The 57,384-nt window shown below is 60.1% G+C and carries 53 protein-coding genes and 1 pseudogene (1 of these 54 cut by a window edge); 31 read left to right on the forward strand and 23 right to left on the reverse strand.

The features are described 5' to 3' along the window. From arfA to C5748_RS04920, 5 genes are all read left to right on the forward strand, one after another. A protein-coding gene (arfA, locus tag C5748_RS04900) for an arabinosylfuranosidase ArfA (RefSeq protein ID WP_105740820.1) crosses the window boundary here: on the forward strand, positions 1 to 704 show its final stretch. The gene continues 805 nt to the left of window position 1, outside the view; 704 of the gene's 1,509 nt are visible here — the last part of the coding sequence; the start codon falls outside the window, past its left edge; its stop codon occupies positions 702 to 704. A 29-nt stretch (positions 705 to 733) separates the two neighbouring features. After that, positions 734 to 1,831, forward strand: coding sequence for an ABC transporter ATP-binding protein (locus C5748_RS04905; RefSeq protein WP_105740821.1), 1,098 nt, complete (start codon positions 734 to 736; stop codon positions 1,829 to 1,831). Between the two features lies 1 nt (position 1,832). Beyond that, positions 1,833 to 2,708, forward strand: a complete 876-nt coding sequence (locus C5748_RS04910) for a carbohydrate ABC transporter permease (RefSeq protein ID WP_105740822.1) — start codon at positions 1,833 to 1,835, stop codon at positions 2,706 to 2,708. A 3-nt stretch (positions 2,709 to 2,711) separates the two neighbouring features. Continuing rightward, positions 2,712 to 3,560 carry a carbohydrate ABC transporter permease gene (locus tag C5748_RS04915; protein WP_105740823.1) on the forward strand — a complete coding sequence of 283 codons (849 nt, stop codon included), beginning with the start codon at positions 2,712 to 2,714 and terminating at the stop codon, positions 3,558 to 3,560. Between the two features lie 80 nt (positions 3,561 to 3,640). Next, positions 3,641 to 4,951: an extracellular solute-binding protein gene (locus tag C5748_RS04920; protein WP_105740824.1), complete on the forward strand. Its 1,311-nt coding sequence runs from the start codon at positions 3,641 to 3,643 to the stop codon at positions 4,949 to 4,951. A gap of 67 nt (positions 4,952 to 5,018) precedes the next feature. Here C5748_RS04920 and C5748_RS04925 read toward each other — a convergent pair whose 3' ends face one another. The 3 genes from C5748_RS04925 to C5748_RS04935 are packed head-to-tail and all read right to left on the reverse strand — an operon-like array spanning position 5,019 to position 8,143. Further along, a complete protein-coding gene (locus C5748_RS04925) occupies positions 5,019 to 5,789 on the reverse strand; it encodes an enoyl-CoA hydratase/isomerase family protein (protein ID WP_105740825.1) in 771 nt (256 codons plus the stop codon). A 9-nt stretch (positions 5,790 to 5,798) separates the two neighbouring features. After that, the gene (locus C5748_RS04930; protein ID WP_105740826.1) at positions 5,799 to 6,947 is read right to left on the reverse strand and encodes an ABC transporter substrate-binding protein; all 1,149 of its coding nucleotides are present in this window, start codon (positions 6,945 to 6,947) and stop codon (positions 5,799 to 5,801) included. Beyond that, on the reverse strand, positions 6,944 to 8,143 hold the full coding sequence (locus C5748_RS04935) for a CaiB/BaiF CoA transferase family protein (RefSeq protein ID WP_105740827.1): 1,200 nt from the start codon (positions 8,141 to 8,143) through the stop codon (positions 6,944 to 6,946). The genes C5748_RS04930 and C5748_RS04935 overlap by 4 nt, the downstream gene beginning before the upstream one ends. A gap of 234 nt (positions 8,144 to 8,377) precedes the next feature. Here C5748_RS04935 and C5748_RS04940 point away from each other — a divergent pair, with 234 nt between their 5' ends. From C5748_RS04940 to C5748_RS04965, 6 genes are all read left to right on the forward strand, one after another. Beyond that, positions 8,378 to 9,574: a substrate-binding domain-containing protein gene (locus C5748_RS04940; RefSeq protein ID WP_105740828.1), complete on the forward strand. Its 1,197-nt coding sequence runs from the start codon at positions 8,378 to 8,380 to the stop codon at positions 9,572 to 9,574. A gap of 72 nt (positions 9,575 to 9,646) precedes the next feature. Further along, positions 9,647 to 10,486 (forward strand): ATP-binding cassette domain-containing protein, encoded by an 840-nt coding sequence (locus C5748_RS04945; protein ID WP_105740829.1) that lies wholly within the window; start codon positions 9,647 to 9,649, stop codon positions 10,484 to 10,486. Continuing rightward, positions 10,476 to 11,237 carry an ATP-binding cassette domain-containing protein gene (locus C5748_RS04950; RefSeq protein ID WP_105740830.1) on the forward strand — a complete coding sequence of 254 codons (762 nt, stop codon included), beginning with the start codon at positions 10,476 to 10,478 and terminating at the stop codon, positions 11,235 to 11,237. Before C5748_RS04945 ends, C5748_RS04950 begins: the two co-directional genes overlap by 11 nt. Beyond that, positions 11,234 to 12,217, forward strand: a complete 984-nt coding sequence (locus tag C5748_RS04955; RefSeq protein ID WP_105740831.1) for an ABC transporter permease — start codon at positions 11,234 to 11,236, stop codon at positions 12,215 to 12,217. The genes C5748_RS04950 and C5748_RS04955 overlap by 4 nt, the downstream gene beginning before the upstream one ends. Then, on the forward strand, positions 12,214 to 13,179 hold the full coding sequence (locus tag C5748_RS04960) for an ABC transporter permease (protein WP_105740832.1): 966 nt from the start codon (positions 12,214 to 12,216) through the stop codon (positions 13,177 to 13,179). Before C5748_RS04955 ends, C5748_RS04960 begins: the two co-directional genes overlap by 4 nt. A gap of 11 nt (positions 13,180 to 13,190) precedes the next feature. After that, entirely contained in the window at positions 13,191 to 14,303 is a 1,113-nt protein-coding gene (locus tag C5748_RS04965) for a M24 family metallopeptidase (protein ID WP_105740833.1), read from the forward strand. Here C5748_RS04965 and C5748_RS04970 read toward each other — a convergent pair. From C5748_RS04970 to C5748_RS04985, 4 genes are all read right to left on the reverse strand, one after another. Further along, positions 14,300 to 15,289 carry a LacI family DNA-binding transcriptional regulator gene (locus C5748_RS04970; RefSeq protein WP_245428804.1) on the reverse strand — a complete coding sequence of 330 codons (990 nt, stop codon included), beginning with the start codon at positions 15,287 to 15,289 and terminating at the stop codon, positions 14,300 to 14,302. The genes C5748_RS04965 and C5748_RS04970 overlap by 4 nt on opposite strands. Before the next feature lie 53 nt (positions 15,290 to 15,342). Then, positions 15,343 to 16,428, reverse strand: a complete 1,086-nt coding sequence (locus tag C5748_RS04975) for a lactonase family protein (protein ID WP_105740835.1) — start codon at positions 16,426 to 16,428, stop codon at positions 15,343 to 15,345. An 82-nt stretch (positions 16,429 to 16,510) separates the two neighbouring features. Then, positions 16,511 to 17,266 carry an SDR family NAD(P)-dependent oxidoreductase gene (locus C5748_RS04980; RefSeq protein WP_245428806.1) on the reverse strand — a complete coding sequence of 252 codons (756 nt, stop codon included), beginning with the start codon at positions 17,264 to 17,266 and terminating at the stop codon, positions 16,511 to 16,513. A 20-nt stretch (positions 17,267 to 17,286) separates the two neighbouring features. Further along, positions 17,287 to 18,303 (reverse strand): DUF4432 family protein, encoded by a 1,017-nt coding sequence (locus C5748_RS04985; protein WP_105740837.1) that lies wholly within the window; start codon positions 18,301 to 18,303, stop codon positions 17,287 to 17,289. 266 nt (positions 18,304 to 18,569) lie between these two features. Here C5748_RS04985 and C5748_RS04995 point away from each other — a divergent pair, with 266 nt between their 5' ends. Together C5748_RS04995 and C5748_RS05000 are read left to right on the forward strand one after the other, a co-directional pair. Continuing rightward, positions 18,570 to 19,583 carry a LacI family DNA-binding transcriptional regulator gene (locus tag C5748_RS04995; RefSeq protein WP_105740839.1) on the forward strand — a complete coding sequence of 338 codons (1,014 nt, stop codon included), beginning with the start codon at positions 18,570 to 18,572 and terminating at the stop codon, positions 19,581 to 19,583. A gap of 135 nt (positions 19,584 to 19,718) precedes the next feature. After that, positions 19,719 to 20,732, forward strand: coding sequence for a site-specific integrase (locus tag C5748_RS05000; RefSeq protein WP_245428808.1), 1,014 nt, complete (start codon positions 19,719 to 19,721; stop codon positions 20,730 to 20,732). 168 nt (positions 20,733 to 20,900) lie between these two features. Here C5748_RS05000 and C5748_RS28505 read toward each other — a convergent pair whose 3' ends face one another. The 8 genes from C5748_RS28505 to C5748_RS05030 all read right to left on the reverse strand — a co-directional run bounded on the left by C5748_RS28505 (position 20,901) and on the right by C5748_RS05030 (position 27,598). Further along, the gene (locus C5748_RS28505; protein WP_199194702.1) at positions 20,901 to 21,044 is read right to left on the reverse strand and encodes a hypothetical protein; all 144 of its coding nucleotides are present in this window, start codon (positions 21,042 to 21,044) and stop codon (positions 20,901 to 20,903) included. Positions 21,045 to 21,230: 186 nt separating this feature from the next. Beyond that, positions 21,231 to 21,356: a hypothetical protein gene (locus C5748_RS29200; protein WP_280953472.1), complete on the reverse strand. Its 126-nt coding sequence runs from the start codon at positions 21,354 to 21,356 to the stop codon at positions 21,231 to 21,233. A gap of 141 nt (positions 21,357 to 21,497) precedes the next feature. Continuing rightward, entirely contained in the window at positions 21,498 to 21,899 is a 402-nt protein-coding gene (locus C5748_RS05005) for a hypothetical protein (RefSeq protein WP_245428810.1), read from the reverse strand. A 223-nt stretch (positions 21,900 to 22,122) separates the two neighbouring features. Beyond that, entirely contained in the window at positions 22,123 to 23,379 is a 1,257-nt protein-coding gene (locus tag C5748_RS05010; RefSeq protein ID WP_245428812.1) for a c-type cytochrome, read from the reverse strand. Continuing rightward, positions 23,376 to 25,142 carry a GMC family oxidoreductase gene (locus tag C5748_RS05015; RefSeq protein ID WP_105740840.1) on the reverse strand — a complete coding sequence of 589 codons (1,767 nt, stop codon included), beginning with the start codon at positions 25,140 to 25,142 and terminating at the stop codon, positions 23,376 to 23,378. Before C5748_RS05015 ends, C5748_RS05010 begins: the two co-directional genes overlap by 4 nt. A 3-nt stretch (positions 25,143 to 25,145) precedes the next feature. Beyond that, positions 25,146 to 25,898: a gluconate 2-dehydrogenase subunit 3 family protein gene (locus tag C5748_RS05020; protein ID WP_105740841.1), complete on the reverse strand. Its 753-nt coding sequence runs from the start codon at positions 25,896 to 25,898 to the stop codon at positions 25,146 to 25,148. A gap of 219 nt (positions 25,899 to 26,117) precedes the next feature. Then, a complete protein-coding gene (locus C5748_RS05025) occupies positions 26,118 to 27,155 on the reverse strand; it encodes a LacI family DNA-binding transcriptional regulator (protein ID WP_105740842.1) in 1,038 nt (345 codons plus the stop codon). Positions 27,156 to 27,271: 116 nt separating this feature from the next. Continuing rightward, positions 27,272 to 27,598: an EthD domain-containing protein gene (locus C5748_RS05030; RefSeq protein WP_105740843.1), complete on the reverse strand. Its 327-nt coding sequence runs from the start codon at positions 27,596 to 27,598 to the stop codon at positions 27,272 to 27,274. A gap of 324 nt (positions 27,599 to 27,922) precedes the next feature. On the opposite strand from C5748_RS05030, the gene C5748_RS05035 reads away from it, so the two are divergent. The 8 genes from C5748_RS05035 to C5748_RS05070 all read left to right on the forward strand — a co-directional run bounded on the left by C5748_RS05035 (position 27,923) and on the right by C5748_RS05070 (position 37,244). Then, entirely contained in the window at positions 27,923 to 28,726 is an 804-nt protein-coding gene (locus C5748_RS05035) for a transporter substrate-binding domain-containing protein (protein WP_105740844.1), read from the forward strand. Between the two features lie 123 nt (positions 28,727 to 28,849). After that, a complete protein-coding gene (locus tag C5748_RS05040) occupies positions 28,850 to 29,554 on the forward strand; it encodes an amino acid ABC transporter permease (protein WP_105740845.1) in 705 nt (234 codons plus the stop codon). Next, a complete protein-coding gene (locus tag C5748_RS05045) occupies positions 29,551 to 30,210 on the forward strand; it encodes an amino acid ABC transporter permease (protein WP_105740846.1) in 660 nt (219 codons plus the stop codon). The genes C5748_RS05040 and C5748_RS05045 overlap by 4 nt, the downstream gene beginning before the upstream one ends. Then, positions 30,191 to 30,922: an amino acid ABC transporter ATP-binding protein gene (locus tag C5748_RS05050; RefSeq protein WP_105740847.1), complete on the forward strand. Its 732-nt coding sequence runs from the start codon at positions 30,191 to 30,193 to the stop codon at positions 30,920 to 30,922. Before C5748_RS05045 ends, C5748_RS05050 begins: the two co-directional genes overlap by 20 nt. A 61-nt stretch (positions 30,923 to 30,983) precedes the next feature. After that, positions 30,984 to 31,919, forward strand: coding sequence for a 2-hydroxyacid dehydrogenase (locus tag C5748_RS05055; RefSeq protein WP_105740848.1), 936 nt, complete (start codon positions 30,984 to 30,986; stop codon positions 31,917 to 31,919). Between the two features lie 344 nt (positions 31,920 to 32,263). Further along, entirely contained in the window at positions 32,264 to 33,808 is a 1,545-nt protein-coding gene (locus C5748_RS05060) for a DHA2 family efflux MFS transporter permease subunit (RefSeq protein WP_199194703.1), read from the forward strand. Between the two features lie 528 nt (positions 33,809 to 34,336). Next, complete coding sequence (locus C5748_RS05065) at positions 34,337 to 35,377, forward strand: methyltransferase (RefSeq protein WP_199194704.1); 1,041 nt, start codon at positions 34,337 to 34,339, stop codon at positions 35,375 to 35,377. Between the two features lie 322 nt (positions 35,378 to 35,699). After that, on the forward strand, positions 35,700 to 37,244 hold the full coding sequence (locus C5748_RS05070) for an FAD/NAD(P)-binding protein (RefSeq protein ID WP_158259809.1): 1,545 nt from the start codon (positions 35,700 to 35,702) through the stop codon (positions 37,242 to 37,244). A 30-nt stretch (positions 37,245 to 37,274) separates the two neighbouring features. Here the strand turns inward: C5748_RS05070 and C5748_RS05075 are convergent, their stop codons facing one another. From C5748_RS05075 to C5748_RS05095, 5 genes are all read right to left on the reverse strand, one after another. Continuing rightward, positions 37,275 to 38,759, reverse strand: coding sequence for a sulfatase family protein (locus tag C5748_RS05075; RefSeq protein ID WP_105740850.1), 1,485 nt, complete (start codon positions 38,757 to 38,759; stop codon positions 37,275 to 37,277). A gap of 69 nt (positions 38,760 to 38,828) precedes the next feature. Next, complete coding sequence (locus C5748_RS05080) at positions 38,829 to 39,800, reverse strand: aliphatic sulfonate ABC transporter substrate-binding protein (protein ID WP_425350208.1); 972 nt, start codon at positions 39,798 to 39,800, stop codon at positions 38,829 to 38,831. Positions 39,801 to 39,807: 7 nt separating this feature from the next. Next, on the reverse strand, positions 39,808 to 40,620 hold the full coding sequence (locus C5748_RS05085) for an ABC transporter ATP-binding protein (protein WP_105740852.1): 813 nt from the start codon (positions 40,618 to 40,620) through the stop codon (positions 39,808 to 39,810). Beyond that, positions 40,617 to 41,390, reverse strand: coding sequence for an ABC transporter permease (locus tag C5748_RS05090; protein ID WP_105741021.1), 774 nt, complete (start codon positions 41,388 to 41,390; stop codon positions 40,617 to 40,619). Before C5748_RS05090 ends, C5748_RS05085 begins: the two co-directional genes overlap by 4 nt. Positions 41,391 to 41,461: 71 nt before the next feature. Then, entirely contained in the window at positions 41,462 to 43,012 is a 1,551-nt protein-coding gene (locus C5748_RS05095; protein ID WP_105740853.1) for a sulfatase family protein, read from the reverse strand. Positions 43,013 to 43,242: 230 nt separating this feature from the next. On the opposite strand from C5748_RS05095, the gene C5748_RS05100 reads away from it, so the two are divergent. Continuing rightward, positions 43,243 to 44,178 carry a LysR family transcriptional regulator gene (locus C5748_RS05100; RefSeq protein ID WP_158259810.1) on the forward strand — a complete coding sequence of 312 codons (936 nt, stop codon included), beginning with the start codon at positions 43,243 to 43,245 and terminating at the stop codon, positions 44,176 to 44,178. Between the two features lie 89 nt (positions 44,179 to 44,267). Here C5748_RS05100 and C5748_RS05105 read toward each other — a convergent pair whose 3' ends face one another. Beyond that, positions 44,268 to 45,497, reverse strand: coding sequence for a DUF2778 domain-containing protein (locus C5748_RS05105; RefSeq protein ID WP_245428814.1), 1,230 nt, complete (start codon positions 45,495 to 45,497; stop codon positions 44,268 to 44,270). A gap of 205 nt (positions 45,498 to 45,702) precedes the next feature. After that, a complete protein-coding gene (locus tag C5748_RS05110; protein ID WP_105741023.1) occupies positions 45,703 to 46,770 on the reverse strand; it encodes a LacI family DNA-binding transcriptional regulator in 1,068 nt (355 codons plus the stop codon). 178 nt (positions 46,771 to 46,948) lie between these two features. On the opposite strand from C5748_RS05110, the gene C5748_RS05115 reads away from it, so the two are divergent. From C5748_RS05115 to C5748_RS05145, 7 genes are all read left to right on the forward strand, one after another. Then, positions 46,949 to 47,983, forward strand: a complete 1,035-nt coding sequence (locus C5748_RS05115) for a TRAP transporter substrate-binding protein (protein ID WP_245428816.1) — start codon at positions 46,949 to 46,951, stop codon at positions 47,981 to 47,983. Positions 47,984 to 48,014: 31 nt separating this feature from the next. After that, on the forward strand, positions 48,015 to 48,536 hold the full coding sequence (locus tag C5748_RS05120) for a TRAP transporter small permease (RefSeq protein ID WP_105740855.1): 522 nt from the start codon (positions 48,015 to 48,017) through the stop codon (positions 48,534 to 48,536). Next, complete coding sequence (locus C5748_RS05125; RefSeq protein ID WP_105740856.1) at positions 48,533 to 49,810, forward strand: TRAP transporter large permease; 1,278 nt, start codon at positions 48,533 to 48,535, stop codon at positions 49,808 to 49,810. Before C5748_RS05120 ends, C5748_RS05125 begins: the two co-directional genes overlap by 4 nt. A 9-nt stretch (positions 49,811 to 49,819) precedes the next feature. After that, positions 49,820 to 50,359 carry a VOC family protein gene (locus C5748_RS05130; RefSeq protein WP_105740857.1) on the forward strand — a complete coding sequence of 180 codons (540 nt, stop codon included), beginning with the start codon at positions 49,820 to 49,822 and terminating at the stop codon, positions 50,357 to 50,359. A gap of 8 nt (positions 50,360 to 50,367) precedes the next feature. Next, complete coding sequence (locus C5748_RS05135) at positions 50,368 to 51,642, forward strand: ribulose-bisphosphate carboxylase large subunit family protein (protein WP_105740858.1); 1,275 nt, start codon at positions 50,368 to 50,370, stop codon at positions 51,640 to 51,642. Positions 51,643 to 51,644: 2 nt separating this feature from the next. After that, positions 51,645 to 52,937 (forward strand): four-carbon acid sugar kinase family protein, encoded by a 1,293-nt coding sequence (locus C5748_RS05140; RefSeq protein WP_105740859.1) that lies wholly within the window; start codon positions 51,645 to 51,647, stop codon positions 52,935 to 52,937. 217 nt (positions 52,938 to 53,154) lie between these two features. After that, positions 53,155 to 53,916 carry a 3-keto-5-aminohexanoate cleavage protein gene (locus C5748_RS05145; RefSeq protein WP_245428817.1) on the forward strand — a complete coding sequence of 254 codons (762 nt, stop codon included), beginning with the start codon at positions 53,155 to 53,157 and terminating at the stop codon, positions 53,914 to 53,916. 138 nt (positions 53,917 to 54,054) lie between these two features. On the opposite strand, the gene C5748_RS05150 is transcribed toward C5748_RS05145, so the two are convergent. Continuing rightward, a complete protein-coding gene (locus C5748_RS05150) occupies positions 54,055 to 54,933 on the reverse strand; it encodes a class I SAM-dependent methyltransferase (RefSeq protein ID WP_105740860.1) in 879 nt (292 codons plus the stop codon). Between the two features lie 430 nt (positions 54,934 to 55,363). On the opposite strand from C5748_RS05150, the gene C5748_RS05155 reads away from it, so the two are divergent. Then, complete coding sequence (locus C5748_RS05155; protein ID WP_105740861.1) at positions 55,364 to 56,929, forward strand: APC family permease; 1,566 nt, start codon at positions 55,364 to 55,366, stop codon at positions 56,927 to 56,929. 79 nt (positions 56,930 to 57,008) lie between these two features. Further along, positions 57,009 to 57,256, forward strand: a pseudogene (locus C5748_RS05160) (substrate-binding domain-containing protein); the annotation flags it as partial. Between the last annotated feature and the right edge of the window lie 128 nt (positions 57,257 to 57,384).

A 57,384-nucleotide genomic window follows, 5' to 3' on the forward strand; every position in this document is an offset into this window, starting at 1 on the left:
CCGGGGTGATTGCCTATACCAAGGCGAAGAAGCGCTCGAAGAAGGACGTCTATATCAGCTTCGATGAATGGAACGTCTGGTATCACTCCCGCGAGGCGGACAGGCAAGTGCTGGAGGGCAATGACGGATGGCCTCATGCGCCGGCGCTGCTGGAGGATATCTACAATTTCGAGGACGTGCTGCAGGTGGGCCTCATCCTCAACACCTTCATCCGCCGCTGCGATGTGGTGAAGGTCGGCTGCCTGGCGCAACTCGTCAACGTCATCGCTCCCATCATGACCGTTCCGGGCGGTCCGGCATGGCGGCAGACGACATTCTTCCCCTATCTCTTCGCCTCGCAATACGGGCGCGGAAAGGCATTCCAGATTTCGCTCGACTGCCCGAGCTATTCCACCGATTTTGCCGAGAATGTGCCCTATCTCGATGTCTCGGCCGTCGAGAGCGAAGCGGACGGCGCCCTGACCTTCTTCATCGTCAATCGCCATCAGGAAAAGGCGATCGAATTCGACCTTGCCCTGCAGGGTTTCGGCGAGCGCAGCGTAATCATGGACAAGGTGATCGAGGGGCACGGGCTTCGCGACGTCAACGGGCCGGGGCAAGAAGCGATAGCGCCGCGTGACGGAGCGGGCGCGAAAGTCTCGAACGGCGGGCTCGCCATGACCGTCGCACCGCTAAGTTACCGAATGATCCGGCTCGGCGCGTAAGTCAGGACGGACGGCAGGGGAGGAAAACCATGTCGGCATCGATCGAAATCGCCAATGTCACCAAGAGGTACGGCACGCTTTCCGTGCTGGACGACATCTCGCTTTCCATCAAGCCGGGCGAGTTCGTCGTCTTTCTCGGCCCATCCGGGTGCGGCAAGTCAACGCTGCTGCGGATGATCGCCGGCCTCGAGGACGTGACCCAAGGTACGATTGCGGTGGGCGATCAGCGGATCGACACGCTTCCTCCGGGAAAACGCGGCGTCGCCATGGTCTTCCAATCCTATGCGCTCTATCCGCACATGACGGTCGCCCAGAACATGTCCTTCGGCCTTGAAAACATCAAGGTGCCGAAGAAGGAGATCGTACGACGTGTCCGCTTCGCCGCCGAGACACTGGAAATCGCCCATCTGCTCGACCGCAAGCCTCAAAAACTGTCGGGCGGCCAGCGGCAGCGCGTGGCGATCGGCCGTGCCATCGTCAAGGAGCCGAAGGCCTTTCTCTTCGACGAGCCGCTGTCGAACCTTGACGCAGCCTTGCGGGGGCGCACCCGTCTGGAGCTTGCCCAATTGCACACCCGCCTCGGCAGCACCATGATCTTCGTCACCCACGATCAGGTCGAGGCCATGACGCTCGCCGACCGGATCGTCGTCATGCACAACCGCAAGATCGAGCAGATCGGCACGCCGATAGCGATCTACCGCCGGCCGGCAACACGCTTCGTCGCCGGCTTCGTCGGCTCTCCGGCGATGAACTTCATCCCGGTCCGAAACATCTCACAAAATGGCAACGGCGCATCGATCGATACCGCCGGCCTTGGAACACTTGACGCGGCCTTCCGCCTGCCTGCCGCTTTCTCCTCTGAGGGCGCCACGCTCGGCATTCGCGCCGAAGACATATCCGTGCTTCCGGCAGGCCAGCCCGGCATTCCGCTCATCGTCGAAGTGGTCGAACGGCTGGGCGATCGCACGCTGGTCTATGGCCGTCTTTCCGATGGCACGCGGTTGACAGCCGAAGCCGACGGCCGCAGCGAAGCCAGCGCCAGCGACCGGCTCGAGATCGCGCTCGACACATCGGCAATTCATTTATTCGGCGCCGACGGCGTGGCCCACCATGCGGATGGGGGCTGACATGGCCGAAAGTTACCGCCGCAGCCATTGGGGCCATGGCCTCTTCGTCCTACCTTATCTCACGGTTTTCGCCGCGCTCCTCGTCTTCCCGCTTTTCTGGAGCGTGTGGCTGAGCCTTCACAAGGTGGATCTGTTCGGGTCGGGGCGGTTCGTTGGTCTTACCAATTACGCCAGGGTTCTGGCCGATCCGGTCTTCCTGCAGGCGCTCCGCAATACCGTCGTGTTCGTCGCGCTCAGTGTTCCCACCCTTGTAGCGCTCGGCCTCTTTTGCGCCCTTGCCTTGAACAGGACGACGCGCGCCACTTCGTTCCTGCGCGGGCTTTTCTTTTCCTCATCCGTGTTGTCGGTCGCCACCGTCACGCTGATCTGGCGTTTTGTCTTCATCCCGGGCGACGGCCTGATACCGATGATCTTCGGGCAACTCGGCCTGCAGCCGATCAATTTCCTGTCGACTGCCGGCTGGTCGCTCTTGTCTATCGGCGTGGCAACGGTCTGGTGGTGCCTCGGCCTGCCGATGATGCTCTTCCTGGCAGCGCTGCAGCAGATCCCGGCTGATCTCTACGAGGCAGCCGCGCTCGACAATGCAAGCCGCTGGCGCATGCTGACCCGGATCACCCTGCCGTCGATCGCACGGACGGTCATGCTGGTGACGATTATCCAGATCGTCATGCAGTTCCAGCTTTTCGGCCAGGCGCAGCTCATGACCAATGGCGGCCCAAGCGGCACGTCGCGCCCGCTCGTCATGTATATCTACGAGGTGGGTTTCGTGCGCTGGGATGTCGGCAAGGGGGCGGCGGCTTCAGAACTGCTCTTCCTCATCATCCTTTGCGCGGCCATGGTGCAGTACATCGTCTCGAACAGGAAAGCGGAGGGGTAGGGAATGAGCCGGGACATGACCTACAAGCCGGATAACTCAGGCGGCAGCCGGTCGCTTCTATGGATGGCTGCGCTTCTGTCGATCGTGATGATGGCGCCCGTCGCCTGGCTCGTCGGCCTGTCGATCAAGAACAACCAGGAACTCATGCTGGGGACGGAATCGGTCTTCCGACTGCCCTATACGCTCGTCAACTATATCAACATCCTGCACTCCTCGCAGGCCTTCGGCTGGTTCTTCAACAGCATGGTGGTCGCCGTCGGCCAGACTCTGGGCGTGCTCGTCCTGTCATCGCTGGCAGGCTATGCCTTCGCGCGGCTCGAATTTCCATTTCGGCGGACGATCTTCGTCATCGTCCTTTTCGGGCTCGCCGTGCCGGAACAGGCCGTCATCATCGCCCGCCATCAGATGTTCAACTGGTTCGGCCTCCACAACACCCATCTCGGCCTGATGCTGCCGGGCATGTCGTCCGCCTTCGGCGTCTTCCTGATGACGCAGTTCTTCAAGGCGATTCCCAAGGAGATCGACGAGGCGGCGCTTCTCGACAACGCCTCGCAGTTCCGCATCTTCTGGAAAATCATGCTGCCGCTGACCCTGCCGGCGCAGGCCACGCTCGGCATCTTCACCTTCCTGCAGGCCTGGAACGATTTTTGGTGGCCGCTGATCTCGGCCACGAAGAAGGAAATGTTCACGCTCACCATCGGCATCGCCTCGTCGCAAATCAACTTTGCGCAAAGCGAGGGACTCGGCTTCCTGAGCGCGCAGGCGGTGTTCGCCAGCCTGCCGGTGCTGATCGTCTACATCATCTTCCAGCGCCATATCGTCACCGCGGTTTCCGGCGGCGCTGTGAAATGACCTCTGTTTTCGGTCGGGAGGAGCTTGGCCGGGCAGGTTTTAGACCAAGGGGCGAGAGCCCACAAAAGGGAGGTAATAGCATGAGAAATTTTCTTCTGAGTACCGCAGCAATCGTCGCATTGAGTTGGGCCGGCGCCGCTGAAGCCAAGACGACCATTGACCTCCAGCGCTTCTTTGGCGCCTGTGAGGCCGACTATGGCAAGGTCACCGATGTTTCCGCCGCCGTCGGCGAATGCGGCATCATCACCTCGTTGATCAACAAGTTCGAGGCCGACAATCCCGATATCGACGTCAATGTGACCACCGTGGAATGGCCGGGCTACGATCAGCTGAACGCCCAGCTAGCCTCCCGCGCCGCGCCCGACGTGGTGTCGATGCATTATTCCGCGATCTCCGATTATCAGGCGCGCGGCCTGATCGATCCCGTCGATGAGATACTGAAATCGCAGGGCATCGCGCCTGCCGATTTCACCGACGCGGCGCGTGATGGAGTCACCAAGGAAGGGCAGATGTTCGGCCTGCCCTTCGACAACTGGACCATGCTTTTCCACGTCAATCTCAATCTGATGAAGCAGGCCGACCTCGTCAACGCCGACGGCACGCCTGTCTTGCCCACGTCGATCGACGAGTTCTTCGCCCAGGGCAAGCAGTTCAAGGAAAAGACCGGCAAGCCCTATCTCGTGCAGATCCTCGCCAATGAGACGGCGGTTTACGCCCGTATACTCTACACATTCCTGCAGCAGCAGAACTCCGACTTCTTCGCCGATCCGACCAAGATTAAGCTGACCACGCCGGAAGCCAGGGCGGTCGTGGAGTTCATGAAGCGGATCAACGACGAAGGGCTTACGACGCTCGGCCTCGACTATGCGGCGGCCGTTTCCGCCTTTGCCGGCGGCGCCGGCGGCATTGCCGTCAACGGCACATGGCTGATCGGCGATTATGTCGCGCAGTCGCAAAAGAGCGACACCGCACTGGCGGGCGGCTATACTGTCTATCCCGTCCCACAACTTTTCCCCGCGCGCGACAGCACCTATGCCGACGGCCATAGCTGGGTCCTGCCGCACAAGGACCGCACGCCGGAGCAGACCGCCGCCATCGGCAAGCTCTTCAAGTTCCTTGCCGACAATGATTTCCAGTGGGCCCGTACCGGTCATCTGCCGGCAGTCAAGGCGGTTTTCGACACGCCGGAGTTCAAGGCGCTGCCTTTCCGCGACAATATCGCGAAAATCGCCGAAACCGGCCGGTCACTGCCCGGGGCCGTTCAGCGCCAGTTCGCCATCCAGGAGATCCTCAGCGAAGAACTCGGCGCAGCCATAAACGGCGACAAATCGGTCGATGACGCCCTGAGCACCGCCGAAAGCCGCATAAACGATCTGCTCGCCAACATCTGACGTTTCCGGGAGGCGCCGCTTCGCGCGTCGATACCGGCGCGCGGAGTACCAGCAACTGGCCTCTTCCTCAGCGGCGGCGGAAGACTGGCCGCCGTTTTTCCTTAAATGCCGCCCTGCCCTCGGCAGCATCGGCCGTAGCAAAACAGATGGTCTGAAGATCGCGCTCGTATTCGATCGCCTTTTCGAGCGGCATCGAAACGGCCGCCTTGAGATTGAGCTTGGCCGTCTCCGCGGCGATCGGTGCGCGCGCAGCGATTGTTTCGGCGATGGCACGCGCACGAGCAAGCAATTCACGCTGTGGCGCCACCTCGCTTACCAGACCCCAGGAAAGAGCCTTCTCAGCCGAAATCGGATCACCGGTCATCAGCATCAGCGCTGCATTGGACGCGCCGATCGAATGCGAGAGATGTGCCGCCATGCCGCCGCCGCCGATCCAGCCAAGCTTGATCTCAGGTGCGGCGAACTGGGCGTTTTCCGAAGCCAGTCGGATATCGCAGGACATCGCCGTTTCCAGCCCGCCACCGAAGGCATAACCGTTGACGGCGCAGATGCTGGGTTTCAGAAGTGCGCGAAATGCATCGCAATAATCCGGCCGGTTGCGGAACTGCCATGGGGTTTCATAAGCATCGAGCTCCCGAATGTCGGAGCCGGCACAGAAGGCGCGTTCGCCCGCACCCGTCAGGATGACGCAGCGTATCGTATCGTTGTCGTTGCATGTCTTGACGGCGGCAACGATGGCATCCGCCATCTCCGGCGTCACGGCATTGAGCTTCTGCGGCCGGTTCAGCGTGATGACCGCGATCGCACCATCAACCTCAAACAGAATATCGTCAGTCATCCCTGGCTCCTATCGTTCGCTGCCGGCGATGCGATGTTCGCTATAAAGTTCTTGGAGGGCAGACAGCGTGTCTTTCGCTTTGGCACGTGCTCCAAAGGCTTGTCGCAGCAGCGCGGAAGCCTTGCTCTGAAAGGCGATATATCCGTCGTGCCGGGGCCTGACATAGGCCGCCTCCAGCGTATCGGCGGTAGCGCGGTAGAACCCGTTCCAGCGGGTGTTCACACTGGAATCGCGCCAGGCTTCGCGACGCGACGGCTGCCCATCATGAGCGGGAATGAACCCGATCTGCGCCTCGGCACTCATCAGCCACAGCAGATGATCCCTTAGCGCCGGGCTCATCTCGCATCGCGTCGAAATTCCGATACCAGTGCCGCCGAGCGTGGAACCCGGACGCCCACCCGCAACAGCGCGGGGTGCATTGTGGAAGGCGATAGCACGCCCTGCCGACGGCGCGGCATAATTCACATAGCCGTATATGAGCGGGCAAAGGATAATGTCATCGTTTTGCGCCATATGTTCGAGAATGCCGATGGGATTCTTGTCGCGAACCGAAACCGGACTGCGCGCCGCAAGATCGAGCATGAGTTCATAGACTTTTTCACCCGTTCTTCCAGAGACGAGCAAGTCCGGATCTGCTTTCGCGGGCGGCTCGCCGAAAGCAGCTGCTATGGACAGGAAGGAAAGAATGGCATGCGGCCCGGCAAGCGACAACGCCACCTTGCCCGTCTCCTTCGACAGCGCTGCAACCGCATCCCATGTCATGGGCACCGGTGAAGCCAGGAGATCGGCACGCAAAGCCATGACCTGCGTCGCCGCATCGAGTGGCAGTGCCCAGTGCGCACCGCCGAAGCGGTAGCTGGCAAGCGAAGGCCCGATACTGTCGGCTTGGAGCTTCGCAATCCTTTCCTCGCCGAAAACCTCTTCGAGAGGCTGAAGGCACCCCGACTTCACCGCTTTGCCAATGTGCGGATGATCGAGCACCACCAGATCATAGCGCGCACAGAGATCGGCGATCGGGTGGCTTTCGAAACCTTCGAGCGGCTGCTTGTCCCACTCGATGGCGATGCCCGCTTCGGCCGGGGCGGGAAGCCTGGCGGCCGCCGCCAGCGCATTATATCCGCGCGGATGATCCCAGGTCAGGGCCTTGTAGCGCTTCATGATGAGGGCGTCTCGATGGCGATCGCGCCGGAATTTGCCAATGCCTCGATGCTCTCGGCATCATATCCCGCCTCCTCCAGCACTTCACGCGTATGCTGGCCAGCCAGCGGCGCGCCCCGACCGACTGTCGATGGCGTCTTCGAAAATCTGATCGGAAAGCCCGGCGTCTTCACACGGCCTTCCGTTGGATGATCATACTCGACGAAAGTGCCATTGTGCTTGATCTGCTCGTCCTCGACCAGATCGGCATAGCCATAGACCGGCCCGCACCAGATGTCGGCAGCGCGCAACAATGCAAGCCATTCTTCTGATGTCCTGGTCTTCAGCTTCTCACGCGTCTTGGCAAAGATTTCGTCACGCCGCGTCCAGGTGTCGACATCGTCGACCATGGTCAAAAAGCTCTCCTCGCCAATCACTTCACCGAGCGTTTTCAGCTTCGGGAAGGCGATGATGATGAAGCCGTCGCTGGTGGCGAAGGCGCCATAAGGCGCGCGGATATAGACATGGGCATGCGGTTCGGCCGAGCGCGTCTGCGGCTTGCCGCCGACGGTAAAGACCGACAGTTCCTGCATCTGGATGGTGGTGATAGCATCCAGCATATTTACCTGGACCAATTGCCCCTCGCCCGTCCGCTCCCGGTGCAGCAGGGCTGCCAGTGCTCCCTCGAAAGCGTTGTAAGCGGTGACCGCATCGACCAGATATTGACCGGCAGCCGTCGGCGGCTCGCCGTCACGCCCCGCCGAGAGCATGGCGCCGGACATACCTTGCAGGACAAGATCCTGCCCCGGGCGATGAACATAGGGACCGTCTTCGCCATAGCCCGAGATGGACACATAGATCAGTCGCGGATTGATCGCGGAAAGCGTCTCGTAATCGACGCCCAGCCTTTTTGCGACGCCGGGGCGATAGTTCTGCAGAAACACGTCGGCAGATTTCACGAGGTCGATGAGCACGTCCTTACCGCCGGGCGATTTCAGGTCGACAGCCAGGGACCGCTTGTTGCGGTTGAGCGAGAGGAAAGACACATTGACCTTATTGCCCTCGGCACCGCCGGCGGCCACATGGCGCTGCCATTCGCCGGTGACCGGTTCCACCTTCACCACATCGGCGCCGAGGTCGCCCAGCCTCTGGGCTGCGAACGGGCCCGCCATGGCGATCGAACAATCCAGCACGCGATAGCCCGACAATATTCCCATTGTGCTTGTTCCTTCCGCAGACAGGTCTTTTACTCGGCCCGGACAGTACGCAAAGTTTTTCGTTTGTCTAGAGTGAGCGCTAACATTTTTATCCGATTTTTGGCATTCCTCGCCTTTCGCCCATTGACAATCCCCGACGTTAGCGCTCACTTTTCTTCTTGACCCATTTCCCGGAAATGAATAACAAATTTATGGGTAAAGGCGGCGGGAGGCCGCCGTGGAGGAGGAAATAACATGTCCCAATTTTGTTCGGGCGTCAGCTTGAAGGCGCTGGCTGTTGCGTTGCTGGCCTTGTCGGCGGCAACGGCGCAGGCGCAGGATCGCGCTGAAATCATCGGCGCCCTGCCGGAAAACCTTCAGCTACTCTATACGGATGCCATCGAAGTCGGACCCTCGATGTACGCGGATTTCAAAGCACCGGCCAAGCCCTGGCGCTGGTGCCATTCCGAATCCTATATGGGCAACCCGTGGCGCGTGACCTTCAATGATGAACTCCAGCGTCTGGTCGAAGGTGCGAAGGCGACAGGCGATGTCTCGGAATTTATCGTTTCCGATTCCAACGGAGACGCCACCCAGCAGATATCGCAGATGCGCGCCTTCATCGAACAGGGCTGCTCAGTCATAACCACGATCGCCGGATCGTCCACGGCTCTCAATGCCGTCATCGAAGACGCCTACAAGGCGGGCATCCCCGTCATCACCAGCGCCGGCGCTGTCACTACACCCTATGCTATCAATGTGATGCACAACCAGAACCTCTGGGGCTACCAGATGGGCAAAGGTATCGCTGAAAATCTACCCGATGGCGGAACGATCCTTCAGATTGAAGGCATTTCCGGTCATCCGCTGGTCCAGCAGGAAAATGCCGGTCTCGACAAGGCGGTGGCCGAAGCTGAAAACCTGACAATCGCTCGCAAGGTCAGCGGCGAATGGACTGGTACGACAACGAAATCGGCCGTGCTTCAGGCGCTCGCCACGACCCCGCAACAAATCGACGCCGTCTGGTCGACGGGCAGCGAAGGCCGTTTCATCGCCGAGGCCTTCCAGCAAGCGGGCCGCCCCCTGCCGTTGATCACCGCCTCGATCTCTGGCGATGCGCTGGGTTTCTGGCATGAGAACCAGGACAGTTTCAAATTCTACGGTGGTGAAGTCTCTCCGCATGTCGCGGCACAAAATGCCTTCCGCGTGGCTCTACGCATGATCGAAGGGCAAAAGCCGCTCATCAACACCATTATCGCGCCGATGCCGACGATCACGCAGGCCGATCTGCCTTCCTGGTACAAGGACTGCATGAAGCCGGATTCCGCGGCAATCTTCCCCATCCCGCCGACCGATCCGTTTCCGGAAGAGCTGTTGAACGGCTACTTCTCCAACGGTGCGGCGACGCCACTCTACGATTTCTCCAAGGTGCCGGCTTCGTGCACCAATTGAGTGCGTCCGCACGGGCATGGTCTAAATCCGGCCATGCCCGTGCGGCAACGGTATTGAAAGACACCGCAGATCATGTTCGAGACTGCCAAACCGCAATCCAAACCGAGCAGTCAGCCGTCGCGCATTCACCAAGTGCTGCTGTCCGCGTGTGGCGACGATGTCAGGCAGGCGGCGCCCGTCACATCGCTCGGCATGGAAAACATCGGCAAGCGCTATGGAGAAACAGCCGCGCTTACCACGGTAACTGTGAATTTCCGGCCCGGCATCCACACAATTTTAGGCGAAAACGGATCTGGCAAAAGCACCATGCTGAAGATCCTGTCCGGTGTGGTCGCCCCGTCGGATGGACGGGTGGTTCTCGATGGTCAAACTATCGTCGCCTCCTCACCACGCGACATGCAGAATCGGGGCCTTTCGACAGTCTTCCAGGAGGTGTTGATCGCACCTCATCGCTCGGTCGCCGACAATATTTTCCTCGGCTATGACGGATTTTTCCTAAGGTCACTCGACAAGTCGCGCAGGCGGGCTGCAGCCGAAGGTCTGCTTGCCGTCCTTGGCCGGTTCCCGATTGATCTTGACGCCCCGGCAGGTTCCCTGGCACTCGCTGCACAACAACTTGTGGTCATCGCCCGCGCCTTCATGCGCCTGCCTTCGATTCTTCTGCTCGACGAGGCGACTGCCGCTCTCGATTATGCCGATCGCGATCTCGTATTCGATGCTGTGGAGGATTATGCCCGGGCAGGCAACATCGTGATCTTCATTTCGCATCGCATGGAAGAGGTCAAGCGGCTGTCCGATCACGTCACCGTGCTGCGCAGCGGCCGTATCATTGAGACCATTGAGCGCGACGGCATTACCAGCCAACGGCTGCTCGATCTCATGGCACCGGAGGCACATATCCATGTCGAATGACGGTGTCATGCTACAATATGAAAACCTCAGGCTGGCGCCGGGGCGTAACCCCGTCTCCGGCACGCTGCGTGCCGGCGAGATCACCGGCCTTGCCGGGCTCGAAGGTCACGGGCAGGAGCAGTTCCTGCTGGCACTGGCGGGCTTCAACCGGCCCCGAGACAGCATGGTTCGCATCAATACCGCAGGTGGAAATTTCGTGGGCTACTCCAGTCATCATTCCGCCGCCCGCCATGGTGTTGTGTACCTGCCGCGCGACCGGCGCTCGACCGGCATCTTCCCGGTTCTTTCCGTCCTCGACAATTTCGGCATCCCCTCCATGCCCCGTTTTTCCTTCGCCGGTATTCTCGATCGCAAAAAGCAGAAGGAAAAGCTTGCCGCCTACACGGAATTTCTCTCGATCCGCTATCCCTCGATGGGAGCTCCCATTTCGTCGCTGAGCGGTGGCAATCAGCAAAAGATACTGCTTGCAAGGCTGCTTGCCCTCGAGCCGAGGGTGATGCTGCTCAACGATCCCACCCGCGGTGTCGATCTCAACACCCGGCTGAAATTCTACGACGCTTTCCGGCAGCTTGCCCGCGAAAAGGGCATCGCTCTGGTCATTTTGTCGAGCGAAATCGAGGAGATCCTGCAAATCTGCGATACCGTATCGATCTTTCGTGATTTCGAGCGCACCGAGGTGATCGAAAAGAAGGCCATGACCATGAGCCGTGTCATCGCCGCCATGTTCGGTCAAAAGGAGGTGGCCTTATGACCACGAAATCGGTTCGCCCTGGAGGGCTCGCCCGCTTTTTCATCGAACGGCGGAATACGCGGCTTGCAGCCCTGCTTTTCTTTATCCTGCTGGCGGCCAATATCTGGCTCAACCCTGCACGATTCATGCCTCATAACTGGGGCTCCGTTCTTGGGCTGGCCGCTCCCCTGCTTCTCGCCTCTCTCGCCATGACGATCCCCTTTCTGGCAGGACGCGGCTCCATCGACGTGTCGGTCGGCCCGCTCATGGGCTTGATCAACGTGATCATCGTCAAGGGGCTGATCATGGCGGCGGGAGTGACCTCTCCCCTGATCATCGTGCCGGCGGCACTGTTGATCGGCCTGGCTTCCGGCGCGCTGAATGGCTTTCTGGCAGCAATTCTGCGAATCCAGCCGATCGTCGCTACACTGGGAACCTATCTGATCTATGCCGGCCTGGCGCTTACGGTGCTCCCTTCTCCATCCGGCTCCGTTCCGGCCTGGCTGGCAGCACTCGCAGGGCCCTGGTCCATTCTGCCGGTCGGCCTTGCCGTGCTCCTATGGCTCTTGGTCAAGCGACTGCCCTATTACGATCTTCTGATGGCGACCGGCAGCGACGATCGCGCAGCCTACACATCAGGTGTCGATGTGCCGGCCGTACGATTTGTCGCGTATCTGCTCGCAGGGGTCTTCGCCAGTCTTGCCGCGCTTTCGCTGACGGCGCTGATCGGCTCCGGCGATCCCAATATCGGTCCGGGCTACACGCTTATCGCAATCGCTGCCGTTGCCTTGGGCGGGGTGGGCCTTGCCGGCGGTGTCGGTGGCATGACGGCGGCTTTTCTGGGCGCCGCCGACATCTTCCTTCTCCAGAGCATGCTGACAGCCTTCAATGTCTCGACATTCGTGCTGCAAATGGCCTATGGCGCGGTTCTCGTCCTGGCGGTCTGCCTGAATTCGGAAAAACTGAAACACCTATTCAAAGCTCGAGCGGTGCCGCGATGAACACGGTTCTTACGCACCTGGCAGGCAATCGCGCGCTGATCGCATATGCCGGGGTAATATTGGTCTTTGTGGTCGGGGCTACACTGATACCCGGCTTTTCAAGCGTCTTCTCGATCCGGGCTATGCTGATCCTTGCCTCGCTCCTGGCGATCGCCGCGCTCGGGCAGACCCTGGTCATGATCCTGGGCGGCATAGACCTGTCCATTCCTTTTGTCATCGGCTTTGCCAATGTCGTCTTTGCCAGTCTTTACGGCGGTGGCATGCCGGTCTGGTTGGTGTTGGCGATCGTTCTCGTTGGCGCGGCACTGATTGGCGCCTTCTCGGGCGCGATCTCTGCTGCACTGGCGATCCATCCACTCATCGTGACGCTGGGTGTGGGCACTGTGGTCCAGGCGCTCGTGCAGATCTGGACGCGCGGCCTGCCGACGGGATCCGCCCCACCCTTCATCAACGAATTCGTTTCACTCGGCGGCTCTGTCGGTCCGCTGCCTTTTCCCTGGCTGATACCGTTTACCCTCATCTTGACGATAGCCACGATCTTCGTCCTGCGCAGGACCATCTATGGCCGCAAACTCTACGCGCTCGGTTCCAATCCGAAGGCTGCGGAACTCGCCCTTGTCCGGCCCGTCGTCATGTGGGCCATGACATTTGCGATCAGCGCCATCTTTGCGGCGCTTGCCGGCATCTTTCTCCTGGGCTTCACCGGCTCATCCAGTGCCGGCGTCGGCACGCCCTATCTCTTCCAGACCGTTTCAGCCGTCGTTATTGGCGGCACCGCGCTTATCGGCGGACGCGGGGGATTCGTCGGAACAATCGCGGGCGCCATCGTGCTGATCGAACTCAGAACCGTACTGATCGGCATCGGGCTTTCCGAAGCCATGGTTCAATCAGCGCTCGGCGTCCTTATCCTGCTTCTCGTTGCGGCCTATGGGCGCGACCAGCATATTCGTAACCTGATCTGAGGAGCCCGGTGATGAACGAGCGTCTTGCCAGAACCATAGCCGCGATCAAGGCGTCAGGGGCCGACTGGGGCCTCTTCACCAGTCCGGACGGCGTCGCCTATTCGACGGGACATATCGTTTCGATCGAAGCGGGTCCATCGCCATTTGCTGGAGGGCCGAGCCTTGCGATCATCGGCACCGACGGGCAATGCGGCCTGGTTGTCACCAATCTGGAGGGGGGTACGCCGAGCTGGGCGGATCGGATCGTCACCTATGAAGGCTTTTCCTATAAGGATCCGACAGACGTCTTTGCCAATTATCGGACGGCCGCAGCCGAAATGGCCAAAGAACTCGGTATCGGCGGCGTGATCGCAATCGACGAGCAGAGTTTTCCCTTGTCGCTCCTGCCGCTCGTCGAGCGCTTTTCGCGCGTCTCTGTCGAACCTGCCTTCAAGCGTGAACGGGCGATCAAGTCCAAAACCGAGATCGTGCTGTTGCGGGAAGCTGCGCTGACGGCTTCGGCGGGGCAGCGCGCCTTTCTCCAGGCTGCGCGCGCAGGTCGCAGTGAACTGGAGATTTTCGCCGATGTCCGGCTGGCGATGGAAAGCCGTATCGGCGAACGCCTTCCAGTGACGGGCGATCTGATTTCGGGCAAGGAGCGCACGTCGGCTTTCATGGGCTGGCCGGGCAACCGCCGGATCGCCACGGGCGATCCGCTGATCTGCGACCTCGCCCCCCGCGTCCAGGGTTATTGGGGCGACAGTTGTGCCTCGGCCATGATCGGCACTCCCTCGCCCGGTTTCCTCAAGCTCTATTCGGCGGCCAAATCCGCGCTGAAACTGGCGATCGAAACGGTGAGGCCCGGTGTCGTCATCGGCGCGCTCGACCGCAGCCTGCAGGATCATATCCACCGTCACGGCTATTCATATGCACATCATTCGGGTCATTCAATCGGCACCGGTGTTCACGAATGGCCGCGCCTCGTCGCCTATGAGCGCGAGACGCTGAAAAAAGACATGGTCATCATGGTGGAGCCGACGGCGCTTGATCCCGATATCGGTGGCGTGCGACTCGAATTCATGCTGCATGTGACGGATGACGGCTGTGAAATTCTGACAGATTTCGCGCATCAGCCCGGGATCTAGCCGCTTTGCCGGATCATCAGTCGGAAGCCGACATCGATACGCTTTTGTGATGGCGCTTGGCCCTTCATGCCTTCTAATAGAAGTCTGCCCGCTTCGCGGCCGATCCTCGCCGACGGCACCGCGACCGTGGTCAAAGGCGGGTTGAGATGACGTGCAAACTCGAAATCACCGAAACCGGTGATGGCAAGCTTTTCCGGTACGGGCAGCTTGCGTCGCACGGCTTCGAGCAATGCGCCGGAGGCGATGATATCGCTGGAAAACATGATGGCATCCGCATCCAGGTGCTCGGCACGGACACGGGAAAGCAGCTCAATGCCGGATTCCATCGCCAGCGGCAAATCGTGCGCGATGCACAGGCGCGGCTTTTCGCCGGGAAAAAGCTCCGCCATCGCCGCGACGAACCCATCTCGACGCTCCGCCGCACGACTGTCGCCCTGGCGCAGCACGCCGGCGAAAACGATCCGCCGGCGGCCCGACCGGGCGAGATGCCGGGCCATGTCCGCAATTGCCTCGCTGTTGGAGAAGCCGACCAGCCCGTCGATCGGCCGTGCCGTCATATCCCAACCCTCCACAATTGGAATCTGGGCACGACGCAAGAGTGTGATGCTATTTCTCGTATGCTGGGTTCCGATGATGAAAAGCCCATCCGGACGCCGTCCGAGCAGGCTGCGGATCACCGCCTCCTCGCGATTGGATTGGTAATCCGTATTGCCGAGAAAGATCTGATAACCCTCGGCATTTAGTACGTCGGAGAAATGCTGGATCGTCTCCGCGAAGACCGAGGCGGAGAGGGTCGGAATGACAGCCGCGACCGTATTGCTTTTCGCCGATGCCAGATGGCTCGCCGCCAGATTGTGCACGTAATGCGTCTTCTCGATCGCCTCCTCGATGAGCCTGCGCGTCTCAGGCGTGACGGTGTCCGGAAAGCGCAAGGCGCGCGAGACTGTCTGCATCGACACGCCGGCGGCGGCGGCAACGTCCGCCATGGTTACGCCGGATCCCTTTCGGCGCGCCTTTCGAGGAGAGGCAGGCGTATCCGTCACAGCCGGAACGGTCTCACGCAGACGGGGTTGCCGATTTCGATGCGCCGTCCGGTGTCCCTCAAGGTTCCGGTCTCCTGATCCCGGGTGAAAATGACGATGCAATCTTCGTTCTGATTGGCCACCAACATCAGGCGTCCGTCCGGGCTGATGGCGAAATTGCGCGGCGTCTTGCCTCCCGATGGCGTATGGCCGTGGGGATCGAGCCGGCCCGTTTCCTGATCGACCGCGAAGCCGGCTATGCTGTCGTGCCCGCGATTGGAGCAATATAAAAAACGCCCGTCGGGGGAAAGATGGATATCGGCACCATGGGTCTCGGTGTCTCGCGGTGCCGTAGGCAGCGTCTGGGTAAGCGCCAGAGCGTCGCCATTTCGCTCGATCAGCGAAACCGTGGAATCCAGTTCATTCGCGATATAGACGAACCGGCCATTGGCATGCTGGGCGATATGGCGTGGTCCTGCACCATCGGCAAGCTTCACCGATGAGATGCGTTGCGGCACGCCTTCGGGCGTCAGCCTGTAGAGAATGGCTTCGTCAAGCCCCAGGTCCGCAACGAGAAAGGCTCCGCCTTGCGGCGTTTCGACGACGCAATGGGCATGGCTGCGTTCCTGCCTGTCCGCTACATGGCCGGCCGCACCCGGATGTGCGGCACTCCCGCATGGGGAACCCAGCCGGCCGTCTGCCAGGATCGGCAGCACTATCAGCGATTGATCGGGCCCGCCCGACCCCATGGCATAGTTCGCGACCAGCAGAAAACACCCATCCCTGGAAATCGTGTTATGGGCGGAAATGCTGCCGAGCGTCGGCTGTTTGTTGAGATAGACGATCTCGCCATTCTCAAAGCGATAGGCGCTGACCGTCCCCTCGTGCCAGCCGAACACCTCGGAATTGGCATAGATGGTTGCCGTCCGGGGATCGACACTGAGGAAAGTCGGATTGTCGATCGAACCTGTCGAGGCGAGCCGCTTCACCTCGAAAGTTTCCTCATCAAGGGAATATATGGTCAGGCCCTCACCACGCGCGCCCTGAAAATAGGGCGCCTCTCGGTTCAGCGATCCGACTGCCAGAAACAAACGCCCGTTCACACGATTCCTCCCCTAAACGCTTCCGTCCAATGAGGTGCTTGCATCGACGCCGTTAGTCAAGAAAAGATGCGCTGCGGCGTTGTCAGTGCATCACCCAGCCTCCGTCGACATTCAGCGTCTGGCCGGTGATAAAGCCTGCCGCATCCGAGGCGAGGAACATCAGCGCATTCGAGATATCGCTCGCCGCGCCGCGCCTTTTGACGGCCTGGTGATCGAGCACGAAGCGGGTATAGCCTTCCGGATCTGGATGGATTTTTTCGGCATCGGTCGGAAAAGCGCCCGGCGAAATAGCGTTTACGGTGATGCCGTACGCACCGAATTCCCGCGCCCATGCACGGGTCAGTCCGATCAGCGCCCCCTTGGACTGGACATAGGGCGACAGGTTCGCCCAGCCGCCATAGGCCGTGACACTGGCGATATTGACGATGCGGCCCCAGCCTTCCTTTCGCATATGCGGCAAGGCCACCTGCACGCAGACGATGCCGGCATCGACATTGACGCGCTGCACCGCCTGCATCTCTTCAATCGAATATTCCTCGAAAGGTTTCGACGGATAGATGGCGGCATTGTTGATGACGATATCGAATCCGCCCGTCTCAGCAGAGACCTCTTCGAGGCGCCGTCGCAATGTGGCCAGATCCGAGAGATCGATGGCCCGGATCGTCAGCCCTTGCAGTCCCTCTTGCTCCACCTTCCCGCTCAAATCGGCGATCTTGGCAGGATTGTTGTCGACCGCCACCACCTTTGCGCCGGCCCGAAGGAAATTCAGCGTCGTTTCCATGCCTAGGCCACCGGCCGCGCCGGTATAGAGAATGGTCTTGTCGGCGACCAATATCATTGGCGATACCCCTTTGGCTTTCATGCACTTGGCCCGCGAAGCGGCAGATGATTGCCGGACGGTTGCGGATAATCGTCCTGCGGCTGGGCGGCAATGGCGCGGATCCGGCTCTCGCTTGCGGTGATGGCGGCGTCGTCGGGGAGGATGCGCATCGTCGTGTCGTAGCGTCGCTCCTCGCCATGCTCGAGACAGATCAATTCGCCCCGCTCGCGCGCCGCGCCATGCCCCAAGACATGATTGGTGGAGGGCTCGAGCCCAAGCGCATATTGCCCGGCCTGGAAATTCTGCCATTCATACATGCAGGGAAACTGATCCTTGCGGGTCACGACTTCGAAACCGATGCCCAGCCTGTCGTTGACCAGCGCCACGGGTACCTCACCATTCCTGTCGGCAGCCATTTCATGCTGCCAGACCTGCTCATGGAACCGCATCTGCGGCGGCGGCATGGTGCGGTAGCCCGTGTCCTGTTTTTTGTAGCTATCGCCCGCATGCGCCGCCCAGACCACATCGCTGATCGGCGCGAGGTAACGGGCGCCGTCCGCGAGAACCGGATATCCGACATTGATGTGGTAGCAGTACATATGCGGCGTGCGATAGAAGCCGCGGTTCACCACCCTGTCGTGCAGCCGGATTTCGTTGGCGCCGGCCTTCGCCGCCTCGTCGCGAAGCGCAATTGCTTCGTCAAGCGTCAAAGCCAGCGGTTTCTGCGCAAGGATCGCCTTGATGTGCGGCTGTCGCAATGCTGCGCGGATCAGGTCCGGCTGCTGATCGGGTGGAAAGGCTATATCGAGAATCTCGACATTTTGATCGGCAATGAGTTGGTTGGACGTTTCGTGCACTGCCGGAATGCGCCAGCGTTCAGCAACCGCCTTTGCCTTCGAGAACGTTCGCGACGCAATCGCGACGACCGGGAAACCTGCTTCCCGGTAGGCCGCCAGATGGCATTCGGACATGATCATTCCCGCGCCGATGCAGCCGATCTTGTAATCCTTCACCCGAACGGGCGGATCGGGCGTGAAGCCGCTCGCGTCTGACATGGTATCCTCCCTGGCATGCTTATGTCGTGGCCGAAGAACCTCCCCTCCGACGAGCAGGATATTGATCCGCAGAATGATGTGAGTCAACATCAAAATAGATCATTTTACATCATCATAAAGGTTCTTCAGCGCGAAGCCAGGAGCGGAATGATCGCAAACTCTTCAAAAATCTTGTGTTTTGCCGTTGAAAGTGCCGCTCTCGCTTAGAAACGGCTTGATTTATTCCTCCGTGAAAGACATCATTTTACATCATCTGGAGAATGCGCTTGCGTTTCACACTGACTGACATCGCCCGGGAGGCCGGGGTATCGAGCGCCACGGTGGATCGTGTCCTCAATCATCGCAGCGGCGTAAAGGAAAGGACGCGGGAGATCGTCCTCGATACGGCCCGGCGGCTCGGCTATCTCGGCGATGCAGCGACAGGCGCCACGGCGGCCCCAATCAGGTTGGACTTCGTGCTGCCTGCCGGAACGAATGCCTTCATAGCCAGCCTGCGAGCCCAGATCGAACGGCAGGCCGCCGCCCAAAAGCAGCTCGACGTGCGGGTCCACTCCATCGACGGCTTCAACCCCGACCGGCTGGCGCGCACGCTTGGCGATCTGCAGGGCAACACCCAGGGCGTCGGCGTGATTGCCCTCGATCATCCGACCGTACGCGAAGCGATGCGGGCGCTCGCCGGCTCCGGCGTAGCGGTGGTGACCCTCGTATCCGACATTCTGCATGTGCCGCGGATTTCTTATATCGGCATCGACAATCGCGCAGCCGGGCGTCTCGGCGGCTATCTCCTGGGAAGGCTGATCGGCGACGGCGAAAAGCGAAAGGTTGCTCTTTTTGCCGGCTCCCTCTCCTATCGCGGCCATGAAGAGCGCGAGATGGGCTTCCGCCATGTGCTCATGGAGGAATTTCCGCAATTGGAGATCGTTGAACTGCGGGAAATCCATGATGACCGCGACAAGGCTTACGTAGAAACGCGCAAGCTGATGGAGCGGCATCCGGATCTGGCCGGCATCTATAATATCGGCGCCGGCAATCAGGGCATCGGGCGAGCCCTCCTCGAAATCGGCAAGAGCCGGTCCGTCATCTTGGTCGGACATGAGTTGACCGATGGCAGCAAGGCGCTGCTGCTCGACCGCACGATGGATGCGGTCATCGACCAGAATCCGCGGATAGAGGCGCGCGAGGCATTATCGATATTGACGCGAACCATCCGCGGCGAACCCGTCGATTATCATCCGCCGCGCCTGCAGGTCATATTCCGGGAGAACATTCCGGAGATATGAACGTACCGGCTGCAACCGGCATCGGCATAACGGCACTTAAATAGCGTTCATAACGTCAATTCCGCCGCGCTCGTCGTCTTTCTCTTATGTCCGGTAAGCTTGCCTTATCGGACATGGATTGCTAAGCTTCGAAACATGCCGCCGGATGATCCTTCCCGCCCTGGAGACATCTCCACTCTGCGCCCGCCAGCAACGCGGGACCAATCCACATCGATCGATGCCGATCTGCCCGATATTATCGCCACCGTAATGACGATGGGCCAGATTGCCGAACCGGAAAAAGGCGGCCCGGTGATGGGGCAAAGCAGCCGTGAGGCCACCCACGCAACCAACACCCGCGCCGCCTATATCCGCGATTGGCGCCATTATGCCGCCTGGTGCCGGCGCCGCGGGCTCGAACCGCTGCCGCCGAATCCCGAGCAGATCGGCCTTTATCTCGTGGCTCAGGCCACGCCAGGCAAAGATGACGATGCGCAAGCGCTGTCAGCCGCCACCATCGAACGCCGGCTGTCGGGGCTCGCCTGGAATTTCGCGCAACGCGGCTTCAGCTTCGATCGCAGCGATAGCCACCTTGTCAATGCCATCGCCGACATCCGCCGCCATGCCCGCCCGCCGGCGGCCAAAGAGTCGGTGGGGACGGAGGAGCTTCATGCCATGCTCGGCACCCTTGGCCATGATCTCAGGGGCCTGCGTGACCGCGCCATCCTGCTGGTCGGCTTCGCCGGCGGCCTGCGCCGCTCCGAGATCACCGGCCTCGACATTCGCCAGGGCGACAGCGATGACGGCACAGGCTGGATCGACATTCAGGACAAGACTGTGCTTGTGACGATTGATGGAACCACCGGTGGCGTGATCGAAATAGGTCGCAGCTCTTCCGAACGCTCCTGCCCGGTCGCGACGCTGGAGAACTGGATGCGCTTTTCGAGGATTTCCCGTGGGCCGCTATTCCGCCGCATCCTGCGCGATGGCAAGACTGTCGGCTCCGAACGGCTCAACGACCGTCACATCGCCCGCCTGGTCAAACAAACCGCCCTTGCCGCCGGCATTCGCGGCGACCTTTCCGAAGATGCACGGGCGGCCAGATTCGCCGGCCAGTCGCTGCGCGGCCGTGGCCGCCGGCTTGGCTTGACCAAGGCAAGCGGCCTGTAGCGGGAAAAAGACAGCCAATCCATGCGAAGAATCTGGTCGACAGTGAAGCTGCCGGCATGGTGAACGCGCCCGATGGCAATCGCGGGCGAACCATCAACGGCGACCTTACCTCGCGTGGAAAGTGTCTTCACAGACGCGCGTGACAGCTGCAGGCAGCTTCACCGAAATCTATTCCCCGTCTGTAGTACCGCTTTCATCCGTAGGCGCCGGAGCGTCTTTTGCGGTTTTGGTTGCGATCTTTTGTGCCTTCTTCGCAGCCTTGATGCGGTCGCGTTCCTTGCGTTCCTGATCGTAATTCGGTGCTCGTGCCATACAGACCTCTCTTTTGTTTCCGACAGGAATACGGAGATCGGACGCAAAATACAATGGTTAGCAGGCGCCGGAAATGACCTGCCGGTCACGATAATATTTCTTGAGATATTTGCCGCTGCAAAGAAATTCCCTAGCGTGCCTATTATTCGGTTGCCAAAAAGCATCGGTTGGCTGTGGTCCCAGGCGTCAGATCATGCCGTCATTGGCGCGGAGCACCTGACCGTCGATCCATCCGCCGTCCGGACTTGCTCCAATACCGCGCGATGCACCGCTCACGATCGCGACCTTGTCGTTATTCACAGTGCTGTTCATGGCCTTCTCCTTCGCTTCCGCCAACCATCGGCGGAATGTTTAGAAATAGGCCTGCACAAATGCGCAGCAAGCAGTTCTCGCCGCGTCTGCGTGTTTTCATCGAGTGGATGGGCGTCTGTTCGCATGAACACCCGGCTCATCCTATCGTGATTGTGCGATGCGGCTTTTTCCGCGGCCATTCCTGCGCAGTTTGCGGGCGTAAACCACGCACCCATCGACCATGCTTGAGCACAGGGCATCCAGGCTGGTGGGCGTGTTGTTATCGCCTGAAAACGCGATTTCCGCGACACGCCCACCAACAATGCGGACCTGTGTGCTGCAAGAGCCGCGCGTCGCTACATTTACGCCCCCGCCAATTCCGGGAACCGAGCCGAAACCGATCGTTGGTACGGAGATGTTGAGGCTATCCCGTGATATGTTCATATCCCGATAGGTCCATATTTTTCCCGCATCTCCAGCATCCGCGATCGCCGTCGGAAAGCCGGCGCACATCCGCATCTGGGCCTCAGTGAGGCCGACAAGCTCTTTTCGCGCCGCCGCCACGGTGGGATCCTCCTTGACGGTCGTAGACGTATCGCTGGGGATTGCACATGACGACATCATCAAGACACCGGCTGATGCAATCGCAAGCTTGAGAAGCCGCTTGAGACGATGCTCCATGACAATCCCTGTATACCGTTGGAGATGCCGAGGCAACCGACTGCCCCGCCTGGGAATACCTCCGAACCATAACAGCGATGCGTTGTTCCCTCAGTTGATCACGCCCTTACTCGGCGCTTGCGAGGCTCTCGCGAAGCGTCTTCACGTCCGCCGCCGAAACCGGTGCCGCCGCATTGCCCCAGCTGTTGCGCACATAGGTGAGAAGCGACGCCACCTGTTCGTCATTCAGCCGCCATGCGAATGACGGCATGGCGGGCGCGGTCGGAGCGGCTGCGGTGGCAACACCTTGCGTGCCCTGCAGCACGACGCGAATGAGTGTCGTCGGGTTGTCCGACTGAACCACTGCACTGCCGGCTAATGTCGGGAAAAGATGCGAAGTGCCCGCACCTGAATCCAGGTGGCAGGCATTGCACGTATCCTTATAGATCGCCTGGCCCGCGACCATCCGCTTGTCGTCGGCCGCAACAGGCACCGGAGTCGTATTCGCATTCGACGGCATGTCTTTGAGATAGGTGGCAATCGCCTTCAGATCCGGGTCCGAAAGCTTCGAGGTGGAATTGGTGATGGCGTCCGCCATCGGCCCCGACGCGATCGTGAATTGATTGGCGCCGGTCTTCAGGTACTGAACGATATCTTCTTGCGACCAGCCGCCCAGGCCCTTGTGCATCGCATTGGTGATATCAGGCGCAAACCAGCTCTGCAGCACGGCCCCCTGTAGAGAATCAGCATTTTTATCACCGCCGAGAATGGTCTTCGGCGTGTGGCAGGTTCCGCAATGGCCCAGCCCCTCGACGAGATAAGCCCCGCGGTTCCATTCAGCCGGTTTGCCCGGATCCGGCTTGAATTCACCTGGTGTGAAATTGAGCGCATTCCACGCCAGCATGCTCGCGCGGATGTTGAACGGGAAAGGAAGCTGGTTCGGCTCGATCGGGTTTTTCACCGGTTCAAGCGTATTGAGAAAGGCGCGGATGGCGAGAAGGTCCGCGCGGCTCACCTTGGTGAAAGCCGGATAGGGCATTGCCGGATAAAGATGGCCGCGTGGCGCGATCCCCTCCTGCATCGCCTGCACGAACTGGTCGTCCGTCCATGCGCCGATACCCGTTTCACGGTCCGGCGTGATATTCGCCCCGACGAGTTTGCCGAAGGGTGTTTCAAGCGCCAGGCCGCCAGCATAGGGCTTGCCGCCCGGCGCCGTATGGCAGGCGACGCAATCTCCCGCCGTCGCCAGATAACGGCCGCGCTCGATGATTTCGAAGGACTGGCTGTCCGTCGCCCCCTGCCCCCTGGCTGGGGCAGCAGCGCTGAAGATGGCCGCCATCGCAAGTGGCAAAAGTGCAGTGAATGGAGCAGGATTCCGTTTCATGCCGGCACCAGCGGACCTTCGTTTTTCAGATAGAGATTGCGGATGGCATCCGCAGCCTTATATGCCAGCGCCCCGACCGTATCGGTCGGGTTATAGCCGGCGTTCTGCGGAAAGGCGGAAGCGCCGATAACAAAGACATTAGGCACATCCCAGCTTTGCAGATATTTGTTGACGACACTGGTTTTCGGATCGCTGCCCATGATCGCGCCGCCGATATTGTGGGTGCTCTGATAGGGAACGACGCTATATGGCTTTGTCCGATAGTGCGGCACGATCTGGCGGGGGGTCATGACCTTGGCAATCTCCTCCGCCTTTCGGGTGACGTAGCTGATCATGCGGATGTCATTGTCGGGAAAATCGAACGTCATGCGCAGGAGCGGTCGACCCAGACGATCCTTATAGGTCGGGTCGAGATCGAGATAATTGCCGCGCGTGGCGTAGCTTCCGCCCTGCGCGTTGAGGTAGAGACTGCTGAGATAATTGTCGGTGGTGGCCTTCTTCCATGTCGAGCCCCAGCGCGGTGTGCCGGGCGGGGTCGGGCGCGTCGCGATGGGGCGCGCGTTGGTGCTAGCGCACATGATACCGGCACCGCCGACGAAATCGAGGCCGGAGTGGTCGAAATTATCGCCGTTGAAATCGTCGATGCACTGCCCGATGGCACCGGTTGCGATGAAAGGGTTGAAGTTCTTGTTATCAAAGAACATTTCGACCCCGGCATAGGTCTGGTAGGTGTAATTGCGCCCGACCGTGCCGGTCGCCGTTTTCGGGTCATAGGGCTTGCCGATCCCGGACACGAGCAGCATGTGCACATTGAAAAGAATGAAGGCGCAAACAAGCACGAGATCGCCGGGCTGCTCCCATTCCTGTCCCTGCGCATCGACATAAGTGACGCCGGTAGCGCGCTTGCCGGACCTGTCCAGATTGATCCTGACCACTTCGGAATTCGTGCGGCACTCGAAATTGGGCTTGCGCATCAGTACCGGCAGAATGGTCGTCTGCGGGCTTGCCTTGCTGTAATTGGCGCAGCCGAAGCGTTCGCAAAACCCGCAATAGCTGCACGCGCCCATCTCCACACCGAGCGTATTGGTATAGCTGCGCGAGGCATTGGCCGCCGGTTGCGGGAAAGGATGATAGCCGGCCTCGCGTGCACCTTCCGCAAATAATTTCGGCCCATAGGTCATATCGAGCGGCGGCAACGGATAGTCGCGAGCGCGCGCCCCCTCGAAAGGATTGCCGCCGTCCTGACGCTTGCCGTTGATGTTGCCGGCCTTGCCGGAGACGCCGGCGAGATATTCGAACTTGTCGTAATAAGGCTCCATCTCCTCATAGGTGACACCCCAATCCTGGATCGTCAGCTCATCGGGAATGAATTTTTCCCCATAGCGTTCCGACAGATGGCTGCGGCAGCGAAAATCGCTGGGCAGGAATCGCCAGGTCTGCCCGTTCCAGTGCACCCCCGCACCCCCGACGCCATTGCCCGGCAGGAAGGACCCAAATTCGCGGATCGGAAGTGCCTCCTGCTCGACATTGTTGCGAAAGGTCAGCGTGCTCTGTGCGGGCCTTAGGAAAAGATCCTTTCTGATCGCGTAGCGCAACTCATCCTGCATGTAGCCGACATTGAAGTCGGTCGCAGTGTTACGCCAGGGGCCGCGCTCGATGGCGACGACATCGAGCCCCTCGTCCGTCAGTTCATTGGCGAGGATCGAGCCCGTCCAGCCCAACCCGACGATGACAACATCCTTGCGCGGAAGTTTCCTGGCCATTTCTTACCCCTTCCCGCCCCAGTCGCCACGACCCATGATACTGACCGGTGGGAGCGGATAGGGCTGATTGTGGTTGCCGACGAAATCACGATAGTCGTATCGTGCGCCGGGGAAGCCGATCATTTTCCAGCTCACCATGTCCTTGTTGCCGCCATAGATCGGATCGGCGAAGAAGCCTTCCATCGTGTTCTGCAGCACCAATTCGAAAAACGTCTTGGTGTCGGCATCATCGAGATCGATGGATCCATTCTCCAGTTCCTGGAGCACCTTGTCCTGTTCCGGCAGTGCAAGGGCGGAAAAGGCCCTGCCGGAAAATGTCGTGCGGCAATAATCGTCAAGCGCCGCAAGGCCCGCGCGATAACGCTGGGTCGGAAGGATCGGCGATTGCAGCCCCTGCTGCGGAAACCCCTTGGCGAAGGGGCCTTTCATGTAAAGCCGTTCGAAATTGCCAAAGAAGCCGGCAAGCTGGCGGTCGATGAAAACCGCGCAGCCGGCATCCTTGCCTCCGATGCTCAGATCGTCGGCGGGGATTATCCGGTCGACGATCGCCTCGATCGTCTGCGCTTCGTCATGTGTGAAGAAAAGCCATGGACCGGGCCGCACCGGCGTCGGCGGATCGCCGGCAAACGGGCTCCATGGCAATTGTCCTGAAAAAGACCGGGCCAAGGAACCTGACGTTGAGGTGAAGAGAATTGAAACCGCAGTAGAGGCAAGAAATTGCCTGCGGCTCAGGCTGGAACCAGAAATTTTCTTCATCGGCTTCCCCGATTCGAGGTGGCTGATGGGAGGTTACAGGAGAGATGAAAGATGACGCAACCGGCAGCGGAAAGAAACTTGTGCAATTACTTTTAAAGTACTGAAAACCATCTGGTAAATATCACGCGACGATAAACAGTTCGTGCGCTCAACAAAGTATGCAAAATTTATTATTAGAAATGTAAAATATACTGCGAGATTCGTGCTGTTTCGGCTCTATCAGGACAGCCCTGCCTCCAGCACGGCAGGCGCTGTCGTCTGGCGCGGAACGAGCGTGAAGCCGACATCGATCGTCGATGGCTGAAGGTCGGCCGCGCCGCCCTCCTCGTTGAACAGCCGCACCAACATTTCGCCGGTCAACCGCCCGATCTGCGCTGCATCAACGCGGATGGTCGTGATGGCAGGGACGCATTGACGCGCGATATCGAAATCGCCGAATCCCATCAGCGACAGATCCGCCGGCACCTTGATGCCGCGGCGATGACACTCCATCAGCGCACCAAAGGCGGATATATCGGAAACCGCGAAGACCGCCTCCACATCCGGCGCCCGTTCGAGGAGTATCGAAATCGTCTGTGCACCATGGTCGTGCGAGACCGGCGCCGTTCCCTCGCGCACGATCAATTCGTCGCCGATCCCCGCTTCGCGCAGGACGGAAGCAAAGCCGGCGAGACGGCTTTCGCCGCGCAGGTCAATCGCCTCGCCATCGGTGCGCGATCCAATGGCGCCGATGCGGCGATGGCCGAGCGACAGGAGATGGCGTGCGGCGGCCCGGCCCACCTCGAAATTGGAAAACCCGACCGCATGGTCGATCGGCTTGTCCGGCACGTCCCATATCTCGACGATGGGAATGCCGGCGCGCAGCAACATCTCGCTTGCCGGCTTGGTATGGACCATGCCTGCCACGACGATGGCATCCGGGCGCCTCGACAGCATGGCGCGGATGATGCGCTCCTCCTCGGCGAGCTTGTACATGGTATAACCGATGAGGAGTTGATAATCGGCCGGTCGCAGAGCTTCGGCAAGCCCTTGCGCCGTATCGGCAAAGTTCGAATTGGTTAGCGTCGGCAGGATGGCGGTGACGAAATTGGTCCGCCGCGACGAAAGGCTGCCCGCCACCCTATCTGGAACATACCCCAATTGCTCGATCGCCTTCATCACCCGCAGCCGTGTCGCCTCCGATACGAGATCGGGATCGGCAAGCACACGCGAAACGGTCATCTGCGATACGCCCGCCAGACGGGAAACGTCGCGCATGGTTGCCTTGCGGGGTGGGTGAGGAGCCACGTCTGATCCTGTCGTCTTTGTTTCTGTTGCCCTGGCGCATCTACCGGTTCATTGGACAGGTACCAGAATTCGGGCTGCCGCAGCAGCTATTCGCAAGCAATCCGCTGATAGACCACATGGTAGAACCGCCCGTCGAACATTCCCATCATGTCGTCGGTGATGGCGCGCCCCTCAAGCCGCACCGGCGATGCCAGCGCTTCGTTGACGGCCTCAAGTGATGGATAATCGATCTCCTGCACCATGGCGATAGGCGGTGAACCGGGATCGGTATCGAGCATCCGCATCACACGTACGGCCTGCGCATTGGGCATCCGCTTCCAGACCGGCAGCAGCCTTTCCTCCACCAGATGGAAGAATTCCTCCTCACGCCCCTTGTGAATGACCCCCTCGAAAATTGCCGACCGCGTATACATTGCACCTCCTCCAACGACAGGCCAAGGCCCGTTTGCGTCCTTGCAATGATATCGATAACATGCATTATTGCAAGAACAAACGGAAAAGCGCAGTTGCTGAAAGGAGTGTTAGAGCGACGTCGTTATAGGCGAAAATCGGGAAATTTTGCCGTGAAGTCAACGAAGCTCGATCGGCAGCTATGCCAATGACTGAAATCGTTTCAATCGTCTGTGCGCTTGATGTTATCGAAAACAGATGATGCGATAGTTTCAATGAAGAGATTGTCCGCGATTGCTCCGAGGAGGTTGGGGCATCGCGGGACAGGAAAACTGGAGGAGAAGATCATGAATTTTTCGAAATCCCTTCGCATGATGGTCACGGCCATCGGTCTGGCGGCAACCGGGCTATTGGCGACCGTTGATGCCCATGCGGTCACGCTCAACGACATCATGTCCCGCGGTTCGGTCAAAATCGGCGTCCTGACCGGCGCGCCGCCCATGGGCATGATCGACGAAAAGGGCAATCCGACGGGTTATGACGTCGATGTCGCCAATCTCATTGCAAGCTATCTCGGCGTCAAGGCCGAGCTTGTCCCGCTCACCCCGCCCGCACGCATTCCGGCGCTGCAGACCGGGAAAGTCGATTTTCTCGTCGCCACGCTCGCCCCGACCGCCGAACGTGCCAAAACCGTCATGTTCACCCAGCCCTACAGCGCCTTCGACATGGTGATCGTCTCGGGCTCCGACGCCAAATATGGCAGCCTGAAGGAGCTTGAAGGCAAGCGCGTCGCCGTCAACCGCGGATCGTCGCAGGAGGCAGCACTGCGCAAGCTCGCGGTACCTGGTCTTGAACTGGTGCTTTACGAAGACGATTCAACATGCGCCCAGGCGCTGATCGCCGGTCAGGTCGATGCCACGGCCCTGCCTTCGACGGTCGCAGACGCCATCACCACCCAGCGCGCCGATGCGGGACTTCAGGTCGGCATGACCTTTTTCCAGCAGGGCAATTCCATGGCCACCAAACTCGATGACTTCGAGATGCGCCAATGGCTCAACACGGCGATCTATCTGATGAAGCTTTCGGGCGATCTCGACATCATCGCCAAGAAGTGGACCGGCAGGCCCATGCCGCAGCTGCCGTCGTTCTAACGACAGCGATTCAACCCTTCGGACCCCCGAAGGGTTGATCGGACCGGCAGGCCGGAGGGCCGGGCGATTCATCGCAAGTCCGCCAGCGCAAGCCCGACCTGAAAACCGAGCAGAAGGCCGGAAATGTCCTATACTTTTCAATTCGGCGTCATCGCCCAATATCAGGACGTCATCCTGTCAGGCATATGGCTGACGATCAAGCTGTCGGTCATGTCGATCATTCTCGGCTGCGCGGCCGGGATCGTGCTCGCCTCGCTGCGTTCGGTGCGCGGCGGCGTGGTGCGCTTCCTGGTCGATGCCTATGTCGAGATCATCCGCAATACGCCATTCCTGATACAGCTTTTCATCGTCTATTTCGGCCTGCCCGGTCTTGGCCTGAGGGTCGGCGCCGACACGGCGGCACTGATCGGCATGACCATCAATCTTGCCGCCTATTCGACCGAGATCATTCGTGCCGGCATCGAGGCGGTGCATAAATCCCAGATCGAGGCCGGCGAAGCCCTGGGCTTCACCCGCTTCCAGGTCTATCGCCACGTCATCATCATCCCGGCACTCGCCAAAGTCTATCCGGCACTTTGCAGCCAGTTCGTCTTGATGATGCTGGCATCGAGCATCTGCTCGGCCATTTCGACCAACGAACTGGCGGCCTCCGCCGCCTTCATCGAATCCCAGAGCTATCGTTCCTTCGAGGTCTATATCGTCGTCACGCTGATCTACCTGGCGCTGGCGCTCTGTCTGCGCGCGGTGCTGGCGCTGGTCGGGCTGTGGCTGTTCGGCCGGCGCGTGGCGCGGCGCACGGCCACGGCGGTTGCGGAGGAAGCAGCATGACCTTTCGTACCTTCGGCCCCGACGAGTTCCTTTTTCTCTTGTCCGGCCTGCAGTGGACCGTGCTCTTGACGATCATCGCGCTGATCGGCGGCGGTGTCACCGGCTTCCTGATCGCACTTGCCCGCGTCTCGAGCCTGCAATGGCTACGGATTGCGGCGGGAACCTACATCCAGATTATTCAGGGCATTCCCGTTTTGATGATCCTGTTCCTTTCCTATTACGGCCTCGGGCTCGCCGGGCTCGACCTGCCGCCGCTTTTTGCCGCCGGCGCATCGATGACGGTCTATGCATCCGGCTATCTCGCGGAAATCTGGCGCGGCTGCATCCAGTCCGTGCCGAAGCAGCAATGGGAGGCGTCGGAATCCCTGGCGATGACGCGCGCCCAGCAATATCGCTATGTGGTCCTGCCGCAGGCATTGCGCATATCGCTGCCTTCCACCGTCGGCTTCGCCGTGCAGGTGGTCAAGAACACCTCGATCGCCTCGATCATCGGCTTCGTGGAACTCGCCCGCGCAGGCCAGCTCATCAACAATGCGACGTTCCAGCCCTTCCGCGTCTTCGTTGCGGTCGCCGCGCTTTATTTCGTCGTCTGCTATCCGCTCTCCCAGCTCTCGCGCTGGCTCGAAAGGAGGCTTCATGTCGGAAGTCATCGTTGAAAATGTCCACAAGAGCTTCGGCACGGTCGAAGTTCTCAAGGGTGTCTCGCTCAAGGTGAAAAAGGGCGAGGTATTTGCGCTGATCGGACGCTCCGGCTCCGGCAAAAGCACATTGCTTCGCTGCATGAACGGGCTGGAAAAGGTCAATTCCGGCCATATCGAGATCGCCGGGCACGCGATGAGCCGCGATCCGGCGCAATTGCGCAAGCTGCGCACGGATGTCGGCATCGTCTTCCAGAGCTATAATCTCTTTCCGCATCTCAGCGTCGGCGAGAACATCATGCTCGCACCGCGGATCGTCAGGAACGTCGCCAAAAGCGAGGCGCGCAATACCGCAAAAGAGGTGCTGAAGCTGGTTGGACTGTCGGAGAAATTCGACGCCTATCCCGACGAGCTTTCCGGCGGCCAGCAGCAGCGTGTCGCAATCGCCCGCTCGCTCGCCATGCAACCGAAGGTGATGCTGTTCGACGAAGTGACCTCGGCACTCGATCCGGAACTGACCGAGGAGGTGTTGAGCGTCATGGAACAGCTCGCCCGCGACGGCATGACGATGATCCTCGTCACCCACGAAATGGGATTTGCCAAGCGCGTTGCGACCCGGACGATCTTCATGCACCAGGGGACCATCTGGGAGGAAGGCGCCTCACGGGAGATGTTTGCCAACCCCAGGACGCCGGAAATGCGCCAGTTCGTCAAGTCAGATGTGAAATAGACGGTATCACCATATAGCGCCGGCCGGACGGCCCTCAACCTTGGAAGAATGAAGCGAAGCCATGCCGATCGACATACTGCAACTGTGCCCTTTGATGCCCTCGCTCGAAGCCGAACTGGCGTCGCGCTACACCGTTCATCGCTGGTTCGAAGCGGATGATCAGCCGGCATTCCTCAAAGAAAATGCAGCGAATATCCGCGGTGCGGTAACCGGCGGGCATGTCGGCATTGCCAATGCCTTGGCCGATGTCCTGCCCAATCTTGAAATCGTAGCGATCAATGGCGTCGGCTTCGACAAGGTCGATCTCGAACGCGCCCGAAAACATGGCATCCGCGTCTCGAACACACCCGACGTGCTGACCGCCGATGTCGCCGATCTTGCGATCGGCCTCATCATCGCACAGGCGCGGCAAATGGCGCTCGCCGATGCCCATGTGCGCACCGGCGATTGGCCGAAGGCGGAACTCGGTCTCGGCACCCGCGTCTCGGGCCGACGCACCGGCATTTTCGGGCTCGGGCGGATCGGCAAGGCCATCGCTCGCCGCCTCGAAGGCTTCGATGCCGAGATCGCCTATTGCGGCCGGGTACGGCAGGACGTGCCATACGGCTATTGTGCGACACTTGAGGAACTCGCCCGAAATTGCGACGTGCTGATCATCGCCGCCGCCGCTTCCGCCAAGACATATCATGCGGTCAATGCCGGCGTGATCGATGCGTTGGGGCCGAAAGGCGTTCTGGTCAATGTCGCGCGCGGTTCGCTGGTCGACGAAAAGGCGCTCGTCACAGCACTTCGCGAAGGCAGGCTCGGCGGCGCGGCACTCGATGTATTCGAGAACGAGCCGCACGCGCCCGAAGAACTCTTCGCTATGAAGAATGTCGTCTTCGCGCCGCATATCGGCAGCGCCACCCATGAGACGCGCAAGGCGATGGCCGATCTGGTGCTCGCCAATCTCGCAGCCCATTTCGAAGGCGAGACGCTGCCGACGCCGGTGGTATGAATTCAAAAAGGCAGCGCGCCGGCGCGCGGTGGGTGTAGATGTACGACCCATATTACCGCATATGACTCAAAGCGTATCGAGCCTGCAGCGATCCGGGTTGGAAAAGTGCACGCAAAAATCATGCACGGCCGGTTTGGTCCGGATCAAAGCGCCGAAAAAGCTGCCCTATCCGCATAGGGATCAAGGTGATCATCCCGCGCCCTGGTGTTAACGTCCATGGGACAGATATGTAATTGCGTATCTTTCTATGGTGGACATATACAGGCAACATGGTCCCGGTGAACGGCGGTCTTGCTGCGGCGCTTGACCCGACAAAAGTGAGTGCCCCATCGGAGTGAGCGTCGATGATAGCATTATCGGTACCAATACATCGATCGCCGGATGGGAGCTTTTGCCCACGGCAGCGTCGCATCTATGTGCTGCTGGCGGCCATCGTCGCCTCATCGCTCGGCTTCATCGACGGTTCCATCGTCGCCATCGCCATTCCCGCGATCCGCGGCGACCTCGGCGCATCGCTGCCGCAGGCGCAATGGATCTCCAACGCCTATGCGCTGACGCTTTCGGCATTGATCCTCACCGGCGGTGCGGCCGGCGACCGCTTCGGCTTGCGGCGCACCTTCATGGCCGGCATCGTTTTCTTCGTGGTCATGTCGCTGGTTTGCGCGGCAGCGCCGAATCCTTCCTTTCTCATTGCCGCCCGCGGTTTGCAGGGCATCGGCGCGGCATTCATGATCCCCGGCAGCCTGGCCATCATCGCCAAGGCATATCCGAAGGCCGAGCGCGGCCGGGCCATCGGCATCTGGGCCGCATCTTCGGCGCTGACGACCGCGCTCGGCCCGATCCTCGGCGGCTTCATCCTTTCCACGTTCGGCGACACCGCCTGGCGGGCCATTTTCGCCGTCAATCTGCCTCTGGGTATGCTGGTGATTGCGCTTCTGCTGCGCGTCCCGGCCGACAAGCCATCGCGTCCGCGCCATCTCGATCTCGCTGGCGTCATCCTCGCGACGATCGCGTTCGGCGGGCTTGCCTATGGCCTGTCGGCTGCCGGAGCGGAGAAGGATGGCAGCACGGCAGCGCCCGTGTTCGTATCGATAGCGACCGGGGCGATCGCGCTTGTCGTCTTTCTCGTCTGGGAGCTGCGTCAGCGTGAGCCCATGGTCAAGCTGTCGCTGTTCCGTAGCCGTGCGTTCTCCGGCGCGAACGTGGCGACCTTTTTTCTTTATTTCGCGCTCTCCGGCGTCCTCTTCTACCTGCCCATGCTGTTGATCGCCGGGTGGGGCATGGACGCGGCCACGACGGGCTTCGTCTTCCTGCCGCTTTCGCTCGCCATCGCCCTTTTCTCCGGACCGGTAGGAAAGTGGGCGGATGCGACCGGACCGCGGCTGCCGATCTCCGCCGGAAGCCTGGTGGTGAGTATGGCCTTCGCCGGGCTCGCCATCGCCACCAGCGCCGAGATCCACCGCTTTTGGCAGGTCGTTTTCCCCTTGATGGTGCTGATGGGGCTCGGCATGGCACTCGTCGTTTCGCCGCTTTCCACGGCGGTGATGACCGCGGTGGAAGACGAGGACACAGGGGCCGCATCGGGCATCAACAATGCCGTTTCGCGGATTGCCGGCCTCATCGCGGTGGCCGCGCTCGGCAGCCTGGCCGCCTACCGCTACCAGTCGATCGCCGGTGGCAGTGATGGGATGCCGGGTTTCGGCGAACCGTCCGGCGGACTTTCCGCTTCGCTCGAAATGACACGGGTGGCAGCCAGCGACGCCGCCTTCTCCTTGCTCGCCTGGACGGTCTCGGCATTGTGCCTCTTCGCGGCGGCAACCGCATGGGCGACCCAAGCCGGCGGACGCAAGGAGGAGAAGCGGGGCTCGCCACCGGAACAGGCCGGATAGAGGACACCCACGCTGCCGCATTCAGCGCTGCTTTCTCGCGCGGGACGCGCGCTTCGCTCAGCGCTCGGCACCCTGCCCGATCCATTGTATTTTGGAGATTTTTCTGACGCCGGCTACATAATAATATATCCGGTATATAGATCACTAGAAAACACATCATATATAAGGCAATTACGTTATTCTACTAATTTATTGTGAGCAAAATTAATTCAATTAGATTTTTTTATGGAAAAATCTTTGACTCTTGAAGTAATAACTGTAATAATTTGTTGGCATTAGTTAATTGCTCAAGGATAAGTAGAGCAACTAGCTATACATTTCTACTGATAAGTAGAAATGTAAATTACACGCATAATCATTATGGAAATTACATATGCGATTAACTTCAAAATTCTTGGAGATGCGCATACGCGCCTATAACTAAGCGCATAATAGCATGAACGATACCTGATCAACAATAGATTTCGTCTGCGAGCTAATCGAGTTCGCCGAATAACTATTCACCGCTGTCTTTCAAGGAGAATCGTCATGAACATGCATAAAACTGACACGGATCTTGTGGTCTCGGAGAGCGAGGCGGCCGCCGTGTTCATGCTGGAGCAGGCAATGGGCTATACCTATTCCGCTGCGCTTCGTGTCGCCGCGCTGCTCGGCGTTGCCGATCATCTGGCTGACGGCCCGAAGACGGTCGAGGAATTGGCCCGCGCGACTGACACCAATGCGTTGAAGCTTTATCGCGTGCTCCGGCTGTTGGCTACCCGGGGCGTATTCCAGGAGAATGAGGATGGGCGGATCGCTTTGACGACCGCGGCGGAACATCTGCGTTCAGATGCGCCATTGTCGCTGCGGCGGGCTGTGATGATGCTCACCCATGAGACGTTGTGGCGCCCGGCCGGAAGCATCGTCGAGAGCCTGCGGGGCAATCCGCCCTTCAAGCATATTTTCGGTATGCCATTCTTCGACTACTGGGCTCAGGACGACGCGCCGGCGGAAGACTTCCATGTAGGGATGTCGTCGATGTCGGAGGCGGAGAACCTGTTCCTTGCGCGTAGCTACGATTTTCCGGATGGCGCCACAGTTGTTGATATTGCTGGTGGCTTCGGTGGCTTGCTCCTGCGCGTCCTGCGGCAAAATCCAACGCTGCACGGCATTTTGTTCGATCAGGAACATGTGCTGGCCGCGAACAGGCTGGGTGAACTGGGGGCCGATGATCGCTGGGAACTGGCGTCAGGAGACTTTTTCAGCGCATGCCCCACCGCGGATATCTACATGCTCAAATACATTGTGCATGATTGGCCGGACGAGAAGGCCGTCCAGATACTGCGCAATTGCCGCAACGCAATGGCGCCCGGAGGTCGGGTGCTCGTGATGGACGCCGTCATGCCGACCGGGAATGAGCCGCATGGCGGCAAGCTGATGGATATCGTGGTCATGTCTGCCTACGAAGGAGGCCGTGAACGCACAGAAAAAGAGTTCCGCCAGTTGTTGAACGAAGCCGGTTTGAAGTTGAATCGTATAATCGATACAGGCTGCTACGTTTCAATCGTTGAAGCTGTCGCTGCCGATTGAGCTCCGACACCGGATATCTGCCGAAACAATCACCTCTACGAGGCCTGCTGATACCGACAGGATTGTCAGTTCTCAGCACCGTTCGGCTGCCAGTTATCTGACAGCGGGCATAATCTGCCCGCTGTCGACGACCAGCAGAAATTTTACAGGAGAGCACTTCCGCGCCACGCCGCTACTTGTCTTAAGAGCAGGCCACGACGAAGTACCGATCCCGAAAGTACATTCAAGAATAAGGTTAGAAAGATCGCCGCATGGATCAACCGGTTCCGCGACGATAAGGGGCACGACTTTGCCAAAGAGATGACCAACCGAGGACATGGCCATGAAAGTCATCGATCACATGAATGCAAATCTCGCAATAGTCGGCGGCGGAGCTGCAGGCGTCGCGACATTCATCGCCGCAGTGAAACGCCGCGCGGCAGGAACCATTCATATCATTGATCCCCGCCCCGTCGGTCCGGGCATTGCGTTCTCCAATACGGACCCCGATGTGATATGCAACACGTCCGTCGATACGATGTCGGTGGTATCCGGGCACCCTCTGGATTTTCTGGATTATCTGCAATCCAGAGGCTATGCCGCGACACCGAGCTCCTTCGTGCCGCGATCATTGGTTGGGGATTACCTCACTGATCGTTTCCAGCGCTATCGCGAGGTTGCGCGCCGAAACGGAATCGACGTCTTTTGCTGGGCATATCAGTTTCATTCATTGCGGATTGATGACCACCATCGCTATGAGCTTCGATTAAGCAGGCTCACCAGACGTCAATCGCTCATCGTCACCGATGTCGTTTTCTGCACAGGCCATGGTGCTGCCCGGGTGCCTGAAATCCTGATGCCTCACCGCGACCATCCGACTTTTGTCGGCTGCCCCTACCCCGAGACCGAAATGCTGGCGAAAGTACCGGCAAAATCTCGCGTGCTGGTCATCGGCAGCAAGCTTTCGGCGATCGACGCAGCTATCCTGCTGTGTCGGGAGGGCCATTCGGTCACCATGGTATCTCCATCCGGCGAAATACCCGGGGTGCGTGCCCGCTTCATTCGAAGTGAAAACATCTCCTTCGACCTCGACCGCATGGAATCGCTCCTGACGCGATGGAATGATCAAGCCGCGGGGCCTTGTCCCACCTCGTTGAAGTACGCCTATCTGAAATATGCCGCGCAAACACTTTCCGAAAACACGCGCAAGCCATGGCGGACGCAGTTTTCGCATGCGATTCCCTATGATGAAAGGCTGCGGGAGGAAATCGCCATCGCTGAGCAAGGTGATTGCTCATGGCAGGACATGGTCGTCGGCTTCCTACATGCGGCGAACTCGGTTTATCTAAAGAACAAGGAACGGTTCATAGGGGGATTGCACCCGGGCTTCCGGGACATACTCCATCGCTACGTCACCGCCATTGCCCTGGCGAATGCGGAAAAGCTCATGCGCCACATCGACAATGGAGCCCTTACCATCAAACGAGGCGAGTTGAGGCATGTCGCCACGTCGGATGCCGGCTATGACCAATGGTTGGTCGATTGGGGCGAAGGCCTCCAGCGCTTTGACGCAGTGGTGGCCACGACCGGCTACCATTTTCCGTACTATGTGTTCAATGACGCAGGCGAACTGGAAATCGATGTCGAAGGAAGCCGCCCGGAGCAAGCCATCGATATCTCGCGCGACATGGCGGCACATGATCCCGGTTTGGCCGATAGGGAAAGCATCTGGTTTGTCGGCCCTCCCGCGCATATGCGCCTGTTCGTACCCAACGCACTCATCATCGTTGCGCCTTTGGCTGATCAGGTCATCGTCAACATGATGGATTTCTTCGATTATGACAGGGCCAGTGATCAGAGATTTTCCATCCCGTTGAAAGCCTCATGATACCCCGATCATGAAACGAGCAAACCCGGGTCATCGTCGCCGGGCTTCAAGAGGATGGCGTTTTTCCAGGGCATCGGCATGATGTGCCCGGCCGGTGGCTCTCAAACGCTGGAGATAGGCCGGCAGATCGCCTCGACAGTGGAACGGTCCACCTTCGCGCATCACGGTCATCAGAGGATCGACATTCGTCGCGCTCCGCGCCATCATCTCGCCTCGCCAGCTCTCCAGCAGATGGCTTGCATGCGCGACTATCCCGGGATGGCTGTCGGCGACATTCTGCTGCTCATGCGGATCGTCCGTCAGGTTGAACAGGGTCGTCGGCCCGAAATCCTTGTATCCATCATGATAGGTTCGCAGCATCAGCCAGTCCGCATCGTCATGGCAAAACCTGACGCCGCGTTGCGCCGCCCAGGCGCCCTGGCTCGTGATCAGATAATCTCGCCCGCCATCAGCCCCTTGTGAGAGCGCGGCGCTGAATGAACGTCCGTCCCAGACATCCGGTATCTTGCCTCCGAGCCGATCGATGAGCGTGGCCGGCCAGTCGAAATGATAGTGCAGTCCGCTGTTCACGCCCCGCATATCGGCGGCCCCCGGCCAGCGAATGATCAGCGGCACATTGCACGTGAATTCATCTGCTGTCTGATGGTCGCCCCAGACATTCAGTTCGCCCATGTTCTCGCCGTGATCTGCGCCGATGACAATGATGGTCTTTTCAAAAAGGTCCTGCCTTTTCAACTCCTCGACCAAAAGCGCGATATGATCATCGGCATAGCGAATTCCAGTATCGTAGCCGTCGAACCAGGCCTTGGCGCGCGCCATGCTGTCGATGGGCGTGGGAGCACGGGGATAGACCGATTGTTGGTTTTCTTCGGTGAAACCTGTCGGCTCGAGAGGACTGTGCGGTCCATAACCGGCGATCGACTTGGCAAACACGTCCTCGGTCATCCATTGCGGCCCCGGCTCGCCGGCGAAGGGGTCGCCATAGGCTTCGGGCACGCGATAGGGTGTGTGCGGATCCCAGACATTGACATGCAGGAACCAGTTTCTGTCCGAGCCGTTGCGGCGCAACCAGTCGACTGCTTTGGGAACGACCTCGTCGGCATTTTCCATCCCGGTCTTTCCGGGATTGATCACCTCGTTGAAGCCCGCATACCAGTGCCAGCAGCCGTGCCGCTCTCCGAAACTGCTGATCGTGGCTGTGTAGTAGCCAAGATCGCGAAGCGCCTTCATCCAGCCATCCTTCTGGAAAGTCCCGGCCCATGCGCGGTCGGCACCTTCGTGGAATGGCTCGCAGGCGGTTCCCCCATGGCCCACGACGCCGGTCCGCATTCCGAAGCGTCCGCTCCAAAGCGCGGTGCGCGAGGGATGGCAGGGAACGTCGGAGACATAGACGTTTTCGAACCTGATGCCCTCGGCGGCGATCCGGTCGATATTGGGCGATGTGTCGCGGTGATATCCGTAACAACCAAGATGATCGCGGCGCAGGCTGTCTATGTCGATGTAAAGGATGTTCATGATTGCCTCCGTCAGATTGCGACTGGCGTCACCACCCGGCCACGACGCGGCCGGGTGGTGAGGCAAAACCTAACCGGCAATGAAGATGTCGGCGGTGTAGAAATCTTTGGGCGGCAGCGGCTTGTCGAGTTTCCCGAAGGACGTGAAAAGCGCATTCATGCCCGACAGCCATTTGTCGACCGTGCCGTCCTTGGTGAAGCCGACAAGTTCGCCAGTACTGAAATATTGGCTGTTGGCCGCATCCGCCTTGACGTTCTCAGCGGAAACACCGAGCAGAGCCGAGGTCAGTTCGATGGATTTTTCCATGTTCTTGGCGCGAAAATCCATCGCCTTCTTCAAAACCCGGATGAATTTAGCGGTAAACTCAGGCTGTTCCGTCACCACTTCATTGCGGGCGACCATGGCTGTCGGAAAGCTGTGCTCCGGATAGAAGTCCCGGCTGCCGGCGAGCTCCTTCATATCCGGCACGTTCTTCTTGATGATCCCGATCAGCGGATACCATATCCCGGCAGCATCGATCTGCTTGGAGGAAAATGCCGCCACGACGGTGCTGGGATCCATCTTGATCTGCTCGATGTCGTCAACGGTCAGTCCCGCCTTCTCCAAGGCGAGCCTCAGCACCATGTCCCCGGAGGTCCCCTCCGGCACGCCCACCTTCTTGCCCTTCAGATCGGCCATGGAGGCGATGCCGCCCTGCGCGATCACGCGGTCGGCAAAGCCGATCGAGTTGATGCTGACCACCTTGGTCTTGCCGCTCGCCGGGAGCCACAAGGCGCCCGGTCCGATATAGCCGAAGTCGAGGCTGCCGGCGCCCAGCGCCTGGATCTGCAACGGACCGTTGGTAAAGACCTTCAGATCAGGAACCAGGCCTTCCGGCTCCCAATAGCCCTGATCCTGCGCAATGGCATAAAGACTGCCACCGTTGAAATCGCCTATGTAACCGATACGGACCGTCTCCTGATCGGCATGGGCGCTGCGTCCGCCAAAGGCAAGTGCGGCCGTCGCGACGGAAGTACCTGCTACAAACTGTCGTCTGGTGATGCGCATTTCAGTTCTCCTCCAAAGCTTTATTGTCTGCCTGATTTTCTGATTGAGATGCGTGCTGGTGATAAACCTCATGCCAAACGCCGTTGCGAATGGCAGTGAACTCGGGCGAAAGCCGGATGGCCTCATTGCGCGGATAAGGCAGGTCGACGTCGATGATCCGGTGCAGCCTGCCGGGCTTGGCCGCCATGATGACGACCCTGTTTGCCAGATAAACCGCCTCATCGACATCATGAGTGATGAACATGACGGTTCGGCGCTCCTTGCTCCATGTGCTGAGAAGCTGGTCCTGCAATTGCACACGGGTCAAGGCATCCAGCGCGCCGAAAGGCTCGTCCATGAGCAGTATCTTCGGATTGACCGCGTAGGCTCGTGCGATCGCGCAACGCTGCTTCATGCCGCCCGAGAGCATTTTCGGCAAGGCATCGGCAAAGCGCGACAACCCGACAAGTTCGATGAAATGGTCAGCCGTCTTCTTTCGCTCGCCGCGCCCTACCCCGGCGATTTTCAACCCGAACTCGACATTTTCCTGAACGGTCAGCCACGGGAACAGCGCATATTGCTGGAATATGACGCCGCGCTCCGGTCCGGGGCCCGAGACCTCAACTCCGTCTACGAGCACTGCACCTGCGGTGGGCGCCATCAAGCCCGCCGCGATATTCATCGCCGTCGACTTGCCGCAACCGGATGGGCCGACGACCGTCACGAATTCCCCGTCGGCTATATCCAGCGACAGACGGTCGAGGGCTAGAAAGGTTTCCCCCTGTCCGAGATCGAATTGGCGCGAGACGCCCTGAAAGGAGATCTTGGGCTTCATACGCGCTCCTGCCAGACCGTGAGTTTGCGCTCGGTAAGGATAAGGACCCGATCCATGACCAACCCCAGAATGCCAATGACGATGAGGCTGACGAAGATCGTCGGCAGATCGTAATAGAGCTGCGCCTGCTGCATGCGAAATCCGAGCCCCGATTGCGCGGCGATCAGCTCGGCCGCCACCACAGTCGCCCAGGAAGAGCCAAGGCCGATCCTGATGCCGACAAGGATGAAGGGTGTCGATGCAGGTATGATGACCCGCCAGAAGATCGTGCCGTCCTTCGCCCCAAGAACGCGGGCAGCGTTGATAAGCGTCTTGTCGACGCTGATGACGCCCTGATAGGTCGCGACCACGCTCGACAGGAACGATGCCAGGAAGATGACGAATATCTTTGGCGCCTCGTCAATCCCCATGGTGACGATAGCAAGGGGAATGACGGCCAATGGGGGTATCATCCGGAAGAACTGGACATAGGGCTCGATCAGCCCGCGCGCCACCTTGTACCATCCCATCAGGAACCCGATCGGAATCGCCAGCGCCACCCCCAGGAGAAACCCTGTCAAAACGCGCTTCAGGCTGGCGAATATATCGATCGGCAATTGCCCGTTGCGGATCAGATCGACGGCCCGCGAAAACACTTCCAGAGGACCCGGCAGGCCGACGACGCCGAAATGAGTAACCAGCGCCCAGCCGGCCAGCCCCGCGGCAAAGGCGCCGACATTGAGCGCCAGCAATGCCGGATCGGGGAAATATCTCCATGGGCTTCTTGCCATCGGCTGTTTCCCTAGGGATTGCTCGCGCGCCAGCCCAACCGGCGCGACTGCATTATTGGCGTGGCCCTCCGTCATGCTTGCGCCACGCGGGGCATCTTCATCGGCTCGGAACGCATCAGGCCCTGCAGCATTTCATGGGTAAGCCCCTGCCTAAGCCCGGCCAATTGCGGTTCGTTCCAAAGATTATCGATCTCGGCGGGATCCTCCTCAAGATCGAATATTTCGCCATGGGGTCCCTCTTTATAAACCGTTATCTTGTAGCGGTCGTTCACATATGAAATGAGATGCGGCATGCCGGGGTTGTGCCGGTTCTCGCACAAGATGAAATCGCGTTTGCGCTCCTCCTTCCCGGTCCACACACCATATTGAGAAACGCCCTGCAGGCTTGCCGCCTGGTTTCCAAGCCCCGTTGCATCAAGAACCGTCGGCGTGAAATCGACCAGGCTCTGCAACGCATCGCTGACAACGCCGGCGGGAACGGTGCCCGGCTGCCGGACGATCATCGGAATGCGAAGCATGTCCTCGTAGTGGAACGGTCCTTTGGCCACGAGGCCGTGCTGACCGAGAAAATGGCCATGATCGGTGGCAAAGACCACCAACGTGTTCTCCGTCATCCCCAACTCGTCCAGCCTGTCGAGAAGCCGGCCGATTTCCTCGTCGAGAAAGCTCATCATGCCGTAATAGACCGCCATATCCTTCTTCAGTTCGTCGACGGGATAGAGGTGACTGTCGCATCCATGCGCCTCGAACGGCTTGTGCCAGGCCCGGAAATCAGGCGAAACCTCCTGGGTCATGCGAAAATGCGGCGGGTTCTTATCGTGTTCGCCCGGAACCAATGCTCCCGGCACCATGTCGGCTGGATCATACATCGAGGCCCAGGGCTCGCTGATGGCATAGGGCGGGTGCGGATCGTGGAAACTGGTCCACAGGAAGAACGGCGCACCATCCTTCGCGCGCTCATCCAGATAGGCGAGAGAACGCTCGCCGGTCCAGTGCGTGTAGTGCAATTCCTGCGGCAGCTTCCACGAACGATCCCGGCGAACCCAATAGGGATGGTCGGCAAGCGTGGTCGGCGCCATACGGGATTTATCCCCCGCCACCGGCTGGAAATATTCCTTCCAATCCGCCAGGCCATGCTCCTCGAGCCAGATGGCATAGTGCTGACCGACCAGGTTCTCGTCGGCATGGTTGCGGGCCAGTTCCACGTGCTGAAAGCCGTACCATTGATCCCTAAAGCTTCGCCAGAAGTCCAGATCGCGCAAGGTCGGATGGGCTTCGAGTGACGGACATTCGGCCGTCGAGGCAAGCGGTTGAAAATGCGCTTTTCCGATGAGACCGGTTTTGTACCCGGCCCTTACAAGTCTTTCGCCGATCGTTGGGACGTTTTCGGGCAGTTTGACGCCGATGGTCCATGCGCCATGATGTGATGGATAAAGCCCGGTAATGATGCTTCCGCGCGATGGAGTGCAAACGGGGCTGGGACAATAGGCGCGCTCGAAGCGCATGCCTTCCCGGCAGAGCCGGTCGAGATTGGGCGTGCGGATCTTGTCATTGAGCACGCCGAGCGTCGAATAGTGCTGCTGGTCCGTTGTGATGAGAAGAATATTCAGGGGTTTCGGCACGCCATGCTCCAGGTCACCCGGCGTTTTGCCGGCAGGCTATTCAGCATCAGGGTTCAGCATCAGATTGAATTTGCCGATTGCAGGCCAAAGGGGCCCTTATAGCCCTCGGCAGATAACCACGCGCCATCCTCCCAAATGGTCTTCATGCGTTTCGGCACTAAAGTTTTGCCAGCATTCCGTGATGATGTACAATGCCGAGAAGTACGAAATCGATAAGAAAAGCTGATCGCATGTTTGACCGACTGCCTGATTTGAAGCGCGTGCTCGTCATTGTGGAATGCGGCAATCTGCATGCTGCGGCAGAGCGTTTGAACATTACCCAGCCCGCGCTGACCCGTTCGGTCAAGCTGCTGGAAGAGCATCTGGGTGCAAAGCTTTTCCTGCGCCATCCGCGCGGTGTGAAGCTGACCCAGTTCGGCGAGCACATCGTCAATCATACAAAACACATCTTGCGCGAATGCCAGGTCGCCGAAACGGAGCTCGGCACACTCCTGCAAGGCGAAGCCGGAACGCTGAAGATGGCGGCAGCGCCCGTTTGGGTGTCCTATCTGCTACCTCCGGCCATCGTGGCCGCGCAGAAGCGCTACCCCGCCATGCAGATACATCTTCTTTCGATGGATTATGCCGATGCGATACCGCGCCTCCGGAATGGCGATCTCGATGTTTTCTGCGGCGGGTTTGCAAGCGAGGAGATGCTGCCGTCATTTCTGACACGCAAGCGGTTTTTTCAGGCGCAAATGCATGTCATTTCCCGCCAGGATCATCCGATATTGCAGGAATCGCCTGGGGATCTGGAAAAGCTGCTCGATTATCCCTGGCTTTCCTACCAGAATGACTGGGGCTATCTCGATCTTGCGATGGAGCACATCGAGGCCAGAACCGGCCGACGCAAAAGCGCTTCCGTATTCTGCGAGACCATTATAGCAGCGCTCATCATGATCCAGGAGGGCGATTATCTCTCCTACCTGCCCGATAATTTCATGCGCATCGTGCCCGGCTTCAATTTGCGCACCGTCGCCGTCGACATGCCCGGCGATACGTTCCATTCAGGCATCATCTTCCGGCGCAGCCTGGAGAAGAACCACGCTTTTCAAACAGTTGCCGCTACCGTCGATGACATGATCAAGAAAAAGATGGATCCCGGAACGCAAGGATTCTCGCTTTAGCCGCACAACTCGGCCGGGCGCTCGCCAATCTCAACGCGCATTCGCCTGTGGAAAGGCCGCTTGCCGAGTGCAAGCCGGTCCAGCCCCCGTCAGATGCTCTTGCCGTTGGAGACAAGCTGCATGGTCGCCTGTCCCCGGCTCGGCACCACGACGAGTTGCTTGACCTTGCCCTGTTTGAAAGCCTTGAGAAAACGGTCGTAATTCTTGAAGGCGACACAGCCATGCGATTCCCCTTCCCTGCCACGCAGCAGGTAGCTATGGGTGAGAAAGCCGTCGCGGCCATATTTATTCCTGCCGTCTACAGGCAGCATGCGGATCGCCTCGACACCATGGAAGCGTTTTTCACGCATTTTGAGGTTATAGGTATGCGGCGGGGTCGGTCCTTTCATCTTGACATTCGCGTAACGCGGATTATCGGCCATCTTGCCAATGCCGGAATGGGCCTCGAGCACGCTGCCGTCGGGCATATAGACCTTCGCCGCGCTGATGTCGTAGACCGCCACGCCGTGTTCCGGCTTGGGCCCGCCACCAAACAGATCACGTAATGTTTTACCAAAGCCGCCGCCTCTCGCCTTCTCGGTTGGATTATCCGGCCGCGCGTAGGCGAGCACCTGCGGCTTTGACGTCTCGCGTTGAGGGGCGGATTTCGGCAGTGGCGGCTCTTCGACCGGCTGCACGGCGGATTCCGCCATTTGCTCGGCGAGCTTGCGGCCTTCTTCGCCACGCGGGCGGAGTTGCGGCAGGGGAATGTCGGAGGGATCGCCGTCGAAGCCGGGCAAAGCCGCCACGTCGTCGCCCGTTTCGAGATCCGGCTCCTGCGATGCGTCAGGATTTTCCTCCAGCGATGCCGCCAGCCAAGTGGACAGGGCGGCGCTGGCCGCTCCGCCGGGCGTGGGGTCGGCATAGGCCAGGATCGTCTGGGGCTGCCCGGCCGGGCCGCTGGCTGGCCGCCCGAACCGTTCCGCCGCGGGCGTATCAATCTTTGCCATAAGGCGCGGTGGCTCGGCGGGATCGGACAGACGGGCGGATTTTCCACCGGCAACATTTACGGACGTGGCGGATGCCTCCAGGGCTGCGATGAACTCCAGCGCCTTGTCCTTCATGGCTTGCATATCCAGAGATTCCGCGTTCGCCCGCTCGACTGAATAGAGCCTTGGCTTGGGCAAAAAGGGACCTGAACCGAAGGCGAAAGACCCAGTCATCGCGACGATACCGGCCACCGACCACATGGCCGCGCCAGCAAAAGCGGCGGCAACGCAAGTGATTAGCAGCGACCGCACCAGACGGCGCAAAGACTGTACACGAATAATCTTACTCACCAACGCCTACCAAACCAGTACATCCCCGCAAGGGGTTTTTGGGCCGGCAAGCGACCCCCTCATGACCATGTGATTGAGAAAAGATGGCCAAATGTGGTTAATTTTTGCTTTCAACAGCCAAATATATCTGCTCGGGTATTGTTTTCGCCCAGGCAGGGCCGCCGCCAGCCCCGATCGCAGTCGTTATTTGATGCAACGAAATGGTTCAAAACGGGTGCCGGCCACGACGTGTTGCGGCACCGCCGGCGACGGATTGAACGGGAGGAATGTTCTCGCGGAAGATGATATCCATCTTGACCGGCGACAGCACCGCTGGATTGAGGATATCGCCACGCTGAAGATCGCGGAAGACGCGAAGCGTCGTCCCCAGCAGCATATCCGGGTCGGAATTGATCACGACGTCCATGGTTCCGGCGATCAGCAGCCGGCGCGTGTCCGCCGTCAATCCGTGTCCGATGAAGATCACTTCGCCGGATCTGCCTTTTTCCTGCAGGGCACGGCCAATGCCGTCGGATGAACCGCCGACATTGTAGATGCCGACAAGGTCGCTGTTCTGCTCCAGAAGCGAAAGCGCGTGACGATAATTTTCATCGCGGTCGTCATGCCCCTCGCGCATGCCGATGACCTGCAGGTCGGGATAAAGCTCTTCAAACAGGCCAAGGAATCCCATCTCGCGCTCGGCATGGGCACGATAGTTGCGGCTTCCCGCAACGAGGGCGACGCTGCCCTTCTGCGCCCGGCAGAACCGGCCGAGCAAGTACCCTGCCGTGCGGCCGGCAGCTTGGTTATCGAGTCCGACATAGGCATCGCGCAGCGAATGCTGCAGGTCTGAGACGATGGTCACGATGCGCTTGCCGGCAGCTGAAACCTCTTCGACCGCCTCGCGCACCAGCGGATGGTCGATTGCCATGAAGACGATCCCGTCGGCCCAGCCGGCATGATGACGGATTGCGCCGGCGAGCGCCCCCGCATCGAAGCTTTCGATGAAGAAGCAGCGCACCTGCGCTTCTTCACGCGACTTCGACTGGGCGAAGGTCCTCACCTTGTCGCCAAGAAGGCGCAGATAGGGATTCCCACCCATGGGCAGCAGAAAGACGACATTCGGCGGCCGGGGATGCGAAAGCCTGCCATACTCCGCCTCGCTCAGATAACCCAGATCGAGTGCGGTCCGGAGCACGAGCTCGACGGTGCGGGCTTTCACGCCCTTGCGCCGGTTCAGCACCCGGTCGACCGTGGCCAGCGAAACGCGGGCCGCTTCCGCCACGTCCGTCATGAGCGGTGCCGGGCCGCTTCCCTGAATAGATGACACCTCAAAAAACCTCAAATTTTCCCGTTTGACCAGAAGCATGGGAATTCTTAGCCTTGTGTCAAGTAGGCAGCGTCCTTCGGGAGGAAACCGCAAAGGGCTGCTGTCTGCGGTCCGTCAGAACATGTCATGGGAGGAGTATCCAATGAACCGGAATTCGATGCATCATGGTGCGCAGCGCATCAACCGCCGATCGGCGCTTGCGCTCGGTCTTGGGGCGAGCGCCGCCACCATGTTTCCCGGCCTTTCACGCGCGCAATCGGTGACCCTGCGCTACGGCCACAACAACGAGCCGGCCAGCGTCGCGGGCGCACAGGCCGACTGGTTTGCGGAAGCGGTGGCCAAGCAATCGGGCGGTGACCTTGCCATCGAGGTGTTTCCGTCTTCGCAACTCGGCAAGCTGCAGGAGCTCGCCGAGGCTGTTTCTCTCGGCACCATCGCCTTCTCGCACAATACGGCCGGCGGCATCGGTTCCCTTTATGAACCCTTCGCGGCTCTCGATACGCCCTATCTCTACCGTGATGTCGACCATCTGATGAAGGTGATGGACGTCAATTCCCCGGTGATGCAGGAACTCAACCAGGGCCTGATCGAAGCGGCGAATGTGCGTGTCATCTATGCCCATTATTTCGGCCGCCGGAACCTGACCGCGAACAAGGCGGTCTATTCGCCGGCCGATCTCGCCGGTGAGAAGATCCGCGCCGTTCCGTTCCCGATCTACACCACCGCCGTCGAGGGCATGGGAGCGGCGGCTGTTCCCGTCGATTGGTCGGAGGTGCCGACCGCGCTTGCGACCGGCGTCGTCGCCGGCCAGGAAAATCCGGTGAACGTCATTCTCAACGTCAAGCTTTACGAGGTGCAGTCGCATCTCATGTTGACGGGGCACATGTCCAACGCCGAGGTCGTCGTTATGAACGAGGATGCCTGGCAAGGGCTTTCCGACGCGCACAAGGAAGCGGTCACGAAGGCTGCGGCCGAAATCCGCGACCGCGCCACCAAGGCGATCCAGGACAGCGAGGAGAAGGACACGCAGGCCTTGCGCGAACACGGCATGACCGTGATCGGCCCCCAGGACGGGCTGGACATCAAGGCGTTCCGCAGTTCGGTCGACAAGCTCGTGCAGGCGCGTTTCGGCGAGAAATACGGCGCGCTTTACGAAAAGATCGGGGCGATCCGCTGAGAAGCGGCGTTCACGGACCGGGAGCCAGGCAATGCATATCAGTTCCGCCGTCAGAACGGCATATGGGGCGCTGGAGGCGGTCTCGCTTGCCTGCCGGTTCGCGGCGATCCTTTTGCTTGTGCTGATGGCATCGCTCGTCGTCGGCCAGGTCGTCGGCCGCAACGTCTTCGACCTCGGCATGCCATGGGCGGATGAACTCGCGCGGTTCAGCGGCATCGCGCTGGTCTTCCTGTGTGTGCCGCTGCTGGCTCTGCGCGGTCAGCACGTCGCGGTCGATCTGGTGCCGATGATGCTGCCGCGGCGCCTCCGGCGCTATGCATTCATGCTCATCGAGACTGCCATTCTGGTCTTCTGCCTGCTTACACTCTACGGCTTCCAGTCCTTTCTTTCCCGTGCTGGAAAGTTCTCCTCACCCGCCATCGGCATACCCAACTGGCTGTTCTACGCTCCAGCACTTGCCGGCTTCGTGCTGCTTCTGCTGATAGCCGTCGTCCGCCTCGCAGGCCTCTTCCTGGAGAGCGAGCCGGCACCTGGGGATAGTGCAGCATCATGAGCCTCGTCCTTCTTCTTGTCTTCGCCGTGACGCTTGTGCTCGGCGCACCGATTGCCGTCTCGCTCGGGCTTTCCTCGGCGCTCGTGATCGTCGCCTATGGACTTCCCGTCAACGTGCTGGCGCAGCGCGCCGTCAATGCGCTCGATTCAACGCCGCTGCTTGCCGTTCCGCTGTTCATCCTGGCGGCAAGCCTCTTGAACGCGATGGGCGTGACGACGCACATCTTCGATCTGGTGCGCCTCATGGTCGGCCGCATCCGCGGTGCGGTGGCCCAGGTGTCGATCCTCGTCAGCCTGATTTTCTCAGGTGTCTCGGGCGCTGCACTCGCCGACATCGGCGCGTTGGGGAAGATCCAGATCGACCAGATGACAGGCCAAGGTTACAAGAAGAACTTCGCCGCCGGGATCACCATCGCCGCGGCAACGATCGGGCCGATCTTCCCGCCCTCGATCCCCATCATCATCTATGCCAGCGTCGCCAATGTCTCGGCGGTGCAACTCCTGATCGCGGGCATCATTCCAGCACTGCTCATCACGTTCTTCCTGATGGTCCAGGTCGCGATCATCGCCCGCCTCTACGATTTGCCGCGCGACACCGTCAGCCCATCCATGCGCGCCGTGGTGAAGAAAGCATTCGTCTCCTTCCCGGCACTGCTTACTCCGGTTCTCCTCATCGGCGGCCTTCTGAGCGGCTGGTTCGGTCCCACCGAGGTAGCTGGCGTCACCGTGGCCTATGCGCTTGTGATCGGCTTTGCCGTATACCGGACGCTGACGCTGCGGGCCGTATGGGAAAGCCTGCGCGAGACGGTGGAGGCCACCGCCAGCATCCTTTTCATCGTCTCTACCGCCGCCGTCTTTGCCTGGGTGCTCACCCTCGATCGCGTGCCGGCCAAGGCAGGCGCCCTCCTGCTCGGGCTGTCGGACGATCCCTTCGTCCTGCTTCTGCTCGTCAATCTTCTGCTCCTCGTCGTCGGCATGGTACTGGAATCGATCGCCGCCATCCTGATCATCGCGCCGATTGTCGCCCCCGCGCTCCATGCGGCAGGTGTCGACCCTCTCCAACTCGGCATCGTCTTCGTGCTCAACCTGATGATCGGCCTGCTCACCCCACCCATAGGCATGAGCCTCTATATGGTGTCCATCGTCGCCAAAATGCCGGTGCATGCGGTGATCCGTGGCGTGCTGCCCTTCCTGATACCTCTCTTTCTTTCGCTGCTGGTCGTCTCCGCCGTTCCCGCGATCTCGACCTGGCTCCCAAGACTCTTGATGCAATAGGATTCGAAGATGAGCAGATTTCTAGGCGCGATCCGCCAGCTCGGTTATGTGGTCGACGACATCGAAGCCGCCATGGCGCACTGGCATTCGGCCATGGGTGTCGGGCCCTGGTTCTACAATCCCCGGGTGCCGATCGAGGATTATCGCTATGATGGCCGGGCCTATGAGGTCCACAACTCCGTCGCCCTTGCCAATAGCGGCGCCTTGCAGGTCGAGTTGATCCAGACGCGCAACGATGCCCCCTCCATGTACCGCGACTTCATGCACGCCGGCCACCGCGGCCTGCAGCATGTCGCCTACTGGACGAGGGATTACGATGCCGATCTCGCCCGCATGGAAGCGGAAGGCTTCACACGGAAGATGAGCGGCAAGGTCGGGGCAAACGGCCGTTTCGTCTATTTCGACCGGGAGGCCCATCCCGGCACGGTGATCGAGCTCTCGGAGGTCATGGGACCGAAAGGCCGGCTTTTCGACCTGATCCGCCAAGCGTCCGACGGCTGGGACGGCTTTGACCCGATCCGCCCTTTCCCCGACCTTTCATCGCTGTGAGGTCCCCGATGAAGACCGCAACCGTAGAAGCCCGTTACCTGATCGAGACGCCGCTCGAGCCTGAGAAAGTAGCGGCGATCATGGCCGGCGAGCAGAGCAGCGGAACCTTTGTCCGTGTCGCCGGCGAGACGGAGGCGCTGCGCGAGCGCGCCGCAGCCAAGGTTCTGTCGATTGAAGAGCTGAAGCCGCTGGCGCGACCCAGCCTCGCGAGCGCCTATCTGGAACGCAAGGGAACTGCCGGTCCCTACCGGCGGGCGATGGTGAGGATTGCCTTTCCAATCGCCAATATAGGCGCCAACCTGCCCACGCTTGCGGCGACCCTCGCCGGTAATCTCTACGATCTGGGAGAGGTCACCGGGCTCCGGCTGGTCGATGTCTCGCTTCCGCAGGCCTATCGCGAGCGCTTCGAACGGCCGCGTCTCGGTGTTCAGGGAACGCGCCGGAAGCTTGGCGTCGAGGATCGGCCGTTCTTCGGCACCATCATCAAGCCCAATGTAGGCATGGCCGCATCGGAGATCGCGGATCTCGTAGGCCTGCTCTGCGAGGCGGGTGTCGACTTCATCAAGGACGACGAAGTCTGCGCCGATCCGGACCACGCTCCGCTTGCCGAGCGGGTTCCGGCGGTCATGCGAAAGGTTCGAGCCTATCGCGAGCGTACTGGCCGGGACGTCATGGTGGCCTTCAACGTAACCGATGAAACCGATGCCATGCGCCGCCACGCCGACCTGGTGGAAAGCGAAGGTGGCTCCTGCGTGATGGCAAGCCTCAACTGGTGCGGCCTGTCCGCCCTCCAGAGCCTTCGGCGCTCCACCCCGCTTGCCCTTCACGGCCATAGAAACGGCTTCGGCGCCTTCTCGCGCCACCCGGCACTTGGTATCAGCTTCAACGCCTACCAGGCGCTCTATCGTCTTGCAGGCATTGATCACATGCACGTCCACGGCATGGGCGGCAAGTTCTCGGATCCTGCAGAGGAGGTGGCCTCCTCCGCCCGCCGTTGCCTGCGGCCGCTCGCCGCCGACGCGGCGGACGACGCGGATGCGGTGCTGCCCGTCTTCTCCTCCGGCCAATGGGCGGGCACCCTGCCCCTGACCCACGAGGCCATCGGCTCGGCCGACTTCATGTTCCTTGCCGGCGGCGGAATTTTGGCCCACCCCGACGGCCCGGCAGCCGGTGTGAAGAGCCTTCGCCAGGCCTATGAGGCCGTGGCATCGGGAACGCCGCTCAAAAAGGCCGCGGAAGGCCTGCCGGAATTGCGTGCGGCTCTCGGGTTCTTCGGAGGCTGACGGTGGCGGTCGAGTATGTTTTCGTCGGCGACGATTTCACCGGAGCATCGGACACGCTTGCAACGCTGGCGCGCGCCGGGCGGCGCGTCCGCCTGTTCCTCGACCCACCGGACCCTGAAGCTATTGCAGAGGAGCGTCTCGATGCGGTCGGCATAGCCACCGAGTTCCGTGCGCTGCCGCCCAACGTCATCACCACACAGATCGAGACGATGGCGCCTGGGCTCAGGGCGCTGTCGCCCCGGATCGTGCACTACAAAATATGTTCTACCTTTGATTCCAGCCGCGAAGTGGGCAGCATCGGAGCCGCGGTCACCGCGCTGGAACACCATCTCGCCCCTGAACTCGTGGCAATCATTGGCGGGCAGCCGAGCCTCGGGCGCTATTGCGCATTCGGAAATCTCTTCGCGCGCGGTCCAAACGGCCAGGTCGATCGGATCGACCGGCACCCGGTAATGCGCCGCCATCCGATCACGCCGATGACGGAAGCAGACCTGCGCATCCATCTTGCACGGCAGGACTTCCAGGGACTGCAACTCGTTGCATGGCCGACGATAGAGGAAGGTCCTGCCGCCCTGAAGGCACACATCGAAGGCCTTTTGCGCGCAGGCCAACGGCACATGCTTTTCGACGCCTGCAATCAGGCACATCTCGACACGATAGGCGCCGCGTTGGACGGCTTCGGCAGCAATGATCGTCCGCTGCTGATCATTGGGGCCAGCAGCGTCGCAGAAGCGCTTGCCAGTGCCCCTCGGCCGCACGGCCCGGTGGTTCCGGCGCGAGATAACGGAAACAGGGGACCATGTCTCGTCGTGGCTGGCAGCCGCTCGGAGGTCACCGCCGCCCAGGTGGAAGCCGCCCGCCGCTTCAACCGCGTGCCGATCCGTTCGCAAGACCTGGCGAATGAGACCACGGTCGGCCAGTTCGCAGCGCGCTGCGCTGCGGCGCTGGCAACCGATGAGAACGTACTGGCATATCTCACCCCGTCCGAGAATTACCGCTCCGGTGGAGCCGAGCTCTCGCACAAACTGGCTGATCTGGTCGCCGCCACGCTCGATCGGCACGCCGTTCGCGCTTTGGGAATAGCCGGCGGGGATACCTCAAGCGTCGTCGTCCGTCGGCTTGGCTTCGACAGCCTGGCTTTCGAGGAACAGTTGGACACCGGCGTCGCCATCTGCGTCGCGGGCTCAAACGTCGTACAGCGGAACGATATGCGACTGATGCTCAAGGGCGGCCAGGTGGGATCGGACGCGGTTTTCGATCGGTTCGTTTCCGCAATGGATGGGAGATGCCGGTAGGGAACGAAATTGGCCGCCCATTTTTCCGTCATCAGGCCTTGCTCATATCGAATGACCCGCCTGTCCATAGCGGGAGACCTGAAAGATCGGCAACATGCGGATCGGCAGTGAACAGCGGATAACCTTTATCAAAGAGCGCCTTCAATATCCGCTATCCACAGGCACCATCTGTCAGTTGAACGTGCCGTTTTCCAGGCTATGCTGATCGAGCAGGAAGATGAAGGCAACGGAAATGCTGCAGGCATGTCTCAACGGAGGCCGCACCAGGACTTTTCATCCGGCGGTTCCGCTTTCCCCCGAGGAGATCGCCGTCGACGCCCGCGCTGTCGTCGATGCCGGTGCCGCCGAGCTTCACATTCACCCTCGCGACCGCGACGGCTTCGAGAGCCTCGATCCTGACGACGTGGCTGCGGCGCTCGGCGCGGTGCGGGCAAGCGTGCCGGGCATTCCCGTCGGACTATCGACCGGAGGGTGGATCAGGCCCGGCGGCCGAGCGCGCCAGCGGCAAATCGAGAACTGGACAGCGCTGCCTGATTACGTGTCGGTCAATCTTGAGGAAGAGGATGCGCCGGAGGTCATCGACTTGATGCTGCAGAAGGGCGTCGGTGTGGAGGCCGGCCTTGGGTCGCCCGCCGACGCGCGCCGTTTCGTCAATCTCCGCCTTGCCCGACAATGCCTTCGCGTGCTCATCGAAATCGATGAACAGGATTTCAAGGAGGGGCTCGCCGTGGCGAACGCGATATTCGCGATCCTCGATGAGGCCTCTCTCACCCTGCCGCGCCTCTTGCACGGGTCCGAAACGACCATGTGGCCGTTTTATCACGAGTCCATTCGCCGCGGCGTCGATGCGCGGATTGGGCTGGAGGATGGCGCGATGCTGCCCTCCAGTGAGTTAGCCGAAAGCAATGCCGTTCTGATTGCCGAGGCATCGAAAACAGCTTCGCTCAGTACTACGGTTTCACAAGCTGAAACAGGGTAGAGGGCCGTTCGGGGCCATCCGCGAGCGGCAGTCCAACCTGATCAGAGCGGCAAGGCGAATGTCTGCTTGACCGTTTCACTGGGCACGTCCGTCTTGACGTTTAAGCCGTGGACCAAAGGTCCAAGCCCACTGGATCGTTCAGGGGCGGAACGCGATGACGACGCCATGCAGCATGGACATGTCCATGTCGGGGCCGTTGAATGGGGCAGCGAGGCCTTGGAGAGACGGGGCGAGAATATCCTGACCGATCGATACCGCAGGCACGACCCGAACATCCTTCCAGCCGTTCTTCTCGAACGCGCGCCTGTAGTCGGCGGGGCGCTTGCGGTTCGGCTGCCCGGGAAACGACAGCATTGCGTAGAGCCAATTGGGGAATCGGTAGATATTGTTCGGATCGCGATCACGGATCCAGCGCGAATGCGTCTGGAAATCGACGATGTGGAGACTGACGCAGCCGGGACGCGCGACTTGGCTGATATCGGCGATCGTCCGGTCGATGTCATCAAAGTGCTCGAAGGCCGCGCAACTGACGATCATGTCGAATTGTCTGCCGCCGGCGAGCTTCGCAATGTCGAAATCCGCCTCGACCTGATAGTCGAATTCATCGGTACGCTTGGCGGTCGACGTCTTGGCACGGGCAATGTCTGCTTTTTTCAGACGATGGGGAAATCGGTCTATCGTCTCCGCAAAAAAGCTGGCGGGCTCTCCGCCCGTGAGGCGGAACGCATCGACAGCCAGATAGGACCGCGCGCCATGCGCCAGCAAGAGCGCTCCCGTTCCAAGTGAGGAGCCGGGCCCAAGCTCGAGAACATCGCGATCCCTGATCTCCACGTCCCGCGGCATGAAGCGAAGCCACGACTCGACCACGTCCTGCACATAGGCGTGGCGGCCTTCCCAATTTTCGTCGGCTACGGTGTTCGGTTTGGTGTAGCCCTGCAGCCTGTGCTTGGCCCATACCAGCGCGAGGACGCCAAAACCGAGGATCTGCATCAAAGTGTTGCGTAATACATATTGCATCGGTTCACCCCGGCACCATTGTTATCGAATCGAAGTATCACAGGTTGACCTGTCAGAGCTACAAGATGCTCGAGAGGATCATTTTTTCGAAGCGTGCTTGTTGGCCTCATCGGCGGCATGGTGGGTGGAAGGCCCGTCTAGCTCGGCGATTGCCGCGTGGCGTAATCCAGGTTGCGTGTAACCCGCCATGGTGATGGCGGTGGCATACAGCGTCCTGATTGCCCCGATCCCGTGGTTGTGATCGCCTTGCGCTGCGCTACGTCAAAATAGCAGGCGATAGGGATTTCTACACCATCTGGTGGATTTTACTGAAGCTGTTCTTGCACAAATTCACCGAGTCGGCGATCTTCACTCTCAGTCGTCACGAATCATCGCGCAAACTAAGAAAAGAACTTAAAGCTCTTGGGGCATTGTGAATAAAAGCGGCCATATGAAACGCGAAATGGGGTTGATCGGCCTCATGTTCGTGGCAGTGAGTGCCGTCCTGGGTTCAGGCTGGTTGTTCGCACCACTTCTTGCAAGCGAGCAGGCCGGACCGGCGGCAATTATCGCCTGGGGCATCGGCGGCATAGCAATGCTCCTGATCGCGCTCACATTCGCCGAGATTTCCGCCATGCTGCCGGTGCCGGGCGGGATTGCCCGTGTTCCGCAGTTCAGTCATGGCAATGTGGTGGCGATGGCGATGGGGTGGAGTGCCTGGATCGGTTACAACACCACGGCACCGATCGAAGTGGAGGCGATGCTGCGTTACCTTGCGCCCCACCTCGGCTGGATCAGCGGCGACATGTCGGATTGGCCGACCCTTTTGCTGGCAGCGGGATTTCTTGCCCTCTTCACGCTCATCAATGCTGTCGGCGTACAGTTCTTTTCCAGGGTCAATTCCGCTTTGACCTGGGTGAAGATCGCCATTCCGCTGGTCATCATCGTCACGCTTATGTGGGCGCGTTTCGACACCGCCAATTTCAGCAGCGCGGGAGGCTTTTCGCCCTATGGCCTGCACGGGATCTTTGCCGCCGTATCGACGGGCGGCATCATCTTTTCCTTTATCGGTTTTCGCCATGTGATCGACATGGCGGGCGAGGTCCATCGTCCCGGCGTCACAGTTCCCCTGGCGCTCATCCTGTCGGTCGTGATCTGCTTTGTCATCTATGGCAGCCTTCAGCTCGCTTTTGTCGGCGCGATGCCGTCCGACATGCTGTCCAACGGCTGGAACGGCCTGCTGAGCAATGCCCAGCTCGGCCCCATCGAGGCGATTGCCACCTCGCTTGGACTGTTGTGGCTCGTCAGCCTGCTCAACGTCGGCGCCGTTCTCGGCCCGTTCGGCGGCGGTCTGGTGGCTACCGGTTCCAATGCGCGCCTCGCCTATGCGCTGTCGAGAAACGGCTTCTTTCCGAAAATTCTCACGCGGCTTTCAAAACGCCGCATCCCGCTTTTGGCGCTTCTGGTCAATTTCGTATTCAGCACGCTGGTCTTTCTGCTGATGCCTTTCCAGGAGATCGTACAGCTCAACAGCTCCGCAATCGTTCTGTCCTTCGTCGTGGGGCCGGTGACCGTCGTGGCGCTGCGCCGTCTGCTGCCGGACCAGCCGCGCCCGCTGCGCCTGCCCGCTTTGATGTGGATAGCCGCGCCGGCATTTGTGGTGGCGACACTGATCATCTACTGGAGCGGATGGGACACGCTCTGGCGGCTGGGGCTGGCGCTTCTGGCGGGGCTCGTGCTTTTCCTGATCCATGCGCGATTGCGCTCCCCGGGCAAGCTCGACTTTCGGGAAGCAACTTGGCTCGTTCCCTATTTCGCGGGAATCGGCATCTTCTCCTACCTCGGTACATTCGGCGGAAAGGGTATCCTGCCCTTCGGCTGGGATATTGCCGCGATCACTGTCTTCTCGCTCGCCGTCTTCGTCCTGGCGATTGCCTGCCGGTTGCCGGCCGAGCGATGCGCCGAACAGATAAAAGGTCTCAAATCCATCAGGTCTCGGCCCGAAAAACCCGCATGAAGCCAACACCTGTCTCTGCGCAATAATCGGTGCAGTAAAAGCCAAATGAACCAACCGGGGCAGATCCGCGCCAGATCGTGGAGCGGGCGATCATCCGCTATCGCGCTATGCCTGTCCGCCGATTACCACGGTGGCGCAGAACTATAACGAGATCGGCAGGCTCGCAATGGCGCTTTTGCTGCGCAAGCTCGGAGAGAACGCCCATGCAATGGGCCCCTGCCGCCGGGCGAGCGCCTGCTGCTGAATGCCGAGATCATGCTGCGCGAACACCAAATTGCCAGCCTCACGCCCAGCGGCGGGCGACTTCAAGGCGCCAGCTCTATTTGACAAGCAGGATAACGAGCGGTCCTCCCAAAAGCACGCCCAATATGATGGCAGACAGGAGATACCTGGTCAGGATACGAAGAACAGGATGTGCTTTGGTCAATCTCACCGTCCATTTAAAAGCCATAGCG

The organism is Phyllobacterium phragmitis, assembly GCF_002980495.1.
Classification (GTDB): domain Bacteria; phylum Pseudomonadota; class Alphaproteobacteria; order Rhizobiales; family Rhizobiaceae; genus Paramesorhizobium; species Paramesorhizobium phragmitis.

Coding starts and splice junctions, on each gene's coding strand:
- C5748_RS05090 (WP_105741021.1), bottom strand. CDS start 41,390: ATGGCAAGAAGCCCATGGAGATATTTCCCCGATCCGGCATTGCTGGCG.
- C5748_RS05060 (WP_199194703.1), top strand. CDS start 32,264: ATGATAGCATTATCGGTACCAATACATCGATCGCCGGATGGGAGCTTT.
- C5748_RS05115 (WP_245428816.1), top strand. CDS start 46,949: ATGAACCGGAATTCGATGCATCATGGTGCGCAGCGCATCAACCGCCGA.
- C5748_RS04910 (WP_105740822.1), top strand. CDS start 1,833: ATGGCCGAAAGTTACCGCCGCAGCCATTGGGGCCATGGCCTCTTCGTC.
- C5748_RS05000 (WP_245428808.1), top strand. CDS start 19,719: ATGCCGCCGGATGATCCTTCCCGCCCTGGAGACATCTCCACTCTGCGC.
- C5748_RS05110 (WP_105741023.1), bottom strand. CDS start 46,770: ATGACGGACGTGGCGGAAGCGGCCCGCGTTTCGCTGGCCACGGTCGAC.
- C5748_RS05070 (WP_158259809.1), top strand. CDS start 35,700: ATGAAAGTCATCGATCACATGAATGCAAATCTCGCAATAGTCGGCGGC.
- C5748_RS04920 (WP_105740824.1), top strand. CDS start 3,641: ATGAGAAATTTTCTTCTGAGTACCGCAGCAATCGTCGCATTGAGTTGG.
- C5748_RS05085 (WP_105740852.1), bottom strand. CDS start 40,620: ATGAAGCCCAAGATCTCCTTTCAGGGCGTCTCGCGCCAATTCGATCTC.
- C5748_RS04985 (WP_105740837.1), bottom strand. CDS start 18,303: ATGTCAGACGCGAGCGGCTTCACGCCCGATCCGCCCGTTCGGGTGAAG.
- C5748_RS04955 (WP_105740831.1), top strand. CDS start 11,234: ATGACCACGAAATCGGTTCGCCCTGGAGGGCTCGCCCGCTTTTTCATC.
- C5748_RS05030 (WP_105740843.1), bottom strand. CDS start 27,598: ATGTATACGCGGTCGGCAATTTTCGAGGGGGTCATTCACAAGGGGCGT.
- C5748_RS04950 (WP_105740830.1), top strand. CDS start 10,476: ATGTCGAATGACGGTGTCATGCTACAATATGAAAACCTCAGGCTGGCG.
- C5748_RS28505 (WP_199194702.1), bottom strand. CDS start 21,044: ATGGCACGAGCACCGAATTACGATCAGGAACGCAAGGAACGCGACCGC.
- C5748_RS04915 (WP_105740823.1), top strand. CDS start 2,712: ATGAGCCGGGACATGACCTACAAGCCGGATAACTCAGGCGGCAGCCGG.
- C5748_RS04945 (WP_105740829.1), top strand. CDS start 9,647: ATGTTCGAGACTGCCAAACCGCAATCCAAACCGAGCAGTCAGCCGTCG.
- C5748_RS05050 (WP_105740847.1), top strand. CDS start 30,191: ATGTCGGAAGTCATCGTTGAAAATGTCCACAAGAGCTTCGGCACGGTC.
- C5748_RS04930 (WP_105740826.1), bottom strand. CDS start 6,947: ATGAAGCGCTACAAGGCCCTGACCTGGGATCATCCGCGCGGATATAAT.
- C5748_RS04960 (WP_105740832.1), top strand. CDS start 12,214: ATGAACACGGTTCTTACGCACCTGGCAGGCAATCGCGCGCTGATCGCA.
- C5748_RS04940 (WP_105740828.1), top strand. CDS start 8,378: ATGTCCCAATTTTGTTCGGGCGTCAGCTTGAAGGCGCTGGCTGTTGCG.
- C5748_RS05155 (WP_105740861.1), top strand. CDS start 55,364: ATGAAACGCGAAATGGGGTTGATCGGCCTCATGTTCGTGGCAGTGAGT.
- C5748_RS05020 (WP_105740841.1), bottom strand. CDS start 25,898: ATGAAGAAAATTTCTGGTTCCAGCCTGAGCCGCAGGCAATTTCTTGCC.
- C5748_RS29200 (WP_280953472.1), bottom strand. CDS start 21,356: ATGAACAGCACTGTGAATAACGACAAGGTCGCGATCGTGAGCGGTGCA.
- C5748_RS05040 (WP_105740845.1), top strand. CDS start 28,850: ATGTCCTATACTTTTCAATTCGGCGTCATCGCCCAATATCAGGACGTC.
- C5748_RS04935 (WP_105740827.1), bottom strand. CDS start 8,143: ATGGGAATATTGTCGGGCTATCGCGTGCTGGATTGTTCGATCGCCATG.
- C5748_RS04965 (WP_105740833.1), top strand. CDS start 13,191: ATGAACGAGCGTCTTGCCAGAACCATAGCCGCGATCAAGGCGTCAGGG.
- C5748_RS05100 (WP_158259810.1), top strand. CDS start 43,243: ATGTTTGACCGACTGCCTGATTTGAAGCGCGTGCTCGTCATTGTGGAA.
- C5748_RS05145 (WP_245428817.1), top strand. CDS start 53,155: ATGAAGGCAACGGAAATGCTGCAGGCATGTCTCAACGGAGGCCGCACC.
- C5748_RS04970 (WP_245428804.1), bottom strand. CDS start 15,289: ATGGCGGACGTTGCCGCCGCCGCCGGCGTGTCGATGCAGACAGTCTCG.
- C5748_RS05015 (WP_105740840.1), bottom strand. CDS start 25,142: ATGGCCAGGAAACTTCCGCGCAAGGATGTTGTCATCGTCGGGTTGGGC.
- C5748_RS04925 (WP_105740825.1), bottom strand. CDS start 5,789: ATGACTGACGATATTCTGTTTGAGGTTGATGGTGCGATCGCGGTCATC.
- C5748_RS05150 (WP_105740860.1), bottom strand. CDS start 54,933: ATGCAATATGTATTACGCAACACTTTGATGCAGATCCTCGGTTTTGGC.
- C5748_RS04905 (WP_105740821.1), top strand. CDS start 734: ATGTCGGCATCGATCGAAATCGCCAATGTCACCAAGAGGTACGGCACG.
- C5748_RS05035 (WP_105740844.1), top strand. CDS start 27,923: ATGAATTTTTCGAAATCCCTTCGCATGATGGTCACGGCCATCGGTCTG.
- C5748_RS05130 (WP_105740857.1), top strand. CDS start 49,820: ATGAGCAGATTTCTAGGCGCGATCCGCCAGCTCGGTTATGTGGTCGAC.
- C5748_RS05045 (WP_105740846.1), top strand. CDS start 29,551: ATGACCTTTCGTACCTTCGGCCCCGACGAGTTCCTTTTTCTCTTGTCC.
- C5748_RS05120 (WP_105740855.1), top strand. CDS start 48,015: ATGCATATCAGTTCCGCCGTCAGAACGGCATATGGGGCGCTGGAGGCG.
- C5748_RS05010 (WP_245428812.1), bottom strand. CDS start 23,379: ATGAAACGGAATCCTGCTCCATTCACTGCACTTTTGCCACTTGCGATG.
- C5748_RS05025 (WP_105740842.1), bottom strand. CDS start 27,155: ATGCGCGACGTTTCCCGTCTGGCGGGCGTATCGCAGATGACCGTTTCG.
- C5748_RS05135 (WP_105740858.1), top strand. CDS start 50,368: ATGAAGACCGCAACCGTAGAAGCCCGTTACCTGATCGAGACGCCGCTC.
- C5748_RS05065 (WP_199194704.1), top strand. CDS start 34,337: ATGAACATGCATAAAACTGACACGGATCTTGTGGTCTCGGAGAGCGAG.
- C5748_RS05055 (WP_105740848.1), top strand. CDS start 30,984: ATGCCGATCGACATACTGCAACTGTGCCCTTTGATGCCCTCGCTCGAA.
- C5748_RS05075 (WP_105740850.1), bottom strand. CDS start 38,759: ATGAACATCCTTTACATCGACATAGACAGCCTGCGCCGCGATCATCTT.
- C5748_RS04980 (WP_245428806.1), bottom strand. CDS start 17,266: ATGATATTGGTCGCCGACAAGACCATTCTCTATACCGGCGCGGCCGGT.
- C5748_RS05125 (WP_105740856.1), top strand. CDS start 48,533: ATGAGCCTCGTCCTTCTTCTTGTCTTCGCCGTGACGCTTGTGCTCGGC.